The following is a 46,800-nucleotide window of genomic DNA, read 5'->3' as shown; positions in this document are numbered from 1 at the left end:
ATTTTAACTAAATTAAAATGCAAAAGGAGCATTAGCAATAAGAACATAAATAGCATTTACGATTTTAGCGAGATCGGTCCCTATTTGGATGAATCTTTAATTACGGTCTTCGAAAACAGTAGTCAGAATATTTAAGACAACAAGGACGTTTATGTGTGTGATTCATAGAGATCGTTTCAAAATAATACGACTCTAAGAACAAAGAAATTAGACAGCGACTCAAGTGGATTGAGCTTTACGAAGAAACTAAAAATGCAGGTCTGGTTTGCCGCAGGTGTGGTATATCCAGACCCACTCTTCGTAAATGGTTAAAACGATACAAAGAAAATGGTCTAGACGGTCTTCAGGACGTTTCTAAACGCCCTCATACCTCGCCAAATGCTAAAATAAACCATCAGGTAGAGGAATGGATTCTAAGCCTGAGAAAAGACAGGAAGCTTGGTGCGCGGAGAATCCAAAATGAACTTCTTCGCGAGCATAGTGTTCAATTATCGCTTGCTTCCATACATAAGGTGCTGACCAGACATGACGTTAAACCAATAGTATTTCAACGGAAGAAAAAAGACTTCATCCGTTACCAAAGACCTATTCCAGGTGATCGAGTGCAGATGGATACATGCAAAATCGCTCCTGGAATTTACCAATATACTGCTATTGATGACTGCTCTAGATATCGCGTACTGGATGTGTTTAACCGGAGGTCGGCAGCAAACACCCTTATTTTTATCGATAAGGTAATCGAGGAAATGCCATTTCCAATACAGCGAATACAAACCGACCGTGGTACAGAATTCTTCGCAGAGAAAGTTCAGCGAAAGCTGATGGATTATGGCATCAAATTTCGTCCTAACAAGCCTGGTTCTCCTCACCTGAATGGTAAGGTTGAAAGGTCGCAAAGAACCGACAAAGAAGAGTTTTATTCAACAGTAAACTTGAATCTAGACGAACTAAAAAACGAAACATTGCCCGAATGGCAGCATTACTACAACTGGCAACGGGCACATGGTTCGTTAAAGGGAAAAACGCCAATGGATATTGTCTGTGAAAGACTTGAACAAGCCCCACTTTGAGAAGAGGTTCACGAGGATTATATAACTGAGGACGAGCGCATTCAGCTATCAAATTATCAACGCGACCTGCAATTGAGAAAAGTGAAATGATGTCTATGAATCACACAACTCATGCCATATAAATCGACTTTCTAACACTCCAAACAATGGATAGTAACTCGCGATCACAACAGTGAGCGTTGGATAAAAACTTCGGTCTTTATCGAATTTATTTAACTTCGCCAATCCTATTATTAAAACAGCTACCAAAGCCCCTATTGAAGTACTCACTAACACTTTATTTACCCATGTGCCGGTAATAGAAAAATTGCCCCTTCCAGCGGCTAAAACTTGCCACGCTTCTATTCGTCTTTGCTTGAAGAAAACGCTTTTAATGCTTTTTCCAGTGAATATTTTGCGTTAGGCATAACGGAACCTGTGAATTCTTGTACCGCTTGATGGATTTCATGCTCAGCTGGGTTTCTTTCAATTATTCCCAAGTTAAGTAACTTAATTCTGTCCGCTTCGTTTTTACTATGTACCACTGTGTTGTCCTGTTTTTGTTTGTTATGGCTGTACGATCAGGCGTAACGTAAGTCTGATCGTTGCTATTGAAACAATTACTTTTTATGGGTTTGCCCAGGAGGAACACGGTGGCAACTCCAGGGTTTGTGTTTTGCATTTTCACGAATGTTTTCGTCAACGAATTGGTAATAGCCTTCTTTCATTTTTGTCCAAAAGTCGTCCGAAATGTCTGCCCCGTTGTCACGAATGATTGTCTCAATGCCATCTAAATTGCAGTGGGTTGCATCGTAGCCTATATGCAGGGTACTTTTGGCGTCCTCAAATGAAACTGCATCGATTCCAAAGGTCCCATCAATGCCAGCAATAATTGCTTCTATGTTATCTTCGGTAATACCAACCAACTTTAAATGCCGTACGACTAAATTCGCCTCTGATACACCGACTCTGTGATCTAGATCGCTCATCTTTTCCTCCTATAAATCGATTGTTAACTTGTTTATGTTCGTCATTTCTTTAATTATTTAAAACACTATTGGCACCGAGCTGCTGCTTCATTAACGATTGTAAAATTGACATTCTTTGTTCAAGATAAAACAAATGTTCGTCTACCGAATTTCCCATGACTACAAAGTCGCCCCCTGCTAAACCGCTGTCGATAAGAACGAGACTTCGTTGAAGGCCATTTGTGTACGTTTCTTCCAGATGTGCTTTGTGTTGCAGGTCTGTTTCACTTTGGAGTCTCTTCTCAATATTCGTTAAATAAATTTCCATCATTTTCATATGCTCAACGATGAGAGTTTGCCTATCAGAGACGTCGTTGATCCGTTGTATGCGTTGCATTAGTGCATCCATGACAAGCTCATTACTTCGAAGCATATCATCCGCACTCATCGACGTTTGAGCAGCAGCAAATGTCGCGGGTAACACCCCTCCAACAAACAGTAATGACAGTAGTACTTTGTTCATTTTGTAATCCTTAATTAGTGCTTGAAACGTTTGAAATACCCATACGGGGAAACCAACCTGGCGTCGTTTGTTTATAGTGTCTGTAGCTATCACCAAACTCGGATTCAGCTTGCTGCTCTTCTCGCGTGGCGAGTCGAGCATAAACGACAATAAGAATTGGAAACATAAGTAAGGTTGGCAGTGTTGGCCATTGCAACAAAAAGCCAAACATGATCAGTATAAATGCAACATATTGAGGATGCCGGCAGCGAGCGTACCATCCAGTAGTGGCTAAACTATGCGATTTTTGCGCGTGGTGTAGGACACTCCAAGAAGCGGATAGTAAAAAGAAACCTAAAATGATGATGACATTACTTAAGATGTGTAAAATATCCCAGTGAGCATCGCCGGATAGCCCTAGCAAAGTATGCCACAAGTGACCATTTTCATGCGCTAAAAAGTCTACCCCTGGATAACTTTCCGCTAACCACCCTGACAAAAAATATATTGTCAGGGGGAAACCATACATTTCGGTAAATAAGGCCACGATAAAAGCGGAAAATACACCTAGGCTTCGCCAATCTGTTTTCGACTTCGGCTTGATAAAACTAAACGCAAAAAAGATAAAAATGGCTGAGTTTATAATGACTAGTGCCCAGAGCCCATAATCAGAATCACCGTGCATTATTATTCTCCGTTTTATGTTTTCCTTTACGGGCCTGCTCTAACCCTTCGATATAGCCTTTTCGATATTGCTCATTGTCCTCGGTTTGTTCTTTAAATGTTTTTTCGGTGTGCTCATGTGTTTCATGTCCTTTGCCATGACTGCCGTGCATAAAAATGTGCATGACAAGGCACAACAACAAGATCAAGTAAGGTAAATACGGAAACACATGCTCACCATGCTCAACCAGCAAGAAGTAGCTCGCGGCGGTAATAAGGCCTATGGCAGACCAACCACTGGGGGTGCGCCAAAAGGGGACTTTTTGTTTACTCATAATACACCTCGCTTTGGTATCTTTTACGTTAATAAAAAGCGTTTAATCACTTGATCACCAACGTGCCACGATACATTTGCATCTGACAATGAAATGGGTAAACGCCGGCACTGGAAGCAGGAATAGTGACCGTCACTCGCTTGTTAAGCGCTAATGTTTCATTGATATCCAACTCCGGGATCAATAACGTTTCTGCACAGGGCGTTGCATCTTCTCTGACGAACATAAGCTGAACGGACTGATGCGCCGGCACCGTGATATTGGCAGGCTGATACACGCCGTCTTTTACAAGGACTTTGATACTGCCGTCTTTTATCTGGGTTGATTGTGCTTTGTAAAGCCAAAACCACCAAACAATAAGCCCAATCAGGATAAGCCCTGCTAAATTAATCCATATCATCATTGTGTACTCCTAGTGCTCTTTCGCTTTAAATAGACGTAATCGGTTAGCATTGGTCACCACCGTTAGTGATGAGAATGCCATCGCTGCACCAGCAATGACTGGGTTAAGCAGTATCCCTAAGAATGGATAAAAGACGCCTGCCGCAAATGGTATTCCGGCGACATTATAAATAAATGCGCCAAAGAGGTTTTGCTTGATGTTACGCAGTGTTGCTTTGCTCACGGCAATTGCATCCGCTAACCCATGTAGGGAGCCGCGCATCAACGTTATATCCGCACTTTCTATCGCTACATCAGTCCCAGTCCCAATCGCAAAGCCGACGTTGGCATGAGCAAGGGCCGGTGCGTCATTTATGCCATCACCGGTCATACCCACAATTTCGCCTTCACGTTGAAGCTCAAGTATTTTGTTTGCCTTATCTTCCGGCATCACTTCGGCAACGTAATCTGCAATCCCCGCTTTTCGGGCGACGGCTTTTGCGGTCAGTCGATTATCCCCGGTTAACATCACAACTCGTATCCCGTTATGCTGTAGCCGCTTTATCGCATCTATTGAGTCAGATTTTATTGGGTCAGCGACGGCAATTACGGCAACTAATGTAGAATCAATAGCAAAATACATAGGGGTCTTTGCATCCGCTGCTAACCTCTGCGCTTTGTCGATGTAATGATGAAGCTCGATCCCTTGGTCTATCATCAATTTTTCATTTCCAAATAGCAGGCGTTGAGAATTTAGCATGGCTTCAACCCCCTTCCCCGCAATGGACTGAAAATCAGTAACGGAATGGATCGGCACACCTTGCTCCTTTGCAGATTCAACGATCGCCATGGCAAGTGGATGCTCAGAACCAGACTCAAGGCTAGCCGCCAAAGAAAGCACATCGTTGTGACTATGATCTGAAACTATAACGACATCTGTTACTTTAGGGGCCCCCTCAGTAATAGTGCCTGTTTTATCTAGAACCATAGTGGTTATTTTTGATGCAGATTGCAGCGCTTCGCCGTTTCGGATAAGAACCCCCGCTTCAGCCGCCTTTCCCACACCGACCATCACCGACATCGGTGTGGCCAAACCCAAGGCGCAAGGGCAGGCAATAATCAGTACTGTGGTCGCAGAAACGATTGCAAAAGCTACTTCAGGAGATGGACCATAATTCAACCAGGCCAGCGCACTGATCACGGCAATGATCATGACGACCGGTACAAAATAGGCGGAAATCATATCAGCTAATCGACCAATAGGCGGTTTAGAATTTTGTGCGCGTTTTACCATGTTAATAATTTGAGCAAGCGCGGTATCTTTTCCCACGCGCTCTGCTCGAAAGACGATAGAGCCTGATTTGTTTATCGTGCCGGCAACGACCTCATCGTCTTTTCGTTTTTCTATGGGCATGGGTTCACCCGTTAGCATTGATTCATCAATACTTGTCTGGCCCTCGACAACTAAGCCATCAACAGAGATGCGCTCCCCAGGGCGAACCCGGATAAGATCATTTAGCAGAACATCTTCAATCGGAATATCTATATCATGCCCATCACGAATGACGCGAGCTGTTTTGGCTTGTAAACCAATCAGTCGTTTAATTGCCTCGGACGTTTTACCGCGTGCTTTTATCTCAAGCGCTAAGCCTAAATTAATGAGACCAATTATCATGGCTGTTGCTTCAAAATAGACATGCCGCGCCATTTCAGGCACATATCCGGGGAAAAACACAACGACCATAGAGTACAACCAGGCTGTTCCTGTCCCCAATGCAATCAAAGTATCCATGTTCGCGGCGTGATTTTTAAAGGAGTTCCAAGCACCTACATAAAAATGCCGACCAGAAAACACCATAACACCCAATGTCATGATCCCTACAATCAACCACACGATCCGCTCAGTGGTCGTGTTGACGCTCATTTCCCCCGTCACCAAGCCATAAAGCATCAGTGGCACACCAAGAGATAATGCAATGACCATGTCTCGCATTAGTTTTTTATAATATGCCCAGTCCGCCTGTTCCTTTTCTTCAATGGCAGCCTCATCTGAATCCGTATTCGCTAATGTTGCGTTATACCCAGCTTGCTCTACCGCCTTAATCAATGCGTGGGAGGATGAACTGCCCATCACCAACACCGAGCGTTCAGCAAAATTCATCTCAGCATTGGTGACACCCGAGACCTGTTTTAAGGCCGCTTCAATTTTAGTCACACAACTGGCGCAACTTGCACCTTGGATATTGAGTTGTAGCTCACCCGAAGACGCAGAGACTTGCTCAGTATGTGTTTCACTCTCGACCGCCTTACTAGCGGTTGATACTTTTTTGTCACCGCCACAACACGAATGAATTTTCGCATCGTCCGTTTTTGAATTCATGAGCCACTCCCTCTCTAAATAATGTTATGATTTAAGTGATGTGAAACCTTCAATCAAATGGCAAATCGTATCGGCCGTTGGATGCTGATCCGGTGTATTTTCCCATTCTGAGATTGCTTTTCGCATGCGCAGTCTTAGCTCATGCATGTCCTGATACCGCTGTTCAGTTTCTTTCAACCTTTGTTCAATAAGGCGCCGAACCGTCGGGCATGGCGCGTTGGTTTGTGATGACGTGAACAGAATTTCCTTAATATCATTGATAGAGAAACCTAATGAACGCGCGCTTAAAATAAACCGTAGTCGTGTCACATCAGCGGGCCTGTAATACTTGTAACCATTGTGCGATTTACTTGGCACCAAAAAACCAATGCGCGTGTAATACCGTACGCTGTCCGCGCTAATCTCTAGTGCATCTGCAATTTGTTTAACGCGCATTTTAACGCTCCTCTTTTATCAACATAGATATGCGGTTAAGCACGCCTTTAATCCTATGTTCTACTCTCACGTTACTAGGGTAAACCTATGTGTTGCTCACAGGTCAACACCTATTCTTTCAGCAGATCCTTGGAAGCGGCTCATCTTCGAGTTCATTCATGAAACGTCTTCCTCCCATTGGCGTAACAATGGTCACGCGCCCTTTTGATTCGGTGTTTTTTACTATTACACCAATGTGTTCGGCCTGCTCCCCGTTTCGAATGCTCCGCCAGTGTTCTAGCACCTTACCGCTTATGTCAGGGGCAACAACAGCAACAATGCGTCCCTCACACGCTAAAACAAACGGATCAAAGCCTAATATTTCACACACGCTTGCCACTTCAGGTCGCACCGGAATATTATTTTCAATTAACTCGATATCGAAGCCTGTTTCATTAGCAACGTCATGGAGTAATACTGACAACCCTCCACGAGTTGGGTCACGCACAAAACGAACACCTTCCAAATGCTTGATTGGATCAATAAGAGGAACAACGCTTCCACAATCAGACTTTAGCTGACCTTGCAAACCATAGTCCTCGCGAGCAAGCAGGACACACGCACCGTGATCACCTACAGAACCACTAACCAGTACATGATCGCCTGCCTTTATAAGACTGGTATCCCAAATCGGCGCATCTCGGCTGTCTCCAACACCCGTTGTATTGATAAAAACGCCGCCACCACTGCCTTTCGGGACAACTTTCGTATCACCTGTTACAATGGCGACCTTCGTTTCTTCGGCAGCTTGATGCATTCCATTAACGATTTGTTTCAATGTTGAAAGGGAAAAGCCTTCTTCAATAATAAATGCAGTACTGATGTACCGTGGTGTTGCCCCAACGACTGCTAAATCATTGACGGTACCGTAAACACTCAACGCGCCTACATTGCCGCCTGGAAATGTTGGGGGGGATACAACGAAGCTATCCGTTGTTATACTCAGATAAGGACCATCAAAAGTTACTGTGGCGGCATCATGAAGCAGATCTAGATCTTTGTTCGCTTTATTTTTAAAAACATGATCAATGAGTCTTTTTGTCAGTGTTCCGCCGTTCCCCTGAGCTAATTGAATAGATTCCGTGCCCAACGGCTCTGATGATGAATGATTATTGCCCTCTGCGCTTTTCATTATGACCTCCGTGAACAGTATTCGTGGATTTGCCCAACACTTATTGCGGCATCGTTTAATGGCAAACTACTTGGAATAACCACAGGAATGTCTGATTGTAAAAACCGTTGTGATATACCGTCACACAAAATGCGATTTTGGAAGACGCCTCCTGCCAATCCAATGTGGTCAAAATTAAACTTTTTACGGCAATGTAGGGTTACCTCCCATACCGTTTCAATTAACGAAGCGTGGAAATTTGCAGCACGAGTTTGAGGAGACACTTTGAAATCAAATAGTTCCGGTACCAGTGTTCGCCAATCCATTTGAATAAATTCGTCGTTTTTCTGGACCAACGTTAACGGCATAACCTTAGAGGGCGTCGACGCAACGCTTTCCAACATCATCGGCGCCTGCCCTTCATAAGAGACTTCGCTCTGTTCACAGCAGGCAAATGCCGCCGCGTCGAACAGTCTTCCCATTGAACTACTAACATGACAATTGAGTTCGTTTTGCCATGCGTTGTAGCTTAATTGTTGTGGATCAAATGGTTTAAAATCAATGCCGGTGAAATTAGTACCCCACACTAGTGATGCTGCACTTCGCCATGGTTGATTTGGAACCTTGTTGCCGCCTTGCAACTTCATAGGCGCTAATGAGGCAACACGTTTCCAATTGCCCGGCGTCCCACAAAAAACTTCCCCTCCCCACATCTCGCCATTCTCGCCTAATCCCGTTCCATCCCACACGAAAACCAAGCTTGGTGTCGATATTTCAGCAGCTAATGCCCACGCTGATGCATGAGCGTGGTGATGTAAAACTTTAGTAGTCGGTAGTTCACTGCCTTTGGCCCAACGGGAACTGATATAGCCAGGATGGCTATCGCAAAGAATACGCTGTGGATGAACATGATAGAGAGCTTGAAAGTCACTGATACATTTTTCAAAGTGCGCTTGCATTATCGGAGAATCGAGGTCGCCAATATGCGGTGTTACGATAAGTCGATTGTTCAAAGCTATTGCGACTGTATTTTTCTGATTCGCGCCAACAGCAAGCATTGGTTCCTGCACAGTATATGGCAATGATAATTCTATCGGACTTATACCCCGCCCCAGGCGAATTGGAATGGTGCCTGACTTAAGCGTTCGCAGCACAGAATCATCCAGTTTGTGAAAAATGTCTCGATTATGGTGCACGAAGATGTCTGCCAACATCGTAAGGTGTTGCTGTGCCGATGACGTCGATGTGACCATCGGTTCACCGTAAATATTTCCTGACGTAGCCACCATGGGGCGATTGAATTGCTGCATAATGAGTAAATGCAGTCCGCTGCACGGCAACATCACCCCCAAATCACGAAGCATGGGCGCTACGTTATCTGCAATGGGTACATTCGATTGCTTTTTTGCAAGTAAAATGGGTCGCACGGGGCTTAGTAAGAGCGCTCTTTGATGACTGTCTACAGCAACGCATTTATCTAACCAATCCTCACTTGTTTCGTCTGCACGAGGCTCTGGGAGCATGACCGCGAAAGGTTTATCTGGTCTATTTTTACGCTGGCGTAAAAGGTCTACCGCTTCAGTGCTTTGTGCGTCACAGAGCAAGTGATAACCGCCTATACTTTTTAACGCGACAATTTTGCCTTGATTCAAATATGCGACAACCGTTGCTACAACATCAACATCGCCTTGCGAGACCACGCGCCCGCCGACAGTTGAACAAAATACTTCAGGCCCGCATACGCGACAGCTTATTGGTTGAGCATGAAAGCGCCTATCAGTTGGCGATTGATATTCTTTACGACATAACTCACACATTGGAAATGCTGACATACTCATGTTCTTTCTGTCGTATGGCATTGCTCGCAGCATAGAAAATCGTGGACCACATTTACTGCAAGCGATAAAGCTATAGGTGCCACGTCGGTTAGTATTTGACAGTAACTCAGCTTTACACGCTCCACACAAATAGACATCTTTGGGGATTGATATCGCCCCGCACGCTATATCATGACCGCTTTCTTTTATCGTGAACGAGTCTACATTACTCAGTTTAACCTGCTTTTTTTCCAGCAAGGATATGGAAACTAGCGACCCATTGTTCAGTAAGTCGAATACAAATTGTTCAACGTCTAGCTCAGTGCCTTCAGCGTGTATTCGCACACATCCACAGTCGTTTTGTACCCAACCAACAATACTTTTTTCATACGCTAAGCAGTAAACTAACGGTCTGAACCCAACCCCCTGGATGACTCCAGTAATGTTCAACTCATAGGCGATAGTTTTACTCTTATTCGTATTGGCAACATATGTGCGGGCAGTTGTCATCACTTCATCTCCACCTTTAGCGTATTCCCCTTTTTGATAACATTTGTTATCGAGCGCTCACCAGAGCTATACCAAATTCGGCAAGCCCCCTCATCAGACACCATACATGCGCCTTTAGGGGATGCTGGTTTGCATTCCTGACCAAAAAACGGGCACGCATCAGGTGCCATTTTTCCGAGGATCACTTTTTCACAGGGCGATGTGGTTTCAGGAACGTTTTGCGCACATTGCGAAGGGAAATCGACTGGCGCATAATCGTTTGTGGCGTCTAGGTGCGATAGTCTCGAAGCAAAGGAAAATCCAGAACCAGGAATAACACCAATTCCTCGCCAATGTGCGTCAACGATAGTGAACGCTTTATTGATTATTGCTTTAGCTGCTGCATTGCCGTTTTGCTTTACCACTTCGGGATAGCGGTTACTCAGTGTGACGACTTTATTTGAACAATTACCGAGCAGCGTTTGGAGCGACAACAGCAAACTTTCTGGATGAAAACCAGCAATACTGACAGGCAAATTATGATGGTCGATTGCAAACTGCCATTCTTCACTACCCATAATTGTCGCAACGTGGCCTGGCGCAATCAGTGCATCAAAAGTATTCGGTTGACTCTCAAGCACATGGGCAACTGCTGGCCAAGTAAGTCGTCCAGACAATAATACTTTAAAGTTATTGGGTAAATCATTAAGCAGTGTTGCTGCAATCGGTGCCATAGTCGTTTCAAAACCAACAGCAAAAAACACAATAACCTTACGAGGTTCTTCCAATGCTATAGATACCGCTTCTTGAGGAGAAGATATCGGACGGATATCGGCCCCTTGATTTTTTGCGTCTATCAATGAGCTACAGCCACCCATTTCGTGTTCGACTGGGACGCGGAGCATGTCACCAAAACTAACGATAACGACATTTTCGTTAATGGCTAAGTGTATCGCGTATGCAATATCCTCTTCGGGGCAAATACAAACGGGGCACCCTGGCCCAGGTATCAGATGAATATTGTGCTGAAACAACGTTCTAAATCCAGCGCGCGTAATCGCACGCTCATGGCCACCGCAAACATTAAGAATACGAAACGGTTTTGAAAGCGAGGTATTCTTAATGTCTCTTAGCAACGATTCAACACTGTACATAAGACTTTAGACTCCGCTATTTTGTAACGACTGAGACTGATGAGCTGTAATGGCGTGCGTAAAATAAGAAAACCAACGCTCTAGATGTTGACTTTTCAATGAAGACACTTCGAGAACGGGCGCATCGTTGCCCACTTTACGAAATGATTCAATCGCGCGAGGTACATTGAATTCATCGTGAAATTGCAAGTAATCGGTCTTAGAAATAAGCATGACGTCCGCGGCACGAAACATCACTGGGTACTTTTCAGGCTTATCATCACCTTCTGGTACGGACAGCAAAATAATGTTTAAGTGCTGTCCTAAATCAAAACACGCTGGACAAATCAAATTGCCAACATTCTCTATAAACAAAACGTCTAGTTTTTGTAAGCTAAATCTTCCAAGTACCTTTTGCACCATACTGGCGTCCAAGTGACACCCTTGGCCCGTGGCGATTTGCTCCGCCTGCACACCATGACGTCTAATTCTATTTGCGTCATTTTCAGTTTCGAGGTCGCCTTCAATCACCGCCATCGCGTATTGCGACTTAAGCGCACGTATCGTTTCTTCGAGTAGCCGGGTTTTTCCACTGCCTGGGGATGACATCAAATTAATCACTAGTACATTATGTGCGTCAAATAAAGCACGGTTTGCTATCGCTTGGCTGTCATTGTTGCTTTTTAAATTTGCGTGAACCTCAACGATATTTGCTGATGGCTTGTCAGTTTTCTCTGATTTTACTTGCGTTTCGCAACCACAGTTACCGCACATGTTTTCTCTCCTTTGATTCTGTAAAATTGTCAGGTGCGATAAACTCTATTCGTTGCAATATAAATTCATCGCCCTCAATGAGGTCGGTTTGCCAAGCACCGCAACTTGCACATAGGATACTATTCACCGAAACTCGGCTGAATTCGCCACACAATTTACAGCGTATCTTGATAGCGCTTGTGTCAATTCTAAGCGTTGCCTGATCGCCAATGGTGTGAGTTCTACACGCCAAGAACGCATGGTGCAGCAAGTCAGGCTCAACACCTGACAGTGGGCCGACTTTGACGTGAACCAGACTGACAGACTTATTCATGTTTGCTCGCTGGTGAACAGCGACTGTGTCAAGCAAGCTATAGCAAAGACTAATTTCATGCATCGTAAGCAATGACCTGATCGAGCATCTCCCATGTCACCTGCGCTTCATCATAGGTGATCACTTGGAGAGCATAACCAACATGTACCATCACATAGTCGCCAACTTTGACCTCTAGCCCTTGCACTAAATGTAAACTCACCTCGCGAGAGACACCTTTCGCTTCACACGTTGCGTTAAAGCCTTTAATTGCAATGACTTTCATGGGGATAGCGAGACACATTACTGTTTTACCCGTTGATAGGGCCTACTTGCTCTAGCTCGATAAATAAACAGCGCAACGGTGACAAGCACGATTGTTGACACCAGCGATCCCAAAAGTAGTGAATGATCGCCTTGATGACCCGGGTGCGCATAACTAACGGGTGAACCTACCACCAGGTAAAAAAAGGCAATTAAAGAAGTAACTGACTTTCTAATACTATTTTTGATTTTCATAATATTCCTCAAGTAAGGTTAACGAACTTTTAGACGCAAACGCTCTTCCCCTGTTTCGTCCATTACGTGCACGGCACATGCTAAGCAGGGGTCAAAACTATGAAGTGTTCGCAAAATCTCTAAAGGTTGGTCAGGATCATGTAGCGTATGTTTATCTTGCAGAGCGGCTTCATAAGCACCTGCCTGTGAGTTGGGATCTCGAGGTCCAGCGTTCCATGTCGTAGGCACGACACATTGGTAATTCTCAATTTTGCCATTTTGCATGACCAACCAATGCCCCAACGCGCCACGAGGCGCTTCCATCACGCCTACCCCCTGGCCTTTAATTGGCCAATTGGTAGGGTCAAAATACAGAGGGTTAAACGTATCGGTATCGCCCTTTGCGATATTATCCAATAGTTGGTCATACCAAGACTGTAGCTGGTTAACCACAATTTTTGTTTCCACTGCTCTGGCGAGCGTCCTACCGAGTGTGGAGAAAAGTGCAGAGGTCTCTAAATCCAAGATAGAAAGAGATCGATTAACGATGTCTTGCGCAGCGGCATCTTTTTTAGCATACATCATTAGCACGCGAGCCAGCGGTCCCACCTCCATCGCATGGCCTTTCCAACGCGGACTTTTCAACCATGAATATTCAGCCCCTACATTTAGGTGCTTGTAAGGCGGTTTCGGACCAGTATACTCGAGTGTTGTTTGTCCATTAAAAGGGTGTAAACCACTTGCGTTCCCTCCACTATATCGATACCAGGAGGAAGAGACGAATTCTTGAATTTCAGAGGGATCATCTAGATCAAGGTCATGCACTTTACTCAAGTCTCGACCAAGTATTGCACCTCGTGGAAACAAGAAAGAATCAGGGTCATCCATTGATGTCATAGGTAAGTCTCCATAGGTAAGAAAGTTACCCAGCCCTTCCCCTCGTGTCCCCCACTCTTTGTAATAACCCGCAATCGCCACAATATCGGGGTAATACACCTGATCGACAAAGCTCTTCATTTGCGTGATAGCATCTTGTAGTTGCACTAATCGACTCGTGTTAATACCCGTTGACGCATTGAGATTAATCGGTGAAGGCACGCCGCCAACGACAAAATTAGGATGAGGGTTTTTCCCTCCAAATATGGTGTGAACTTTTACAACTTCACGCTGCCACGTTAGCGCATCTAAATAATGTGCTAATGCCATCAAGTTAACTTCAGGTGGCAGTTTATAGCCAGGATGCCCCCAATACGCGTTACTGAATATCCCTAGCTGCCCAGACTCAACCAGCGTTTTGACTTTTTGCTTCATATCTTTGAAATATCCCGGCGATGAACGAGGATAATCACTCAATTGACCGGCGAGCGCAGCGGTTCTCGTTGGATCTGCATCTAGTGCAGAAACAACGTCAACCCAATCTAGGGCATGCAAGTGATAAAAATGCATCACGTGATCATGCACATATTGGGTTGCAATCATGATGTTTCTTATCAGTTGTGCATTTTGAGGGATAGCCATTTCTGCTTCACTCAGTACGCCTATTGAAGTACGTGACTGTCGGTGCCCTTTTTTACCATGTTGCATCGGTCCTTTTGGCATAGATGTCATGGAGGGCTTTCCAATGGCAACCCCTAATTTTGCGTTTGACCGCCAAGCTTTTCTAATTGCATCTTCGACAGCACGCACCGATGCCATACCATGCACCAGCGTGCAGACGCCACAGATACGTTGCGCAAAAGCCCAAGCGTCACGCGGATCTCTGCCTTGTAAAATCAGTTCAATTCCCCGAACAGACGTGCCTGATGAGAACGCCTGTTTGATGGTATTCCCATCCATTTCAGCTTCTATTCGAAGATGCCCTTCAATTCGAGTGATAGGATCGACGACTAACCGGTTGTTACTTGCTGTATTTTCCATGAGCCTTGCCTATTATCTTATGAGTTTTTCCCAGCATGCTTCTGTGCACCTTTGCCGGGTTTGGATTTGTACCACTCCCATGGACCCAAGGCTTGGTAAAAGCTGCTTTTATCCCAGAAATCGGGCTCAGAGCAACCAAGACACGGATGGCCAGATTCGATAGGAAAACTCGTGCCTTGATTCCATTTAACCGTTGCACATGCGTTAAAGGTTTCGGGCCCTTTACAACCAAGTTCGAACAAACACCACCCATTTTTTGCCCCCTCATCATCAAACGATTTTGCAAATTTACGTTGTTCAAAAAATGGGCGTCGATAACATCTGTCATGGATGCTTTCACCAAAAAAAGCGAGTGGGCGTTGTAATTCGTCGAGATCAGGGAAACGCTTAAACGTCAGGTAATGAACCAACACAGCTGTAATCGCGATAGGCAGTGGCGGACAGCCTGAAATGTTTACGATTGGCTTGTCTGTAATAATGTCGCTTACTGCCACTGCCCCCGTCGGATTTGGGTTTGCTTTAGGGATCCCGCCAAAAGACGCGCAGGTACCGATGGCAATAATACCCGCAGCATCTTTTGCCGATTCTCTCAGCATATCGACATTACTCATGCCACTGATCGTTGAGTATCCTGGGTTACCCACCGGAACCGAACCATCAACCAACAACAAATATTGCCCTTTGTGCGCGTTCATCGCCGCACGCCTAGCGTCTTCAGCTTGCTCTCCCGCAGCAGCCATTATCGTATGCTGATAATCCAACGAAATATGATCGAAAATAAGGCTTTCCAATGTGGGAGCGTGAGAGCGCAATATTGCTTCGGTACACCCTGTGCACTCTTGAAAGGGCAACCAAATCACAGAGGGTCTTCTCGCATTGCCAAGGGCAGTCGCCAAATCGGCAACAGCGCTTTGCGGCAATGCCAGTAAAGACGCCGTTGTAGCGCAAAACTTAAGAAATGTGCGTCTTGAGATACCGGCCGCTTGTAACTGCTTGTTTAATGTTGGTAGCGCCATTTCAATCCTCCTTAGCCGTTTCATCAGAAGATTGATGAGACAACGAATGGATGTCAGACACTATATTGCTGAGCGATAACACCATATCTTCTGGCTGAGATTTTATGATTGGTGGACAGGTACAGATATGAACGTATTTGCCCATGATCTCCACATCTTCGTTATAGTGAATTTCAAGCCAAACGCCTGCGTAGCGTGATTCGATTAGCACCGTATCACCCAGCGCCTGAATATCAGCTTTAACCTCTCCATGCCCAAGAAAAGCTTCTAACTGCGCTTCTTCGCTAGCGCTTAAAGGCAATCGTCGCAGATCAATCGTGGTTTGTTCTTGTCGTTCAATTAACTGAGACAACGCATGACGTATCTGATGCAAAAGCCGCATTACGTTGCCGGTTTTTTCAGCATTGGATGTCATAAAAATGAGTTCTTCGGTCATCGTGCCTCCTTTTGGGTTGCCGGTTTATAGGCCTGAATGTCGTCGCTTGATAAGCAAGCAAATGCGATATCGATGATCGATGATAACGCTGCATTTACCTTTGGACTCAAAGAGGTTCCCCACTCTATCGCCTCAGGCTCTACGCCAATTAACGTCACCGCAGAAGGTTTTGAATATAACGTTTGGCTGGTCAACAATGTATCGCGTAACGTGATCTGGTGAACGGAATGGGTCGTCGCTTGCTTAAACTGATCCGCAATTGCCTCGTCCTCAAACACTCTCACCGTACCAGGCGAACAGCGCATGTAGGCCGCGTCGATGACTATCGTATGATCGGAACTCGCGACCCACTCCAAAAGTTCATAGCTCAGTGTCCCAGCGTCAATGCAAGATACATTTGAATAAGACTTTAGCAGGGGTTGCAGAGCACGAACCGCGTGCACACCAACGCCATCATCTCGCTGCAGTAGATTTCCAACACCAATGATAGCGTAGCGCTTAGCCGCATTTTTAATTTGGTCAATTGTTGGTGTAGTTTCTAGTGATAGCATCGGTATTTTCCTTATTAGCTATGAGGTGCTGGAATTGACCAGCCAATCACAAAGAATAAACAGAGAACGATCACCGATAGACCAAGTAATTTTGTTGACCTAATGCGTTGACCTGTGCTTTGACGCATCACGAGTTTGATCACGATTATTGTTTGGATCAGGTAATAAAGTGCAAACCCTTTTGAAGCGAGATTAATAATTTCAAATACGTTAGATGACCAAACTAATATACCTGCGATGGCGATAACTAAAACGTAGTAAAATTGGGGGGAGATAGGTAAATGGAAAAGCTCTTTTAAGAGGCCTCCGCCACCGATAGTATCGGCTAATGCTGCACTTAACTGACTTGCCGTGGCGGCAACCAGTAATAAAATCGGCAATACCCATATTGCTTGCCCTAGGGTGTAGCTAATCGTTGTTTCGTTTAATTCCGTGATCGGAAAATCCAGGAAAATAGGACACGTTAGACCGATAAAAACAACATAGAGAAAAATAGCGATCCACTGAGCATAACGACTCGCTTTAATGCGCTGTTCTGGCGTATAGTTATTCCCCATAAAACGGGTTGTCTCGAACCCTTGCGTTACCATGAGCATCCCTGCGAGCATGCTAACAGTTTCAAAATGGCTCAATGCCTGTATCGCTTCATGTTGAAACCAAGCACTTTGTACTTGTATGTCGTAGGTTGCCAGCGCTGCGAGCACACCTACTATAATAGCCAACTTTATTGTCACGGCGAATAGCTCAATGGTCTCTAGCCCCCTAGCACCTCGAAGCCAAGCGACCACCATAATGATGACAAGCAACCCACTGGTAAACAGTTTGATGTACGTCGTATCAGAGATAGATAAACGATCAAAAACAAACGCTGCAAACAAACTAATATAAAACGCCACGGAAATGGCATATGCCGCACCAAGCGCCCATTGACTTGCTTTTTCAAGCGTCATAATACTGCTTTGTTGATTGCTAGCTAGCTCAGGTTCTGCGTGGCGTATATTGAAGCGAATAACTGACCCCAGCGCATATGCCAGAATGGACAACAACACTATTCCAAGCAGTGCCCATTTCCCCATTACCGAATGCAGCAGTGGTGCAATGATCAAAAAGCCACTACCAATAATGGAAGCCAACGGTGTGACTGTTGCTCGCCATTGGAAAGATTGTCGTAAGCGAGGCAGACACAATACTATTGCGATCAGCACCGAGGTTGCGAGCGCAATGGAATTTGTGATCACAGTTTGTACCCCTTAATGGTGTTTATACCACCCGGCACGCTTAATATCGTTCCAGGACGTAGATTGATGGCAGGCATAGCATTCCTCAACTTTAGCTTTAGGCTCGCCTGCCACTTTGGCGGAAATCATTTTAAAATGCTGCATATAGTGACTGGGCGGCGCTTCATGACATTGATTGCAATCACGTGATTGACTCGACGGGTGAATAAACTTTGGCAATGACCATTTGTCTGTGCTGTGACACTGCACGCAATCCTCTCCAAATAGACCTAAATGGCGATCATCGTTGCTGTGACATTGCGTACAATTTAATAAGGCTTCTTTATCACTGACCTCAGGGTGCACAAACAAGGGCTCAGGAGTTTGTTTATTCGCTAGTATGTTCTCCAAAAACGCCATGGTGGCAGCGCCCTCGTCAAACGGGACATTTGGGTTGGGGAGCATATTGAAACCAATGTCGACTAACGCTATATGGCTCATGAGCGAAATGTTGGCCGATTCACCTTTGTGCTCTACATGGCAACTTGCACATTCTTTGATGTCGGTATGAAATGCAGTGGGTTGACGCGCAACGATATGCGTATCATTTGCATGACACGCCACACATTTGTCACGCTCAACGCCCTTCACCGGTGTGTGACAACTCAAACAGTCATCCGCGAGAAAGGCATGTGCTTTATTGAGTGAACCGGGTTCAACCATTTTTTCCCATGGAATTTGTGCGCTATCTTCAGGCATATGAATGAAATGACTGACGCCAAAGCCAGCAGCAACTAAGCCAAGAACGATTATTATCCATTTCATCATAACCAGCGCAGTCCAAAGTAAACTTCACTGAAAATGTGAAAAAACAGGACTACATAAAGTGTCATTGAAATCACGATGTGAAATTTTAACCAACGAGCAAACCACACCTTCGCGGTGTCATGAATGAGAATGCTGTACTCAACATCGGAAATTGTATCAATGATAGAAAGAACCTGGCTTTCTTGTTTGAACAATTTACTTTGTGCTGAAGTAGGCACATTTAACGTAATGTAAGGAATATGTCGTGCGGATGTTTGGGCAAACGTCGAATATCTGTCATCACAGACTGCGTCTTTCAACGCCTGTTTTGCGTTAGAAAGCGCAACGTGGAGTTCATTTACTTGGCGCTTTTTCTCTTTCACATTCGATGAAATAAGACCGAGTACATATCGACCCACAAACCCACTGATCACAACGACCATCATAAAGATAACAAGCGAAACTCCGGTAGCACTATCAAAACGATGGGCACTATGGATCAGCGCTAGAATAGGCCCCAGCACACCAGCATAGATATGTATACGCAGGAGCTTTGGCATAGCGATGTGCTTCGTCACGACTTTCTTAAGTGATTTGTTACGCTTAATGGTCATGTATACCAATGGGATAAGCATTAATACCGAAGCGCTTAAACCCACGCCAAATCCAATAAAACTGCCTGGGAATGCTGGGTCTCTATGCCATAAAAAACCGAGCCATAGCAGGATCATTAGGACAACCAAGCTGCTTACAATTGTGCGCTCTTGAGAATTCATTAAGCCTCAACCTCCACATCAGATTTAGGGATAGCTTGGCACGCCAGAATATACCCACTGAGCTTATCTTCAGGCTCCAGCCCATCATCAACCTCCATATCGACGTCACCACGTAGCAGTTTCACCTTACAACTCCCGCACGAACCCGCTCTGCATGAATTCTCTATATCTACATCGAGTCCATCAGCGACGTCTAATACGGTCTCATCCGGACCCGCGTGGGCTTCGACGTCTGAAAGACTAAACCGTACTTGTCTGTTGTCGCCTGCGTTGGTGTTAGTGGCTAATTGAGATTTAACGGGAGCGGGCTCTGGTTTAGCAGCCCCAAACGCTTCGGTTTTAATATGCGTGTTAGGCATACCCAATTCGGCTAGCATTTTTTTCGTAGCATCCATCATTGCAGGAGGCCCACAAATATGCGCAGTTTTTGAGGCAATATCTGGCACAAATTCGTTTATCATTGCGGATGAAAAGCGGCCTTGGGGCCCCATCCAGGATGTACCCTCTGCTTGAGTCATACTGACCAGTACTTTTAACCGAGGATGACGTGCTTGCAGATATTTTAATTCCTGTTCAAAAATAAAGTCGTTGGACGTTCGCGTACAAAACAGAAAATAAATATCACCGTCCCAGCACGTCGTCGTCAAGTAGCGGACAGCGCTCATCATCGGTGTGATCCCCACTCCCCCAGAAATCAACACCACGCTGTTTGAACCATGACCATTGAAATAAAATTTACCGCCGGGGGCTTTAATTGAAAGCGTATTTCCTACCTCAACCGCGTCATGCATATAACGAGAAACCACACCGAACTCCTCTCGCTTTATCGTAACTTCAAAGTAATACTGTTCAGTGGGCGATGATGCAATGGTGTATGAGCGCTTAACTGGCTTTTCAAAACCATCGATGTTCAGTGTGAACGTGACAAATTGACCTGGTTCGAAATCAAATGGAATGGTTTGTCCATCTGGGCTGGCTAGACGTAACGTTTTAACATCATGGGTTTCATTAAAAATCGCGGTTACTACCATATCGCCACTAAACGTGCCCTTGCGCGATGAGGCAGTGGATGACAATGCTGGCTCGCTACTTTGCGCTGGTGCCGAAGCATGCTGCTGGGCAGCCGGATTAGATTCGACAACAGAGGAAACTTTTGTCGTTGGCGCAGATGTGCTTGCGGTGTCAGTAGACTTAAGCTCTTCGAGCAGCGCGGCAGCTCTGCGCATCTTAAATCCATACACATACACCATAACAATTGTAAATATGAGTAAAACGAGCATCACTGCGCTGTGAAACGGTGTCATACCAAATAGGGTTGAAGTACCTTTTTCCGGCGCACTGGGAAGCAAATTCATTTGTGACTTGAACCAGGTTAATGCCACTCTTCGTGGTTCTTGCCCGTCTTGTATGGCACGTTTCGCAGCAAGACCACTGTCAAAATGGGCTATACCCTCTTTAACTGTTTCAACAGCCATTTGCATTTGGGAATAGTCATCAGTGGCAGCTGCGCGGGCAAGCCAATCAAAACCTGTAGCAAGTTGCTCACTTCCTTGTTGCATTCTTGCGGTTGCTTTAATCAGAACAGTCTCTCTTTGTTCGGGTGTAGCTGAATGCATGCGCATTAGCGTGGGATAGAGATCTTTAGGTTTGGGTGCACCCATTTTCTCCATCATTTTATCCATGCCTTTTGCCATACCGGATCCCATCATGGCGTCAGCATTGCCCAGCGGTCCTTTACCTTGTGTAGCAGTCGGCAAAACATCCGTATTAGCGTTGACAGTGGGATCATTGGTAGCTTCAGGATGGTGGCTCGCATGCTCACTATCCTCTGGCTGTTGCTGTGCGTAACTGCTCGTCGTTGCGAATAACAGCATAACGTTCAAAATGACGGCGTAACGCAGAAAAAATGATGTGTGTGGCCACCACATGCTCATAACTCACCTGTTTGTTCGGCCATCCACAGGCTATTTATCTTAGCGATCTGAGAGGGCGTTAATACTGATACCGCTTTCCCTACCGATGTAATAAACTGCAACCGCAAGGCGCTGTTTGTGGCTTCTATTTCAGCAATGGTGTCTTTGATATTGTCGTATTGAGGTAGCCCCTGAGCGGTCAATTCCCACAACGATGCTTCTAACGCACTTCGCTGCAGCGTAAAGCTTTGTTGAGTAGACTCCCATTCAGTTCGGATCGTGAGAAGCGTTTGGTACTGACCATCGGTCAATTCGAGTGTCTCTTTGTGGTTTAAGAAAAAAGCTTGCTCTCCAACGTGGTATAAATGCAGCGCTCCACTGACACCGGGTAAGCTTTCATTTAATGGAGAACCAGATATCTGTGTTTTATTTTGTTCAGGTGGTGTACCCATCATTGAGCTGTTTTTCATCATCATTTTGCACATCATTCCCATGCACGATTTCCCGCGCATTGGCATCATGCCTTTATTCTTACTCTTTCCCATTTTCATTGTGTTTGTTGCTGAAAGTGGCATTGATGATGTATTGAGTGAAACACTGGTATCACTCGGATTTACACTCTCATTGCTTTTTGGCTGGGTCGCTAATGAATTGTCTAACGAGCGCAAAGCGGTTTGGATTTTAGCGAAGTCATCAACGTTTAACTCAGGCTGAGTTTCTTTAGTTTCTGATGAATTGTTTTTTTTGTCTGGCTCAGTACTTTGTGGTACTGCTGAGCACGCGGTTGTGAATAAGACACTCACTAATACCAGCGTCACAATAACCGCTATACGGTAGGGTTGGTGATAAACTCTATTATTCACAACGGCATACTCCTAATTAAAATATTAATCAAAAACCACGGTCAAACTCGACCATGTCATAACGCGTAATTTCGCCATCCAGCACAATAGCTTCCGCGAAGTGCTTATCCTTAGTTTTTCCAAGACGAATTTTCCCAACGAACTCTCGTGAATAGCTGTTTTCACCTTCTGAGATTGCTGTAGGGTCGTAGACAGTTCTATAGACATTAAAAACTTGATGTTCCTTCAAACCATCCGTATCAGATACACATACCACTGCTTGCTTATCATCGACTGTAACAACTTGCCCACTCATGATGTAGTCGTGATAAACCTGGCTTGCGCATCCTCCGAGGAGTCCAACTGACAAGACTACAATTGAAAAAAACTTAATTAATTTATTCATGTAAAATTCCTGTGATTATTGAAATAAGCGAGACAGCAGGTCACCTCCTGCCTCGTAACGTGGTGATTAGCTCTATTTGTGTTTATGTATTGGTTTAGACTTTTCAGCGGTGTGCCCCATCATTTGGCTCATCATGTCTTCCATCATCGACATACGCTGTTCCATCATTTTCATTTTGTCTTCGGTGGACATATCAGTGTGTTTGTGTTTCATTCCTTTTCCCGCTTTCATCCCCATCGAGTCGCTTCCTTCCATCATGCCCATCATGTCTTGCATCTTTTGGGCATGCTCATGCAACATGGCTTCGCGCTTCTCCGGATCCGATTCACTCTTAACGGCATCCAATACTGCGCGCATTTCTTCCATATGCGTCTGCATCTTTTGCATCATCTGACCATCCATCATCGGCATATCAGATTTGTCAGTCTGTTGATATGCAAAAGAAGTCGCTATTGGCGCAACGACTAAAGCACTGGCCAGTAATAGTGAAGTAAGCTTTTTCATAAGATTGTTTCCTTTGATTATGCTCAGTTGAGCGTTTTAGGTTTAAAGTTTACGTCTTGTCACCTTAATCTAATGTCTTAGACTCAGGTCAATAGGCTATATGGACGATAAAAACTCAGCTAAAGCTTCAAGCTCATCATCTGTAATCGGCATTTGCGGCATTGCGGACGACGAGTTATTAAATTGAGGCTCCTTAACTTTGCGCAAAAAGAATGCCCTGCCTTTTTCGCTAATAACATTATCCAGCGATGGACCGAGTGTTCCGCCTGCGCCTTGCACTTGATGACACCCCTGACAACCATATCGAGTGAGTACGTCACGTGGATTGACTGTTAATGATTTAGCCAGAGTCACCTCTACCGGTTGAGCAGGACTAGAAGCTATTTCCATGAATTCAAGAATGGCTTATACTTCGCTGCCGGTTAAATGCGCTTTTTCGCGCATGTGTGGCATGATCACTCTCCACTCACTGATAGAAAACTCACGCACAGGCCTACTGTTATGACAACGCGCACAGTTGTTATTAATTAACTCTGCGCCAGAAAGTGTGGTTTCATCGTCTGCCAAGTTCGGTAACGAAATAAATGTGATTAGTGCACATATAATTAATTTCTTGTTCATGATATCCCCTAGAATCCATAGCTGAATTGCACAGCAAACCGTGTATCATCAGGGCCTTCAACTACGTCTGTATCTTCATAGCCCACCTTAATAACTGAACGAGGGTCCAACCAATAGTTGACACCTACCATCCAGCGCTCCGCTTCTTCAATTTTATTGGTTTCAGCATATTCAAGGACCAATTCAGTACTACCTAGGGATTGAAAAGCATGCCCAACGAAGAAAGTACCTTGTAAAAACCATCCATTGCGTGAAAATGAGTCAATAGTTTGCTCATGATCTCGCTCAACAAATGAGTCCGTTTCAGTTTTAATATACTCGCCTCTGATGATGGCGTGAGTACTAATAAAGTTGATATCAAACCCATTGGCTGTGATATCTAGTTGTCCTTGTTCGTCGTAGGCACCTTAATAAAATGTTTATGTATTTAATCGTAGTGATTTCATTTCAACTGTAGTTGATTCAGATCAAAGCATCACAACGAATCGATTACGGTTTGATTACATTTCTGTAATCAAATCATTAACTTTATTTATCCATTCAAGGACTTTACTTATGCTGAAGCTATCAAACATATAAGTGAGCTTTCACTCTTCTACGAAATAGGCTTTTAAGATGTTGTATCAACAGACAGCACTAATATCAGGCGCTAGCTCTGGTATAGGACTTGCGCTTACAAAAGAGCTTCTACTCTCCTACCCTTTTATCCAGATCGTAGCACTTTGTAGAAATCCAGAAACTTTACAACAGCTTAAAAGGTCTTATGGGGATAGGGTCAGAATCGAGTGTATCGATTTCACTAATAGGGATTGTATTAAAAGCCTTCAAAACGTTGTCAATCAGCATACTCACTTTAGCTACCTGATCCATTGCGCAGGTGTTGTCATGCCATTTGGAGATATTAGCAACGTCGCCCCTGATGAGTGGGAGGCAACCCAATGGATAAATGTCGAAGTACCTCGCCTTTTAACGCAGATATGCTTAAAAAAATTTAGTCATAGCCGCGTGATGTTTTTAACCAGTGATTTGCCAGTACAACCCGTTGCTGGCGCCTCAGCTTATTGTGTGAGCAAAGCATCATTAAATATGCTGTGCCAGTGTTTTCAACTTGAAGTCGATAACGATATTGCTGTTTTTACAACTGTGGCTCCTGGAAACGTCGACACCAAAATGCAGGAAACGATAAGGCAAGCTTCAAATCACGCGTTGCCTGCATCGGAGTTAATGCGCAGTATGTATTCAGCAAACAAGCTTTTACCTCTCCGATTAGTTGCACAATATCTGCGACAATTGCTGAGCGATATCACGCCAAACACTTTTGGTAGTCGAAGTTGGAATCTACTTGAGAGTATTGTTGAAGTTTCACCTGCAAAACAGACAAAAACAGATTCAATCACGCGGGCTACTGAAACAAGTTTGGTAGAACTGGCAAGTCTTGTTGACGGCGCATTCTGGTCACCGGGTAGTGCAGAATATGAAGAAAACAGGAAAGTATTCAATCAAGGTGTTTCGCGTTTTCCGTTAGTAATTATTCAACCTAAAACAAAGACCGATATTATACACATTGTCAGATGTGCAAAGCAGTTGCGCTTATCTATTACAATTAAGGGTCAAGGGCATGGTGTAAGTGGCATGTCGGTCCTTAACAATGCAATTGTAATTGATATGTCGATGTTTAAAACAACTGTACTGAATGTTGATAAGAGCTCAGTAAACGTCGGCGCAGGCGTCAAAAATAGTGAATTGGACCATTTTCTAGCGCAACACAACAAAGTAGTTCCTTTGGGTACCTGTCCCGATGTTGGTGTTGTCGGCGCAACATTGGGAGGGGGGATCGGTTTTTTGTCCAGAAAGCTTGGTTTGAGTTGCGACAATGTGCTCGCGTTTGGATTGATAACTGCTGACGGTAAAGTAAGACAAGTGACCGAATCCCAACATCCGGATTTGTTTTGGGCATTAAAAGGGTGTGGCCATGGTCAATTTGGCGTTGTGACCGATGTCACGTTTAAATTAAATGATGCCCCCCAAAATATTGATGGCCGAATACTCGAGTGGCCATTATGTCACGCACGATCTATTCTTAGGCAATATAGCAAAACAGTGCTCAGTGATAACAGATCGGTTTTTCTATATGCATATCTCTCGCGATCGATGCACGATAAAGCACGAATTTCGATAATGGGGTTTAGTGAGGACTGGGTGCACGGTTTGGATTCTGTAGCCAAATGGCAAGACGGTGCCACATTGTTAAGTAGGCGGTCGCAATACGTTGAATGCCAATCCAATGACTACGATAGTGATCTGAACTTGTATTGGCGAAATGGCATAATTGAAGGCGAGCTATCAGACGAATTCATTGAAACACTTTTATCGTGTTACCGAGCTTGTCCGGTAAATTCAGGTGGATTTATGCTAGACCCGCTTTGTGGCGCTATTCAGGATGTAAACGCTGACGATTCGGCATTTATTCACCGCAACGCTTCTTTCGTCTGTAGTATCACAGGGATCACTCAAGCTGAATGTGACGATACTGAAGTTATCGATTGGGTGAATAAATCTTTCGATTTGCTATTACCGTTTTTTAATGGTCATTCTTACCAAAATTATGACATGGGGAATGGGTCGCCACTTGCTCTTTACTACGGCCAACACACAGCTCGTTTGAAATTATTAAAACAACAATACGATCCTACTGGTCTGTTTATGAGCTCTCTTCTGCGCCCTGACTAAAAGTTTTTTAGTCATTGCTGTGACGATTTCGATATTGTGAACGTATGTTCTACCCATATTGAATTGGCATTGTGGTTACTTGTAACAAGGAAATAATTTATGAAAAGATGGATATGTTTGTTTCTTGTGATGTCATCATCGCTCGCACATCCAAATGATCGTGAGCATGGCGATTTTTACAGAGGATTAACTGGTCTTAAAGTACAAATTGATGACGCGTATTAGAAAATTTCAGAGGCTTCTGACGCAGAGTTACGTGAGTTGAGTGCTCAAGAGTTAGAGCAGGTAAAGCAGTCGTTGCAGGTTCTCAACATGCAAGACATTCGAATGCAATTGCAACCTCATTTAAATCAACTGCACAAATCAACTAAATCTGAAACACTACTCGCGTCTAGAGATTTCACAAATGAAACCAGTCGAAACCTTGCAACAATGGCGCTGGCACTTATTTCGCTGTTGGTCGCCATGATTTCAGCGGCAATTGCTTGGATGAACCATGTTCAAAGTTCGCGAACGAAGGCAGTTAAAGATGAAGCTGAGAGCGACTTAGTTGCCTTGAGAGAAGCAACGGATCGTGAACTGATCGAACTACAAATGAACACGCAGCGGCAAATTAATTCACTGACTGAGAGGCACGAAAACGATATTGTTCGCCTCACTCAAGATCATAAGGAAGAAGTAAGGCGTCTTGAGCAATTAAATTTAGACAAGGTTCAACATGCAGAAACAGCATTTGAAAATCTAATGGGAGAAACAGAAACACAAAATGGGCTGATATTTAAAAATCTAGCGGTCTCCATATATCTTCGCCGGTTCTTAGTGGAAGATGGTTACGATCGGTTTTTTAACGACTTAACGCTTATTTCAATTGATGAAACAGCAACGGTTCGGTGTGATCCAAGCATATTAAGAGAAGTGATTTCAATTCAAGAGCACGCAATTTCACGGTTTGAAAAAGTCAAAAACAAGCTAGAAGATGCTAAAATGCTGTATTACGAAGCATTACTAGATCTTGCGTTTTATGAGGCTGAAATGTCGCGGTTTGGTATATTGAATGTCGATGCAACACAACGGATCAATGAAAACCTTGTTGCTTTTGAGCAGAATGTACTCTTTTGGTTAAACGAAGAACGAAGCGAATACAAAACACCAGAGCGGTTACCGCGTTTCATTTTTCGCGTAATCTGCATGGTAGACAGCTTGGTTTTTATCAGGGGATGTTTGAAACTTCACGAAATATCTGAAGAAAAACCCGCTAAAGACGAAATGTTATCACAAGTGTCTGCATTGCTAGTAGAAAACGATATGGCTACTGTAAGACAAATAACTGACGTAATAGATTCAAATGAATGTAGCTCTTTGTGGTCAAAATACACCAACTTCAAAGAAGAACGGCCAAAACTGTTCGAGTATTAACGGTAGTCTGGGTTTGTTGGCACTAAAAGCACAATCTTCTCCGAATTAGTCTTGCGTTGCTGTAAACACATTAGCGTTGATAACAAGATTATATCGACACATGCATTTGCGCGCAAGCGCATATGCGTGTATTAAGCATTGCTCTGCTGCCTTGACTCTCCCCCCCCCAAAAAAAAATGTGCACATCTCATCGTAATCTTATGTCTGCAGCAGCATAGCGGATATTAGTTACTGAAGGTGATTAATGGCAAAGTAAAAGAAGGTGTATAGTTACACCGATGAGCTCAACCAATAGATAGTACCAAACAGCGCAAAAAAGATAGGTTGATGCAATATGTAAACCACTAAACTATGCCGTCCGAGAAGAGTCAACTTATTCGGAATATTCCATTTTGCAACAGGATCAAATCCGCTTTTCAAAACGTGCCCTATCGCAATACCAAACAATACCACACCTATCCATGGAAAAATCGCAACGTAATCGTTTGGAGAATGAGGTAGTGACAAACTGATCAGATTAAATGGCCATTTACTGGATACGAGGCCACTGTTAAACAACGTGACCGCAACAAAACCCAACAACAGCGACAATATGGGTTTTCGAATCAACGGAACACACAAAACACTTGCTACTACAATAAAATGCAATACGCCAAAGAATATCCAGTTTGCATTAAAAAAATAATACGTAAAAAGCGATATTACCGCGGCCCAGAACGCTATGGAAAACAGCCGCAGTAAAAACATTTTTAGATTAAATTTTCGAAAATTCCCGAGCACGAGCGACGCGCCTACACTCACAAAGAAGAGCGTCAATATTACATACCGAAACTCCCTCCACCCTTTTCCATTGGGGACATTCCAATCAACCCAACCAAAAAAACGAAGATCGTAAGCAAAATGGAATACAACCATCAATACAATGGCTAACGTTCGTATTGCATCCAATGTGATATTGCGATTTTGCACGGAATTCAACGTTGTTAATGGTGCTTATGTGGCTTGTTATCACGGGTGGATGAATGCGAATGAATGACCTTCCATCCTTCATCAGTTCGGCGAAACAAATAGGTTTGAAATCCTTTTTTATCAAAAACTGCGCCGGTTTTGCGCACTTCTCCTGAAACATTTACTGTCGTAATTGCCCAAGCGAAGTCTCCTTCAACGTTTGTTTCGATATCTAGAATATCAATGGTCAATCGTTTCAATACCTCTTTTTCCGGCTCTACATGATTTTTGACCAAATCCTCTAAACCTTTATTCTGACTGCCTGACTCAATGTAACGCGCACCTACCTGGCCAAGATAGTGTTGATAGAACGGCATACCGTTACCAGACTCCCACCCCTTTTCAATATCTTGGATCATTTCTAGTATCTCTGTTTCGTCGTTCGTTTGCTCAGACGCATAAATGTATGGTGATGTGGCCAAAAAAATAACAACGCAGCTTGCATAGAAAAGTTTCATTATTGTGACCTTTTTATTTTAGTTTGGTGGGGAGTTAGTGAGACCAATGAATATGACTGATTTTCCACTGTCCATTGATCAGCGTTAAAAAGAGCGTTTCATTGCCTGTCCTATCAATATCTCGACCTTTATAGTTTCCAGAAGTGTGACTTCTTGAAATGGAGACAGCTGTATTACCATGCACACGAACATGATGCTCAATCGTCTTCGTGGTTACGGCAGATGAAAATTGCATGTCTGCTTGCAAATGATGTGCACGATATTCGTCGGCACTGCGCTCAATTCTGCCACCTTCCAAAATAAGGACATTATCGGCAAGTAAGCTCATGACTGTCTCTGCATTAGCGTCGGAGAGTGCTTTGTGGAATTGTTTTGCTATTATTCCTGCGTCGGAGTCTAGCCCTGAGAACATAGGACTATTGCTGGTGTCGTTATGCGATTTATCATGAGCATTAACACTGTTAGTTAATAGCAAAGGAAAGAGTATGATTGACAACAAGTAGATTTTTTTCATTTTGTGTTTCTTCAATAATTGGGGCCTACGGCGGTACTTAACACCACCGTCACCATTAAAATAGATATCCCTATACAAAGTTCGATTTGGATTGATTTTTGAAGCGTTCGAGGACTGGTTATGCCGGTTAAAAGCTGAGGAGCCAATCGCAGTTTGTGTAACAACGCGATCAGAAAGATGGCACCAACAAACAACAGCTTAACAAGCAATACAAAGCCGTAGTTTGTGTCAAGCAAACTGCTAACAGAACGCACAAGTTGCCAAGCCAGTAGTAAACCAGCAATAATTAACCCCCCAATGGGGTATACAGCCGATTTCCCAAATTTTGTCATGACGAGGTGCAAATTGGGGTTAGAAAGCGCTACGCACGTCCTTGAAAGAGGCCAGAGTGAACCCACCCACGCGAGCGCAATAACGGCATGAGCAGCCAGGATAAACTTGAAACTAGGTTGTAACTGTTGAGTATGCCCAGTTAATGTAAATGTATACCCAAATCCTGCCAACGCAATAACAATGAAAATTCCAAGAGAGTGATTTGAAATAAAAGCATTTTTTCTAATTGAATGACCTAAATAGGTTAAATATAGTAGCGCACTTGCGAACAGCACTAGTCGACTTTTTGCAACATCTCCGAGCGTTGAATGCGCGACCATCTCTCGCATAACGGGGTCAAACATACCAGCGTATCCAGATTGAGCGAGCTGCCCAACCTGAAACAAAAAGTCAAAAGCACTAAAAATGATGCCAATGACCGCAAACAAACGCATGTGCCTTGTTACCGTTGTTTGTAAGCTTGCGGGTAGAGTAAATTTGGTGTCAGTATCAGTATTGGTAATGCACAAAATCCAACCACCACCAAGCAGCGCTGATACGCCGAGATAAACACCAAACTTTGAAATCAACAACCCCAACTGCCAAATGTCCATAGCGTCCTCTAATGGTTGCCGTGCGTGCTGTCGTGCTTTTTATCGTTATGTTTCATCATTGAAGCATGCACCATAAAACTAAAAGCCCCTTCCATTTTGTGACCGTCCTGACCTAGCAACATCCAATTGACAGTGTATGTATCTACTGGTAATCCGGGTAATTCGTAACTAAAGGCACTAGCGAGTTCCGTACTTGGCTTAAACTCAAACGGAATGGTTTCCCCACTTTTTGATTGCAACGTTACTCTAGCCAACCTTACAGGCTTGGTAAAAACCAATGATAGTTCAGGTGGAGATGACATCAACATCGCATTATCCTTAGGTGTAGATGTCTTAAGTGTTGTGTGAGCAAAAGTAGAAAAACTTAAGGCTACCATGAGCATTGAAAAGATTAGTTTCATTTGAAGTCTCCTTAGACTTGATGGGTTATAGATGACACAAATGCTTCAATATTGATGGCATTTGGGTCAATGGTATTGTCGATCAGCAAGCCTGTGACGTCTTTCATCATCGCGCTGGGCCCAGGTAAAAAAATGTTCACCCTGAATGTAGTAGATATCAAACCAGACCATGTAAAGACCGCTTAACGACCAAAACAACACCTGCCCGCCGACTAGCAGCATAAGCCAACGATGTGAACGGCGAACAGGTCCTTTCATTACGCAACGACAGCCAAGTATTTAAGCTGTTGTTTGCGCCATATTAAATAAATGGCAGGCAGTATGAGTAGTGTCAGAATAATCGCACTAACCATTCCTCCCACCATCGGCGCGGCAATCCGACTCATGACTTCGGACCCCGTACCAGAGCCATATAAAACCGGCAGCAATCCAAAGATGATAGTGGCCGTTGTCATCATGACGGGACGAACACGCAATCCTGCACCGTGCAGTACTGCCTCGGTCAACATCTCGGCGCTCGGTAAGGTACCCCCTTCTTTGCATCTATCCATCAGTGCCTGATATTCATGATTGAGATATACAAGCATAATGACTCCTATTTCTACAGCGACACCGGCCAAGGCAATGAAACCTACGCCTACGGCCACGGAGAAATTAAAGCCTTCGATGTACATAAGCCATATGCTGCCAACCATCGACAATGGCAACGTCCCCATAATAATCGCCACTTCAATGAAGTTTCGGAAGTTGAGGTACAATAGAATAACGATTATAGCGAGCGTCAAAGGCACAACGTAAGTGAGCTTCTCCTTTGCCCTTAACATATACTCGTATTGGCCAGACCAATTAATTGAATAGCCGGCGGGTAAAACGAGTTGTTCAGCAACAACTTGCTGCGCGGTAGCCACATACGTGCCTATGTCTACACCATCGATATCAACATACACCCATCCATTGAGCCGCGCGTTTTCACTCTTGATACCCGGTGGTCCGTCTTCGATGTAGACGTTAGCAACATCAGCTAAGGCTATACGTTTTCCTTGTGGTGTCACTACAGGTAACAAAGAAAGCGACTCTGGAGAGCTTCGGTATGACTGCGGATAACGAATATTTACTGGATAGCGCTCCAGCCCTTCTACACTCTGTGTTACGTTAACACCGCCAATTGCACTAGAGACAATTTGCTGAACATCAGCGATATTGAGCCCATATCGGGCGGCTTTTTCGCGATCAATGTCGACTTTCAAGTAGCGACCGCCAGCGACGCGTTCAGAATACACTGAAGCCGTGCCATCGACGTCAGTTAATATTGACTCAATTTGTTGGCCGATTTTTTGAATTTCCATTAGATCGGGACCACCAATTTTAATCCCAACAGGGGTTTTAATTCCTGTGGCAAGCATGTCAATTCGGGTTTTTATTGGCATCACCCATGCGTTGGTTAAGCCCGGTAAATTGACCACTGCATCAAACTCTTTAATAAGGTCCTGCGTGGTCATCCCTTCTCGCCATTGTTCTTTGGGTTTCAATTGAATGAATGTCTCAATCATGGTCAGTGGCGCGGGGTCCGTCGCCGTATCCGCCCGCCCTACTTTGCCAAATACCGTTTCTACTTCTGGCACGGTTTTTATTAATTTGTTGGTCTGTTGAAGAAGCTCTCGTGCCTTCCCGATTGATATGCCGGCATAGGTGGTTGGCATATACATCAAATCGCCTTCGTCAAGCGGGGGAATAAATTCACTACCAATTTTATCAATTGGCCAAAGCCCGATAGCCAAGACAATCAATGCTGCGACCATCGTTGACTTTGGAAAGCGCAAAACTGTCTTGAGCGTCGGTATGTATAAAAACGTTAAAAACTTGTTGACTGGGTTTTTGTGTTCAGGCAAAACCTTTCCACGTACAAAATACCCCATTAAGACTGGGACCAGTGTAATCGCAAGTGCCGCTGATGCAGCCATTGCATATGTTTTCGTATAAGCAAGAGGGGAAAACATCCTCCCTTCCTGGGCCTCAAGCGTAAAAACAGGTACAAAACTAACCGTAATGATCAACAAACTGAAAAATAACGCAGGTCCAACTTCGACCGCAGAATCGATAACAACCTGCCAGCGATTTTCCTTGGTAAGAGGCGTCTTTTCCATGTGTTTGTGCATATTTTCAATCATAACGATCGCACCATCACTCATGGCGCCAATGGCAATAGCAATGCCGCCCAACGACATGATATTGGCATTGATCCCTTGCATATACATAACGATTAGCGCGGTAATGATCCCGACAGGAATACTGATGATTGCGACGAGTGACGACCGAACATGAAAAAGAAAAGCGACACATACCAAAGCGACTACGATAAACTCTTCCACTAGTTTCGAAGCTAGGTTATCAACGGCTCTTTCAATTAATGCGGAACGATCATAAACAGTGACCACCTCAACGCCATCAGGTAGTCCTTTTTTTAAGTCCTCTAGTTTTGCTTTGACGCCATCTATCGTTTTTTGAGCATTCTCACCAAAACGCATCACGACAATACCGCCGACTGTTTCCCCTTCGCCGTTTAGCTCTGCTATACCGCGGCGCATTTGTGGACCGATATCTACAGTGGCAATATCCCTTATTAAAAGCGGTGTGCCATTGTCATTGACGCCAAGAGGAATGGTTTCGATATCCTTCTTATCAGAAATATACCCCGTGGCACGAACCATGTACTCAGCTTCTGCAAGCTCCACTACAGAGGCCCCAACTTCTTGATTTCCTCGCTTTATTGCCATCTGAATATGAGAAAGCGGTATACCGTAAGCGCGGAGTTTTTCAGGATCTACTTTCACTTGATACTGTTTCACCATACCCCCTAGCGCCGAGACTTCGGACACGCCAGGCACAGTTTGGAGCTCAAATTTCAAGAACCAGTCTTGCAAACTGCGTAATTGAGAAATATCGTGTTGGCCGGTTCTGTCGACCAATGCATACAGATAAACCCAACCAACGCCTGTGGCATCTGGACCTAATTGCGGCCTGGCGTTTTCAGGTAGATTGGGGGCAACTTGCGATAAATATTCAAGCACCCTGCTTCTTGCCCAATATAAGTCGGTATCATCATCAAAAATGATATAAACGTAGGAGTCACCGAAAAACGAATAACCTCGAACCGTTTGTGCACCCGGTACGGAAAGCATGGCGGTCGTTAGCGGGTACGTTACCTGATCTTCTACAACTTGTGGCGCTTGACCAGGATAACTCGTTTTGATTATCACTTGGACATCGGATAAATCTGGGATCGCGTCTACTGGCGTATTTTTCATTGTAACTAAACCGCCACCGACTATGATGATGGTTGCGAGTAAAACAAAGAAGCGGTTTGAGACCGACCAACGTATGATTGCTTCTATCATTCGTGCGCTCCTTCATGTTGGCTGTGATCCATCGTTCCTTTATCAGATGCTTGTATATGTAATGTGGTAATAACGTACGCACCGTCTTGGGTTTTGGTAATTTCGATGTGCAGTCGCATACCAGCGGTAATGTCAGATAAATCAATCTCATTAGCGACGTTGAAATCCATTGTCATTGCAGGCCAATCCCACGCCTCAATAGGGTCATGTTCAAGGCTTAACTGGTTGTTAGCACTCATCACTGCATTGACCGTTGCTTGAGTCCACACAGCGTCGACAGCGGTACTTGTTTCACTACTTGCCTCTTCAACAACATGAATGGTAGAAACAAGATATTCGCCACTTGAGGATTTTGAAATTTCAATATGCGCAAGCGTTCCAGAGGCCAAATCAGACAAGGTTATGTTATCTGCCACATTAAAATCCATCGTCATCGCGGGCCAATCCCACTCTTTTATCGCGGGATGATCGACATTTATCATTCGATGCCCATCCATTACAGAATTAATCTTGACTTCAGCCCAAACGCTTTCAGACATCGTCGCCTGTGTACTTTGTGCTGAATCGATAATGTGCACGGTTGTCACCACATATTGACCATCAGTTTGCTTACTGATCTCGATATGTGCCGATGAACCACCTTTGACCGTTGCTAAATTGATATGCTCCGCTACCACAAAATCCATGGTCATCGACGGCCAATCCCATTCTGGAATTGGACCATGTTTTGCAGTTATCATGTTGTGAGAAGGCATCACGTCTGTGATCATCACCTCTGTGAAGACCGATGTTGGACTTTCTTCAGGGGGTTCCATTCGCTTAAAGTCAGAGCTAATACTGCTCTCTGAATCAAGCATAAATTGAGCGGAGGTGACAATGCTGTCACCATCGATCAGTCCTTCAAGTACTTCTGTAAACTCGTCAACCACTCGCCCAATTTTGATTGCAACTGATTTAAATTTTCCATCTCCCAATGCCAATACAACGCGATTTTGATTGCCTGTTCGAATAACCGCTTCGGTTGGCACGATCAAGTTGGTCGAATCCATATCAGAGTGGATAGTCACTTGAGCGAACATGTTCGGCTTTAACGTATAATCTTGATTAGCAAAGCGAAGACGCACACGCAGTGTGCGGGTACTCTGTTCAAGGGTTGGGTAGACGTAGTCTACAACGCCTTGCCACGTCTTTCCGGGGAGGAAATCTAATGTCATAGTAACAGGCAACCCTTCCACTATTTGGGCGGTTTGTCGCTCAAATACCTCTGCATCAACCCAAACCTCATCCAATGCACCAATCGACATGACTGTAACGCCAGGTTTTATAAAAAAACCTTCTCGAATGTTTAAATTATCTACGAATCCGGTTTGGGGTGCGGAAAAGGTAACGGTTTGCTGAACATTTTTTGTTTTTATTAACGTCTCCACGACGTCTTCAGGCACTTGCAATGCATTTAAGCGAGAACGAGCAGCTACGATCAGATCTTTGTTGTTTCTGCGCATAGCAAGCAGCAATTCTTCTTGTGCATTCACTAACTCAGGCGAGTATAGAGAGTAAAGTGGTTCCCCTTTTTTAACATATTCTCCTGATGCTTTTACATGCAGTGTTTCTATCCAGCCTTCAACGCGAGGATGCACATGGATTAATGTTTCTTCGTTGTATTGAACGTACCCGACAGTTCTAATAGGGACATGCAGCGCGCGGCGCTGCACTTTCGCAGTTCGAACACCAAGATTGTTCTCCACATTTGGCGCTATAGTAATTGTTCCTGGGCCCGCATCACCACTTGAACTTTCTTCGTAGACAGGAATGAGATCCATGCCCATCGGAGACTTTCCTGGTTCGTCTCTGCGGTAATTTGGGTCCATCGGCGCAACCCAATACAACGGTTGCTTCTCTTCGTTTTGCTCATTATTCGCGGTGGATGATGAAGATGGTATCAGAAACGTGAATGCCAACGCAGTCATAATACCGCCTGCTACCCCGCCTATGACGAGTGCTTTAATTGTGCTCATTGTTGTTCTCCGATTTGAGACAAAGGAATACCTGCGTTGGTATCAAAGTAATAGTTGAGTTGAATTTTTGTTTTGACCAAATCCACACTGATATCCAGTGCGTCAATTCTGGCATTAAGATCCGCAATACGAGCACGCACTACCTCAGCAAAGTCTCCTTCGTCGTTGGTATAAGCATTGAGCGATGCCTCAGCTTGCTCTTGCATTTGCTCTAACAATTCGAGTTCGTACAGCGCTTGTCGCTCCATTAATCGCTCATTTTCCGCATATAAAGACTGGATGTATGACATCATTTCTCTGAGGACTAAGCGCTTGTCGGTTTTAATGGCTTCAGATAGGCTTACGGCAGCCGAAACCTCTTGGTCTTGGCGGTTTTCTGTAAAAAGAGGTACATCGAAACTTACACCCATCGATAAAAAATCTGCTCGACTTGTACCGTCGGGCGTGTCGTCTCTGTAGGCGTAACTAGCGTTAACCCCCCATTGTGGCTTGTATTTTTCTTTGGCAAGGTCAATACCGGTTTGGCTGGCGCGAATTCTTTGCTCTATCGAGAGGATCAAAGGGTGTTGATTGAGAACCATTGCAAGCGATTGTTGATCTCTGCGCTCAAGTATTGTTCTCATATTCTGCCCCATGTTTTTGATCTCAGGTAGGGCATGCGGCAACGTTAATCGAGAAAAGGCATCAAATCCCGATTGACTTGGATAATTTTGATCTCTAACTAGCCACTCTAGAAGCTTCCCTGTGGCTCTTTCTTCTAATGCTCGTAGTTTAGTAAGTCGGTCTTCCAACCTTGTTAATTCCAACTTTGCACGAACGATATCTTGCTGATTTACGCGTCCAAAGGCAGTTGAATAATTTGCCTTTGCGATATCGCTGAGCTGTTCAAATAACGCTTTATCTTCATCAATTAGCTTTACACTTTGCTGCGCCCGATATATTTCTAACCATAAGTTTGATACTTGAACGCGTGCTTTGGCCACTCGGTCGGCTCTCATCAGGGGATGCTCTGCTGCTTGCTCCCGCAATTGACGAGACCTTATGGCTAACGAATCACCACGAGGAAACATCTGTGACACACCTACTTTTAGCTGAGTCATGGGCTCTTGATCAAACGCAAAACCATCAGTGGGTACATTTGCTAAACCGATGTTGACAACGGGGTCTGGTAGGCTCGAGGCGACGACACTACTGGACAATGTGGCACGTTCACGATGTGCACTGCTAACGAGCCATGGATCATTTTCTACCGCTATTTCTACTGCACGTTTGAGCGTTAATTTTTCATTCGCGATAGCGGGAGAGACCATCGAGAACGAGAACGCTCCCCAAATAGAAACAAAAAGACAAAACCGGTTCATTAGAATTGCTCCTCATAGGTGTTGACTTCAGCAAAGGTCGTAACTGAACCATCTACATTGAGTTGCAATACAAGGTAAGGTTGGAATCGTTCGTCAACTTCCATGCCCGGCGATCCAATTGGCATGGCTGGAACGCTCAACCCTAAAACCCCTTCAGGAGGGTTTTCTAAAAATTGTTGGATGTATTTTGCGGGTATGTGCCCCTCAAATACAAACCCGTCCTGAGAAAGAGCAGTATGGCAGGAGCGATACTGGGGTTCGACGCCATATTTATCTTTGACTCCGGACATTAGCGTGACATTTGTCACATCTGTCTCAAAGCCATGTTCTTCAACATGTCGCACCCATTTTTGACAACATTTACATGTTCTACTCTTGTAGACATGTAATGTGAATTTCGGTGCCTGTGTTGCAGACTTTGCATCATTCTTTGCCTGCAGTACATCACTGCACGCCGTTAAAAAGAGGACTAAAGAAAACAAAGCCCCAAACGGTATATTTTTGTTCATAAACAACTCTCACATATATTGGATTTTGCACGCTTTACGATGGAAACGTCACGTGCAGTAACTGTTAGTCTTTACATCGACTAATCTAATTACACGAGAGAGTATTTTGGGGGGCGTAAATGTATAGCGATAAAGACTTTATGCAGCCTTGTTTGTTTGCTTAGGGCTGGGGTGTTCAACAGTTTTGGTGTTTCGAAACTCTCCCCAGCCAACATGCCGAGCTGAAAGACTGCCATGGGACAACAGCAATTTTGATTGCAACAATTCTCTGATACATCATGTGTTGAGTGGTCCATGTGATGACCGATTCTGTTATCTATTTCATGCACCATATCGCTTGCACATGGCGTAGCTACACTCGCGAAAGACCCGCTTACTTGCACGCTCAACAAAGCGATAACAAAGAGGTATTTGACGAATGAAAGTTTCACTTAAACCTGACTCCTTTAATGAAACGCGTTTTCACGGATTAGCTACGGCAATGAGAATATCAAATGGCCCTGACAGACAGATTACCTTGACATTACAATTTTGTAATCATGAGCGATATTGATAGCGAAAATGTATTTTTAGTTGAATATTTGCGACTTCGAGCTACGATGTGGCGCGCTCATTAGTATATTGAATACTCTGTTGGTTGCTGGCATACGTTTTATTATTAGTATACTAACAGCATTTTACGATTGCGGTGTATTCAACAGGCTTACTCCATTGAATTAAAGCTATGCAGCAGGTTAATCACATACCATGAAAATACTTGTAGTCGAAGACGAAGTAAAAACGGGCGATTACATCAAACAAGGGCTAATTGAATCCGGCTTTGTTGTAGAATTAGTAAGGACTGGCCTGGATGGTCACCACAAATCGATGATTGGTGATTATGAATTAATCGTACTCGATGTAATGCTGCCCGACATAGAAGGTTGGAAAATCCTGTCTTCATTGAGAGAGTCTGGTAAATTTACACCCGTTCTTTTTTTAACCGCTCGCGATCACGTTAATGACAGAGTCAAAGGACTTGAGTTAGGCGCAGACGATTATTTGGTTAAACCGTTTGCTTTCGCGGAACTCCTCGCAAGAGTGCGCACCTTGATCAGGAGAGGGACGTCTGTCCCTAACAACACGTTACACATTGCAGATTTGGAGCTTGATATCCCTTCTCGCGTTGCGAAGCGCGGTGGCAAAGTAATCAATCTGACGACTAAAGAGTTTACATTGCTTGAACTAATAGTCAGACGTCAAGGTGAAGTATTGCCCCGTTCTTTGATCGCCTCTCAGGTATGGGACATGAATTTTGACAGTGACACGAATGTCATTGATGTCGCTATCCGAAGATTGCGCGCAAAAATTGATGATGACTTTCCTGTAAAGCTAATTCAAACTGTCAGGGGGATGGGCTATAAAATGAGTGTAGATGATAGTAACGAATAAACTAAAACGGCCAAACTCTCTTGCGTTTAGAGTCACTATACTTGTTGGCATTACCGTATTTTTGTGCCTTACAATAATCAGCTTAATCGTTCAACAATCAATTGCAACGCATTTTGCTGAACAGGATGCTGATGAATTAAATGAGGTATTCCATGCTGTAAAACGAAAGCTTAGCGAAGCATACACTGAAAAGGTGGCACCTTCGAGTATCCTCGTTGAAGCAGTGTCTGGTCATCATGGAGTCTATTACCTTGTGCAAAATGAAGATGGAGAATCCGTATTTTCGAGTAAAGGCGTTAACTTGCACAAATACCCCGGTCAATTGTTTGACAACGATCTCATAACGCCTGATATGTTGACACTTTTTTTTGATGGATCCCATATGTTGCGAGCAACTGAAGCTCTCGTGACCGTCAGCACTGGTCAGAATAAGTCTACATACCGTGTTGTGGTAGCCTCCAACATGGAATTTCACATGAATTACATGGAAGACTTTGAAAAGACGTTATGGGGCATTATTTTCGTGTCTGGTTTGATCACGATAATAGTGGCACGTTTTGCTGTGTATCGAGGCCACTCGCCGCTACGAAAACTGAGTAGAAAAATAGGTTCTATTACTGCTGACAAGCTCGATATCCGACTAAATCCTTTAGAGGTACCGGTCGAGCTCGCAGGATTAGTGGGGTCGTTTAATGCTATGATTGAACGACTCGAAGCTGGCTTTGAGCAACTTTCATATTTTTCTGCGGACATTGCGCATGAATTGAGAACACCGGTCACAAACCTGACAACTCAAACGCAGGTTATTCTGAATCAACCGCGCACTGAAAGTGAATATGTTGATATTTTATATTCTAATTTGGAAGAATACGAACGTATGACCAAGATGGTCAGTGACATGTTACTTCTAGCCAAAACGGAACATGGACTCGTCAAGCCACAGTTAGAGCGACTAAATTGCCGAGCAGAGCTTCAAGAATTAGTTGAGTATTTTGAACTACTGGCAGAAGAAAGACAAATTCAAATTCGCATCCGAGGGGCCGATGCCACAATTGATTGCGATAGGTCCATGTTTCGACAAGCTATGAGTAATCTATTATCAAACGCAATTCGATATTCCTTCGAAAACGCGATTGTTAAGGTAGCAGTATCTACCAACGATGAACATACAAAAATTACCGTTTCAAATCCAGGCCCGAAAATCTCTGATGACCATCTTCAGAGACTTTTTGATCGCTTTTTTAGAGCAGACCCTTCACGAAAAAATCATGGTCAAGGCGTTGGTTTAGGATTGACTATCGCTCGTTCATTGCTTCACATGAACGGAGCTAAACTAACGGTTAGCTCAGATGACAACTTAACCGTATTTGTTGTTTCATTCCACAAATAATCAATCAAACTTCGTCCTGGAATCTAAACAGGTGGTCACTTTCTGAAGCTGATGTATCGGCCACTTCCCCTCATTTGTCATGTTTGCACTTTCCAACACCTGCTTCATAAAACTGGACATTTCATCATTAATCTTAATACAGTTGCTGGTATAGGCTTAACTTGTGTGTATCAACGATTGATCTAACAGTTCGGAATAAGTTGATTAATACCTTCGGAAAAAACCAAGCCTAGAGCCTCACTACCAAATTGGGAAACTCATTTTTCAGTTCCTCAATTATTGGATAAAGAATGATAACCTGCTCACAGTGAAAAACACCTGGAGCCAGATGGAAAACGCACATCTGTCGTGTTGTTTCAGCTGCTATAATAGTCGTCATCATTGACTCATTGTGGCCAATCACACTTAGGACTATTTCATTCGCATCGTTTGAAATTTTCCCACACGCTCGGACGGTGACGCCACAAATATCAGTGCCATTGTGTATGTTTATAAAAAGCCAAAATGCTATTTTTCGAAAAACGGATTGCGCAGGAGTCTACCAAGATCTATCCTGGAAAAAGCAGCTAACAACTATGTCACTAAACTGCTATCAAAACGAACCCAAGTTGATACTGTTGGAGTGTCAAGAGTTTGCCCAATAAAATGTTGTTCAGAAAAATCAAACCGATTAGCAGGGTGTTTACTATCGCAGCTAGGTGACCCGATATTAGTGCTGTCACTGAAGCTTTTTACCAATCGGCTACGTCAATTAACCATTATCTTGTAGGCTGCGTCTAAATTGTTATACATCCATTCTAGAGCAGCCTTTCCATGGTGGTCACAGAGACCGAACTCCAAGAGAACATCTATCTGACGTAGATTTTCCATCAATTTCTTAGCTTGAGAAACAAGAAAATTTGTAAGCCCAAGTGCAAGCACAACACTAAGTACAACCGCAGCGTTGTTAAGTTTTGCAAGCCCATCTAACAACTCTACCTGGCAGATAAACTTAAAGTCAGAACTAATATCTACATAGTACCCCTCGGTACTATACCAAAGGGCTTTTGATAGCAAGAGGATGGTGGTCTACGACAACACAGCAATTCTATACAGAAGACTATCAAATCCGCCCCCATTTGCCTCACTGTAATGCTTTTGAAGAATTCAGCTGGGGTTTCCCTTATGAGCCCACCGTCGTTGTCATCGGTAACAAGAAATACCCTGTCTATAAAAAAATACCTTCCTTTCCTGAAAAGCGAGCGCCACAGAAGTACTGCGTGGATGAACGTGTGAGTCGTAGTACCTGCAGACGTGACAGATGTAATAAATGGGAGTCACCGAAACCTAATGGTTATTTGGTGAGTAGCCGTTCCTTGGCCAATTCGTTGTTTGCCGATTTACGTAATTGAACGCTTGGTACAGGTCTAAAACATATTAGAGGGAGAGTCCTTCTGTGATGCAAGATAAACGAGAGAGCGGCGTTATACCTAATGGCGTTACTTTTGGCACTGAAGTGCTTGTTATGCCAAGCCTGATAGGTAGCGTATTCACCCACGCTGGTGGTACCGACACAGTAAGGGGTTTTGCGCCCATCCCCTCGAAATCGGCATTAGGAATTAAAACATTGAGTCTGTTATGATTATGAAAAAATAATCAGGACTATATGCCATCGCTGCTGAACAAACAAAACGCATTCAAATACTCACGTCGTTTGAAGTCAAAGAACTTTATGCTCTCCCCAACTTTAGTCACTCCGACAGAGAAGACTACTTTTCACTCGACAAGGAAACTCAGAAACTGGTCAATACGTTGAGGCAAACAGAGACCAGAATCTATTTTATCCTCTTATTGGGTTATTTCAGATCCAGACCAATAATTTTCAATTTTACATTCTCAGATGTTGAACCTGACTTTAACTACGTTAAAGCAAAATATTTCAGCGATAAAAGCGTTCAAGATGAAGATATTCCACCGCGAACCAAAACAGCGTTAGTTAGAAAACTTCTGACTTATACAGGCTTCTCCGTTTACCAGAGCAAGAATGACAAGGCACCTTTACTCAAAAGGCTCAATGTCGTTGTTAAAATCAATCAAGAGCCAAGATATGTGTTTGATGAATGCATTGCTTACTTTGGACAAAACAGGATTGCGTTAGCTGGTTATACGACACTTCAAGATATCATATCGAGTGTACTTTCTAGTGAGCGTAGTCGCATTGAGTCTGTCCTGAACCAAAACCTAGGCAGTGATACAAAAGCTACGCTTCTTAGATTGCTTGATTCCAAAAGCACGTTCACAGATCTCGCTATGTTAAAGCGCATGGCGAAGGATTTTTCAGCCAGCCAAATATCACAAGAACTAAAGACGCATAAAATCATACGTGCGCTTTATCCAGAAATTAAGACACTGATTGCTGAATTAGAGCTGTCACCGAAAAACCTTGAATACTACGCGTCTTTAGTAAAACACAAGTCGGTTTATAAGTTAAAAAGACATGCTGATAGTCAAACCTTGTTATATCTTGTTTGTTATCTATTCTTCAGGTACCGCGAAACTAACGACAACCTCGTTTCTGCATTTATCTATCTCGTCCGAAAGCTTGCTGAAGGAGCAAAGAGTCACGCCAAACAGGGAGTTATCGAAGATATAAACATTGTCAGAACAAAATTGAAATCGGCTGGCAGTCTGCTGAATTACTTCATTGACAGCGATATTGACGATGCATTGACCTTTGGCGATGTACGCAAAAAAGCCTTTAAGTTGCTACCTGCTGAGAACATTAAATTGCTTAGCGAACATCTTGATAGCAATGATTTTGATGGGCGTAAATATGAGTGGCAATTTATTGATAAACAGTCAAGCAAGGTGAGTAAACTTCTACGCTCCTTGTTCATGGCCATAGACATTGAGTTTATCCATTTAAAAGATGATTTACATAATCAGTATGTAACGTTGCGCTCTGAACTCAGTGAATGCAAGGCTGTTAGAACCATCAACCTAGACTTGGTACCCAAAGGTGACCGAGGGTATTTGCAAGGAGAAGTTTCTAAGCAAATAGCTATTCGTTTTGAGTACTTCCTGTATCGTAAAGCAGAGCAACTATTTCAAAACAATAGCCTTACCGTAAAAGAGAGTGTCAATAATCGTAGTCTGAGTTCAGATTTAATCCAGCCAAAAGAATGGCAAAACAAAGACGATATTATTGAAAATACAGGGCTTGATAAACTATCAGCACCAATTAACCAAACCTTGGATGAGAAGCAGTATCAGCTTGAAGTGAAATTGAAAGAGGCTGGCACACATATATTCAGTGGTGACAACAAATACGTCGAAGTTATACCTGGTAAGTCAGAACTAAAATGGTCTATCCCAAATAGCCGCTGGCAACAAACGGTTGATAACCCTCTCTATAATCAAATTCAGCATATGGGTATTGTCGAGCTTATGCTGTTTGTTGACGAAAAAACTAATTACCTCAATGCTTTTACACATATCGCTACCACAAAACAAAAATCATCAGTAGACAAAGAAGATCTGGTTGCCTGCATACTCGCCAACGGTACGAATTACGGCCTATATAAAATGGCCAATATCTCCGACCGTTCGATGGGAAAGTTGCGCAGTGTTAATGATAGTTACATCAGATACGAGACGCTGAAAGAGTCTAATGATCAGATCTCTAATGCCATTGCTATCCTGCCAATATTTGCTTACTACCATATTGATGACAATCAGTTATTTTCAAACATCGATGGTCAAAAATTCGAGTGTAGGATCAACACCTTTAAAGCCCGTTATTCATCCAAGTATTTTGCCAAAGGCAAAGGTGTCTCAGCGCTGACGTTAGTGTCAAATCATGTGCCAGTGAATACTCAAGTTATTGGCGCGAATGAATATGAAGGTCATTTTGCATTTGATTTGCTTTACAACAATACCTCTGAGATACAGCCAAATACGTTATCCACCGATAACCACGGCACGAATAACGTCAATTTCGCTATTTTAGATTTCTTTGGCTACACCTTTGCGCCTCGATACGCAAAAATGAAACGAGTGTTTTTTGACTTATTTGAAGTTACTGAAGAAGAAGGTGGCCGAATTCAGTTAAAGAAAGACGTTAACTATAAATTAGTGGCTGAAGAATGGGAAAACATTCAACATATCCTTTGTTCTCTTAGCCAAAAGACAACTACTCAAAGCACCATCATTAGAAAGCTCAGTAACGGCAAGAGTCGCACGTTGTCAGCTTTGCATGAGTATGATCGTCTAATTAAAGCGATTTACGTTTTGGAGTACGTTGATAGCTCAACACTACGCCATTATGTTCAGCAAGCGTTAAATAGAGGGGAAGCCTATCACCAGTTAAAACGAGCCATTACCTCAGTCAATGGTAATAGATTTCGTGGTGGTAACGATTATCAGGTGTCTCAATGGAATGATTGTGCGCGGCTCATTTCAAACTGTATTATCTATTATAATTCTGCCTTGTTATCAGCCTTTTTGAAGATCCAAGAAAGAAACGGTAGACAAGATGTGGTAGATATTATTTCTAAACTATCACCGGTTGCTTGGCAGCACATCAACTTGAACGGAGAGTATGCCTTTAACAAAAATCGTAAAGCGATTGATTTGGCAGGTTTGCTTAGTGGTGTGGAGCCTCTGCAAAGTGAATAATAGTTCAATGAGTTGCTTTCTTATAATCACATTGCTAAATAACGATAGAAAGTTGCTTTAGATATAGAAAGTGAATTACAAATAGACTCTATAGAAAGTGAATTATTTTGGTGCATCTGCTTTGCCATCTGGACTTTAGGGTTGTTGATACCGATTTTAGGTCTACCGCCATTCCGTCCTCGTGCTCTTGCAGCAGATAAACCAGCATTGGTCCGCTCTTGGATTAATCGTCTCTCAAATTGCGACAATGCACTAAATATATTGAACATCAACTCACCTGAAGCTGTTGTTGTATCAATAGCACCGTCCTGGATCGATTTGAATCCAATGTCTTTTTCAACTAATGACTCAATCAAATTGATCAAGTGAGACATTGAGCGGCCAAGACGATCTAATCGCCATACTATTAAAATGTCTCCAGATGACAATGTATCAAGACATTTATCTAATCCTGGTCGAGTTGATTTTGCTCCCGACGTTTTATCGGTAAAAATATGTTCAGGAGCACACCCGTTGTTCATTAACGCATCGATCTGTAGATTTAAGTCTTGATCAGATGTACTTACTCGAGCATACCCTATTTTGAGCCCCATAATCTTATTTACATGTTGAAAAATGACTTTATGAGACTATATTAAATGAGATGGGTTTATAAAACAAATAGAACCAATAAAATCAGACCGAGCGGAGAAAATACTTTTCACTCTCATAAAACGGG

The 46,800-nt window shown here is 43.7% G+C and carries 46 protein-coding genes and 1 pseudogene; 8 read left to right on the top strand and 39 right to left on the bottom strand.

Features of this window, described 5'->3' with window-relative positions; all coding sequences use genetic code 11:
• Positions 1–206 precede the first annotated feature (206 nt).
• Positions 207–1,160 (top strand): annotated as a pseudogene (locus ACFI6J_RS16440) (IS481 family transposase).
• A 251-nt stretch (positions 1,161–1,411) separates the two neighbouring features.
• Here the strand turns inward: ACFI6J_RS16440 and ACFI6J_RS16435 are convergent.
• The 29 genes from ACFI6J_RS16435 to ACFI6J_RS16295 all read right to left on the bottom strand — a co-directional run bounded on the left by ACFI6J_RS16435 (position 1,412) and on the right by ACFI6J_RS16295 (position 24,054).
• The gene (locus ACFI6J_RS16435) at positions 1,412–1,594 is read right to left on the bottom strand and encodes a hypothetical protein (RefSeq protein WP_012516877.1); all 183 of its coding nucleotides are present in this window, start codon (positions 1,592–1,594) and stop codon (positions 1,412–1,414) included.
• Between the two features lie 75 nt (positions 1,595–1,669).
• A complete protein-coding gene (locus ACFI6J_RS16430; protein WP_012516876.1) occupies positions 1,670–2,038 on the bottom strand; it encodes a hypothetical protein in 369 nt (122 codons plus the stop codon).
• 49 nt (positions 2,039–2,087) lie between these two features.
• A complete protein-coding gene (locus tag ACFI6J_RS16425; protein ID WP_014997007.1) occupies positions 2,088–2,540 on the bottom strand; it encodes a hypothetical protein in 453 nt (150 codons plus the stop codon).
• A gap of 10 nt (positions 2,541–2,550) precedes the next feature.
• Positions 2,551–3,204: a methyltransferase family protein gene (locus ACFI6J_RS16420; protein WP_014997006.1), complete on the bottom strand. Its 654-nt coding sequence runs from the start codon at positions 3,202–3,204 to the stop codon at positions 2,551–2,553.
• Complete coding sequence (locus ACFI6J_RS16415) at positions 3,194–3,517, bottom strand: DUF2933 domain-containing protein (protein WP_014997005.1); 324 nt, start codon at positions 3,515–3,517, stop codon at positions 3,194–3,196. Before ACFI6J_RS16415 ends, ACFI6J_RS16420 begins: the two co-directional genes overlap by 11 nt.
• Before the next feature lie 46 nt (positions 3,518–3,563).
• The gene (locus ACFI6J_RS16410) at positions 3,564–3,920 is read right to left on the bottom strand and encodes a cupredoxin domain-containing protein (RefSeq protein WP_012516868.1); all 357 of its coding nucleotides are present in this window, start codon (positions 3,918–3,920) and stop codon (positions 3,564–3,566) included.
• A gap of 9 nt (positions 3,921–3,929) precedes the next feature.
• Positions 3,930–6,278, bottom strand: coding sequence for a heavy metal translocating P-type ATPase (locus ACFI6J_RS16405; RefSeq protein ID WP_170826532.1), 2,349 nt, complete (start codon positions 6,276–6,278; stop codon positions 3,930–3,932).
• Positions 6,279–6,302: 24 nt separating this feature from the next.
• The gene (locus ACFI6J_RS16400) at positions 6,303–6,713 is read right to left on the bottom strand and encodes a MerR family transcriptional regulator (protein ID WP_012516866.1); all 411 of its coding nucleotides are present in this window, start codon (positions 6,711–6,713) and stop codon (positions 6,303–6,305) included.
• A 118-nt stretch (positions 6,714–6,831) separates the two neighbouring features.
• On the bottom strand, positions 6,832–7,884 hold the full coding sequence (hypE, locus tag ACFI6J_RS16395) for a hydrogenase expression/formation protein HypE (protein ID WP_012516865.1): 1,053 nt from the start codon (positions 7,882–7,884) through the stop codon (positions 6,832–6,834).
• Positions 7,884–10,190, bottom strand: a complete 2,307-nt coding sequence (hypF, locus tag ACFI6J_RS16390) for a carbamoyltransferase HypF (RefSeq protein WP_015066019.1) — start codon at positions 10,188–10,190, stop codon at positions 7,884–7,886. Before hypF ends, hypE begins: the two co-directional genes overlap by 1 nt.
• Positions 10,190–11,323 (bottom strand): hydrogenase formation protein HypD, encoded by a 1,134-nt coding sequence (gene hypD, locus ACFI6J_RS16385; RefSeq protein WP_012516863.1) that lies wholly within the window; start codon positions 11,321–11,323, stop codon positions 10,190–10,192. The genes hypF and hypD overlap by 1 nt, the downstream gene beginning before the upstream one ends.
• 6 nt (positions 11,324–11,329) lie before the next feature.
• Positions 11,330–12,076: a hydrogenase nickel incorporation protein HypB gene (hypB, locus tag ACFI6J_RS16380; RefSeq protein WP_020742696.1), complete on the bottom strand. Its 747-nt coding sequence runs from the start codon at positions 12,074–12,076 to the stop codon at positions 11,330–11,332.
• The gene (locus ACFI6J_RS16375; RefSeq protein ID WP_012516861.1) at positions 12,066–12,452 is read right to left on the bottom strand and encodes a hydrogenase maturation nickel metallochaperone HypA/HybF; all 387 of its coding nucleotides are present in this window, start codon (positions 12,450–12,452) and stop codon (positions 12,066–12,068) included. Before ACFI6J_RS16375 ends, hypB begins: the two co-directional genes overlap by 11 nt.
• Positions 12,445–12,672, bottom strand: a complete 228-nt coding sequence (locus ACFI6J_RS16370) for a HypC/HybG/HupF family hydrogenase formation chaperone (protein ID WP_012516860.1) — start codon at positions 12,670–12,672, stop codon at positions 12,445–12,447. Before ACFI6J_RS16370 ends, ACFI6J_RS16375 begins: the two co-directional genes overlap by 8 nt.
• Positions 12,672–12,887: a hypothetical protein gene (locus tag ACFI6J_RS16365; RefSeq protein ID WP_012516859.1), complete on the bottom strand. Its 216-nt coding sequence runs from the start codon at positions 12,885–12,887 to the stop codon at positions 12,672–12,674. The genes ACFI6J_RS16370 and ACFI6J_RS16365 overlap by 1 nt, the downstream gene beginning before the upstream one ends.
• 18 nt (positions 12,888–12,905) lie before the next feature.
• A complete protein-coding gene (locus ACFI6J_RS16360; RefSeq protein ID WP_044055662.1) occupies positions 12,906–14,783 on the bottom strand; it encodes a nickel-dependent hydrogenase large subunit in 1,878 nt (625 codons plus the stop codon).
• Positions 14,784–14,800: 17 nt separating this feature from the next.
• Positions 14,801–15,799: a hydrogenase small subunit gene (locus tag ACFI6J_RS16355; protein ID WP_348670546.1), complete on the bottom strand. Its 999-nt coding sequence runs from the start codon at positions 15,797–15,799 to the stop codon at positions 14,801–14,803.
• Position 15,800: 1 nt separating this feature from the next.
• Positions 15,801–16,235 carry a hydrogenase expression/formation C-terminal domain-containing protein gene (locus tag ACFI6J_RS16350; protein WP_348670545.1) on the bottom strand — a complete coding sequence of 145 codons (435 nt, stop codon included), beginning with the start codon at positions 16,233–16,235 and terminating at the stop codon, positions 15,801–15,803.
• A complete protein-coding gene (locus ACFI6J_RS16345) occupies positions 16,232–16,786 on the bottom strand; it encodes a HyaD/HybD family hydrogenase maturation endopeptidase (RefSeq protein ID WP_020742695.1) in 555 nt (184 codons plus the stop codon). The genes ACFI6J_RS16350 and ACFI6J_RS16345 overlap by 4 nt, the downstream gene beginning before the upstream one ends.
• A 14-nt stretch (positions 16,787–16,800) precedes the next feature.
• Positions 16,801–18,024 (bottom strand): hypothetical protein, encoded by a 1,224-nt coding sequence (locus ACFI6J_RS16340; RefSeq protein ID WP_156079167.1) that lies wholly within the window; start codon positions 18,022–18,024, stop codon positions 16,801–16,803.
• A gap of 12 nt (positions 18,025–18,036) precedes the next feature.
• Entirely contained in the window at positions 18,037–18,831 is a 795-nt protein-coding gene (locus ACFI6J_RS16335; protein WP_014997000.1) for a cytochrome c3 family protein, read from the bottom strand.
• Positions 18,828–19,586 (bottom strand): hypothetical protein, encoded by a 759-nt coding sequence (locus tag ACFI6J_RS16330; protein ID WP_348670544.1) that lies wholly within the window; start codon positions 19,584–19,586, stop codon positions 18,828–18,830. Before ACFI6J_RS16330 ends, ACFI6J_RS16335 begins: the two co-directional genes overlap by 4 nt.
• The gene (locus tag ACFI6J_RS16325; protein ID WP_462557608.1) at positions 19,586–21,520 is read right to left on the bottom strand and encodes a 2Fe-2S iron-sulfur cluster-binding protein; all 1,935 of its coding nucleotides are present in this window, start codon (positions 21,518–21,520) and stop codon (positions 19,586–19,588) included. Before ACFI6J_RS16325 ends, ACFI6J_RS16330 begins: the two co-directional genes overlap by 1 nt.
• Positions 21,517–22,362 (bottom strand): hypothetical protein, encoded by an 846-nt coding sequence (locus ACFI6J_RS16320; RefSeq protein WP_020742694.1) that lies wholly within the window; start codon positions 22,360–22,362, stop codon positions 21,517–21,519. Before ACFI6J_RS16320 ends, ACFI6J_RS16325 begins: the two co-directional genes overlap by 4 nt.
• Positions 22,363–22,390: 28 nt before the next feature.
• Positions 22,391–22,747, bottom strand: a complete 357-nt coding sequence (locus tag ACFI6J_RS16315) for a hypothetical protein (RefSeq protein WP_012516849.1) — start codon at positions 22,745–22,747, stop codon at positions 22,391–22,393.
• A 72-nt stretch (positions 22,748–22,819) separates the two neighbouring features.
• The gene (locus ACFI6J_RS16310; RefSeq protein WP_012516848.1) at positions 22,820–23,251 is read right to left on the bottom strand and encodes a hypothetical protein; all 432 of its coding nucleotides are present in this window, start codon (positions 23,249–23,251) and stop codon (positions 22,820–22,822) included.
• Between the two features lie 96 nt (positions 23,252–23,347).
• Positions 23,348–23,641, bottom strand: a complete 294-nt coding sequence (locus tag ACFI6J_RS16305) for a c-type cytochrome (protein WP_226434253.1) — start codon at positions 23,639–23,641, stop codon at positions 23,348–23,350.
• Positions 23,642–23,656: 15 nt separating this feature from the next.
• Positions 23,657–23,872 carry a hypothetical protein gene (locus tag ACFI6J_RS16300; RefSeq protein ID WP_012516846.1) on the bottom strand — a complete coding sequence of 72 codons (216 nt, stop codon included), beginning with the start codon at positions 23,870–23,872 and terminating at the stop codon, positions 23,657–23,659.
• An 8-nt stretch (positions 23,873–23,880) separates the two neighbouring features.
• Positions 23,881–24,054 (bottom strand): hypothetical protein, encoded by a 174-nt coding sequence (locus tag ACFI6J_RS16295; RefSeq protein WP_012516845.1) that lies wholly within the window; start codon positions 24,052–24,054, stop codon positions 23,881–23,883.
• A gap of 433 nt (positions 24,055–24,487) precedes the next feature.
• Between ACFI6J_RS16295 and ACFI6J_RS16290 the strand changes: the two genes are divergently transcribed.
• From ACFI6J_RS16290 to ACFI6J_RS16280, 3 genes are all read left to right on the top strand, one after another.
• Positions 24,488–26,602: an SDR family NAD(P)-dependent oxidoreductase gene (locus ACFI6J_RS16290; protein ID WP_348670542.1), complete on the top strand. Its 2,115-nt coding sequence runs from the start codon at positions 24,488–24,490 to the stop codon at positions 26,600–26,602.
• A gap of 99 nt (positions 26,603–26,701) precedes the next feature.
• Positions 26,702–26,827, top strand: a complete 126-nt coding sequence (locus ACFI6J_RS16285) for a hypothetical protein (protein ID WP_264180995.1) — start codon at positions 26,702–26,704, stop codon at positions 26,825–26,827.
• A gap of 87 nt (positions 26,828–26,914) precedes the next feature.
• Entirely contained in the window at positions 26,915–28,018 is a 1,104-nt protein-coding gene (locus tag ACFI6J_RS16280; protein WP_020744630.1) for a hypothetical protein, read from the top strand.
• A gap of 270 nt (positions 28,019–28,288) precedes the next feature.
• Here ACFI6J_RS16280 and ACFI6J_RS16275 read toward each other — a convergent pair whose 3' ends face one another.
• The 9 genes from ACFI6J_RS16275 to ACFI6J_RS16235 form a co-directional block, all read right to left on the bottom strand.
• Entirely contained in the window at positions 28,289–28,987 is a 699-nt protein-coding gene (locus ACFI6J_RS16275; protein ID WP_020744863.1) for a heparan-alpha-glucosaminide N-acetyltransferase, read from the bottom strand.
• A 14-nt stretch (positions 28,988–29,001) separates the two neighbouring features.
• Positions 29,002–29,484 carry a YybH family protein gene (locus ACFI6J_RS16270; protein WP_015066008.1) on the bottom strand — a complete coding sequence of 161 codons (483 nt, stop codon included), beginning with the start codon at positions 29,482–29,484 and terminating at the stop codon, positions 29,002–29,004.
• A gap of 34 nt (positions 29,485–29,518) precedes the next feature.
• Complete coding sequence (locus ACFI6J_RS16265) at positions 29,519–29,980, bottom strand: YybH family protein (RefSeq protein ID WP_232363009.1); 462 nt, start codon at positions 29,978–29,980, stop codon at positions 29,519–29,521.
• A gap of 29 nt (positions 29,981–30,009) precedes the next feature.
• The gene (locus ACFI6J_RS16260) at positions 30,010–30,924 is read right to left on the bottom strand and encodes a copper resistance D family protein (RefSeq protein ID WP_015066006.1); all 915 of its coding nucleotides are present in this window, start codon (positions 30,922–30,924) and stop codon (positions 30,010–30,012) included.
• 8 nt (positions 30,925–30,932) lie between these two features.
• Positions 30,933–31,325 (bottom strand): copper resistance CopC family protein, encoded by a 393-nt coding sequence (locus tag ACFI6J_RS16255; RefSeq protein ID WP_012516837.1) that lies wholly within the window; start codon positions 31,323–31,325, stop codon positions 30,933–30,935.
• Between the two features lie 257 nt (positions 31,326–31,582).
• Positions 31,583–34,720 carry an efflux RND transporter permease subunit gene (locus ACFI6J_RS16250; protein WP_348670541.1) on the bottom strand — a complete coding sequence of 1,046 codons (3,138 nt, stop codon included), beginning with the start codon at positions 34,718–34,720 and terminating at the stop codon, positions 31,583–31,585.
• A complete protein-coding gene (locus ACFI6J_RS16245) occupies positions 34,717–36,735 on the bottom strand; it encodes an efflux RND transporter periplasmic adaptor subunit (RefSeq protein WP_168463060.1) in 2,019 nt (672 codons plus the stop codon). Before ACFI6J_RS16245 ends, ACFI6J_RS16250 begins: the two co-directional genes overlap by 4 nt.
• Positions 36,732–38,096, bottom strand: a complete 1,365-nt coding sequence (locus tag ACFI6J_RS16240; protein WP_014996986.1) for a TolC family protein — start codon at positions 38,094–38,096, stop codon at positions 36,732–36,734. The genes ACFI6J_RS16245 and ACFI6J_RS16240 overlap by 4 nt, the downstream gene beginning before the upstream one ends.
• The gene (locus ACFI6J_RS16235; RefSeq protein WP_012516831.1) at positions 38,096–38,605 is read right to left on the bottom strand and encodes a DUF411 domain-containing protein; all 510 of its coding nucleotides are present in this window, start codon (positions 38,603–38,605) and stop codon (positions 38,096–38,098) included. The genes ACFI6J_RS16240 and ACFI6J_RS16235 overlap by 1 nt, the downstream gene beginning before the upstream one ends.
• A 747-nt stretch (positions 38,606–39,352) precedes the next feature.
• Between ACFI6J_RS16235 and ACFI6J_RS16230 the strand changes: the two genes are divergently transcribed.
• From ACFI6J_RS16230 to ACFI6J_RS16215, 4 genes are all read left to right on the top strand, one after another.
• Positions 39,353–40,036: a heavy metal response regulator transcription factor gene (locus ACFI6J_RS16230; RefSeq protein WP_156087391.1), complete on the top strand. Its 684-nt coding sequence runs from the start codon at positions 39,353–39,355 to the stop codon at positions 40,034–40,036.
• Complete coding sequence (locus tag ACFI6J_RS16225; protein ID WP_069945556.1) at positions 40,020–41,426, top strand: heavy metal sensor histidine kinase; 1,407 nt, start codon at positions 40,020–40,022, stop codon at positions 41,424–41,426. Before ACFI6J_RS16230 ends, ACFI6J_RS16225 begins: the two co-directional genes overlap by 17 nt.
• A 1,435-nt stretch (positions 41,427–42,861) precedes the next feature.
• Positions 42,862–43,047, top strand: a complete 186-nt coding sequence (locus tag ACFI6J_RS16220) for a hypothetical protein (RefSeq protein WP_458726245.1) — start codon at positions 42,862–42,864, stop codon at positions 43,045–43,047.
• 29 nt (positions 43,048–43,076) lie between these two features.
• A complete protein-coding gene (locus ACFI6J_RS16215; RefSeq protein WP_458726248.1) occupies positions 43,077–46,082 on the top strand; it encodes a Tn3 family transposase in 3,006 nt (1,001 codons plus the stop codon).
• 26 nt (positions 46,083–46,108) lie between these two features.
• Here ACFI6J_RS16215 and ACFI6J_RS16210 read toward each other — a convergent pair whose 3' ends face one another.
• Positions 46,109–46,675, bottom strand: coding sequence for a recombinase family protein (locus ACFI6J_RS16210; RefSeq protein ID WP_015068652.1), 567 nt, complete (start codon positions 46,673–46,675; stop codon positions 46,109–46,111).
• Positions 46,676–46,800: the final 125 nt, after the last annotated feature.

The organism is Alteromonas sp. G4i13, from assembly GCF_054960505.1.
Note: the sequence above shows the minus strand (reverse complement) of the source record. Positions and strands in the feature narration are given on the sequence as shown.

Excerpts from the sequence above, each read along its gene's own strand:
- ACFI6J_RS16430 (WP_012516876.1), bottom strand. The coding sequence starts at position 2,038 with ATGAGCGATCTAGATCACAGAGTCGGTGTATCAGAGGCGAATTTAGTC.
- ACFI6J_RS16425 (WP_014997007.1), bottom strand. The coding sequence starts at position 2,540 with ATGAACAAAGTACTACTGTCATTACTGTTTGTTGGAGGGGTGTTACCC.
- ACFI6J_RS16420 (WP_014997006.1), bottom strand. The coding sequence starts at position 3,204 with ATGCACGGTGATTCTGATTATGGGCTCTGGGCACTAGTCATTATAAAC.
- ACFI6J_RS16415 (WP_014997005.1), bottom strand. The coding sequence starts at position 3,517 with ATGAGTAAACAAAAAGTCCCCTTTTGGCGCACCCCCAGTGGTTGGTCT.
- ACFI6J_RS16410 (WP_012516868.1), bottom strand. The coding sequence starts at position 3,920 with ATGATGATATGGATTAATTTAGCAGGGCTTATCCTGATTGGGCTTATT.
- ACFI6J_RS16405 (WP_170826532.1), bottom strand. The coding sequence starts at position 6,278 with ATGAATTCAAAAACGGACGATGCGAAAATTCATTCGTGTTGTGGCGGT.
- ACFI6J_RS16400 (WP_012516866.1), bottom strand. The coding sequence starts at position 6,713 with ATGCGCGTTAAACAAATTGCAGATGCACTAGAGATTAGCGCGGACAGC.
- hypE (WP_012516865.1), bottom strand. The coding sequence starts at position 7,884 with ATGAAAAGCGCAGAGGGCAATAATCATTCATCATCAGAGCCGTTGGGC.
- hypF (WP_015066019.1), bottom strand. The coding sequence starts at position 10,190 with ATGACAACTGCCCGCACATATGTTGCCAATACGAATAAGAGTAAAACT.
- hypD (WP_012516863.1), bottom strand. The coding sequence starts at position 11,323 with ATGTACAGTGTTGAATCGTTGCTAAGAGACATTAAGAATACCTCGCTT.
- hypB (WP_020742696.1), bottom strand. The coding sequence starts at position 12,076 with ATGTGCGGTAACTGTGGTTGCGAAACGCAAGTAAAATCAGAGAAAACT.
- ACFI6J_RS16375 (WP_012516861.1), bottom strand. The coding sequence starts at position 12,452 with ATGCATGAAATTAGTCTTTGCTATAGCTTGCTTGACACAGTCGCTGTT.
- ACFI6J_RS16370 (WP_012516860.1), bottom strand. The coding sequence starts at position 12,672 with ATGTGTCTCGCTATCCCCATGAAAGTCATTGCAATTAAAGGCTTTAAC.
- ACFI6J_RS16365 (WP_012516859.1), bottom strand. The coding sequence starts at position 12,887 with ATGAAAATCAAAAATAGTATTAGAAAGTCAGTTACTTCTTTAATTGCC.
- ACFI6J_RS16360 (WP_044055662.1), bottom strand. The coding sequence starts at position 14,783 with ATGGAAAATACAGCAAGTAACAACCGGTTAGTCGTCGATCCTATCACT.
- ACFI6J_RS16355 (WP_348670546.1), bottom strand. The coding sequence starts at position 15,799 with ATGGCGCTACCAACATTAAACAAGCAGTTACAAGCGGCCGGTATCTCA.
- ACFI6J_RS16350 (WP_348670545.1), bottom strand. The coding sequence starts at position 16,235 with ATGACCGAAGAACTCATTTTTATGACATCCAATGCTGAAAAAACCGGC.
- ACFI6J_RS16345 (WP_020742695.1), bottom strand. The coding sequence starts at position 16,786 with ATGCTATCACTAGAAACTACACCAACAATTGACCAAATTAAAAATGCG.
- ACFI6J_RS16335 (WP_014997000.1), bottom strand. The coding sequence starts at position 18,831 with ATGATGAAATGGATAATAATCGTTCTTGGCTTAGTTGCTGCTGGCTTT.
- ACFI6J_RS16330 (WP_348670544.1), bottom strand. The coding sequence starts at position 19,586 with ATGAATTCTCAAGAGCGCACAATTGTAAGCAGCTTGGTTGTCCTAATG.
- ACFI6J_RS16325 (WP_462557608.1), bottom strand. The coding sequence starts at position 21,520 with ATGAGCATGTGGTGGCCACACACATCATTTTTTCTGCGTTACGCCGTC.
- ACFI6J_RS16315 (WP_012516849.1), bottom strand. The coding sequence starts at position 22,747 with ATGAATAAATTAATTAAGTTTTTTTCAATTGTAGTCTTGTCAGTTGGA.
- ACFI6J_RS16310 (WP_012516848.1), bottom strand. The coding sequence starts at position 23,251 with ATGAAAAAGCTTACTTCACTATTACTGGCCAGTGCTTTAGTCGTTGCG.
- ACFI6J_RS16305 (WP_226434253.1), bottom strand. The coding sequence starts at position 23,641 with ATGGAAATAGCTTCTAGTCCTGCTCAACCGGTAGAGGTGACTCTGGCT.
- ACFI6J_RS16300 (WP_012516846.1), bottom strand. The coding sequence starts at position 23,872 with ATGAACAAGAAATTAATTATATGTGCACTAATCACATTTATTTCGTTA.
- ACFI6J_RS16290 (WP_348670542.1), top strand. The coding sequence starts at position 24,488 with ATGTTGTATCAACAGACAGCACTAATATCAGGCGCTAGCTCTGGTATA.
- ACFI6J_RS16285 (WP_264180995.1), top strand. The coding sequence starts at position 26,702 with ATGAAAAGATGGATATGTTTGTTTCTTGTGATGTCATCATCGCTCGCA.
- ACFI6J_RS16280 (WP_020744630.1), top strand. The coding sequence starts at position 26,915 with ATGCAAGACATTCGAATGCAATTGCAACCTCATTTAAATCAACTGCAC.
- ACFI6J_RS16270 (WP_015066008.1), bottom strand. The coding sequence starts at position 29,484 with ATGAAACTTTTCTATGCAAGCTGCGTTGTTATTTTTTTGGCCACATCA.
- ACFI6J_RS16260 (WP_015066006.1), bottom strand. The coding sequence starts at position 30,924 with ATGGACATTTGGCAGTTGGGGTTGTTGATTTCAAAGTTTGGTGTTTAT.
- ACFI6J_RS16255 (WP_012516837.1), bottom strand. The coding sequence starts at position 31,325 with ATGAAACTAATCTTTTCAATGCTCATGGTAGCCTTAAGTTTTTCTACT.
- ACFI6J_RS16250 (WP_348670541.1), bottom strand. The coding sequence starts at position 34,720 with ATGATAGAAGCAATCATACGTTGGTCGGTCTCAAACCGCTTCTTTGTT.
- ACFI6J_RS16245 (WP_168463060.1), bottom strand. The coding sequence starts at position 36,735 with ATGAGCACAATTAAAGCACTCGTCATAGGCGGGGTAGCAGGCGGTATT.
- ACFI6J_RS16240 (WP_014996986.1), bottom strand. The coding sequence starts at position 38,096 with ATGAACCGGTTTTGTCTTTTTGTTTCTATTTGGGGAGCGTTCTCGTTC.
- ACFI6J_RS16235 (WP_012516831.1), bottom strand. The coding sequence starts at position 38,605 with ATGAACAAAAATATACCGTTTGGGGCTTTGTTTTCTTTAGTCCTCTTT.
- ACFI6J_RS16230 (WP_156087391.1), top strand. The coding sequence starts at position 39,353 with ATGAAAATACTTGTAGTCGAAGACGAAGTAAAAACGGGCGATTACATC.
- ACFI6J_RS16225 (WP_069945556.1), top strand. The coding sequence starts at position 40,020 with ATGATAGTAACGAATAAACTAAAACGGCCAAACTCTCTTGCGTTTAGA.
- ACFI6J_RS16210 (WP_015068652.1), bottom strand. The coding sequence starts at position 46,675 with ATGGGGCTCAAAATAGGGTATGCTCGAGTAAGTACATCTGATCAAGAC.